The sequence below is a fragment of the Tenacibaculum profundi genome, from assembly GCF_057162725.1.
In genome coordinates this window covers 1038089-1095759 of record NZ_CM169894.1, presented here as the reverse complement: position 1 = coordinate 1095759, position 57671 = coordinate 1038089, and the positions used below count along the sequence as shown (strand labels likewise).

The window sequence follows — 57671 nt, the reverse complement described above, 5'->3', positions numbered from 1 at the left end:
AAAGTGCGTATTTGGTTCAAGAAAGGTTATGCCATCAAGTTCAAATTTATTATTAAATTCTTTTGTTTTTTTAGTAGTCAAATCATAAATTAAGCAAGAGCCTTTACCTTCAAAAAAAGCAGTTTGAATAGCATCGCCTAATCTATTGTAAAAGTCGTCTTCATTTTTAACTACAATTCTATCAATAACTAAGAAGAGATCACCTCCGTTATATTTATCAACGGAAAAATTATCTATTTTATAAACTTCATCCTTATATCTTAACCTTGCATATCCTTGCTGTTTTAAAATTTTTATAACGGTTTCCAGTTTTTTATCCTCGTTGAAAATAATCGGCGCTAGTAGAAGTAGTTTTGTTTGATCTTTAAATCCCTTTACAAAGTCTATTACATCTGCTACTGTGTGTTTTTTTACTTCAGCACCCGAAATAGGTGAGTAGGTTTTTCCTATTCTTGCATACAAGAGCTTGATGTAATCATAGATTTCAGTAGAAGTGCCAACGGTTGACCTTGGATTGGTCGAGTTTACTTTTTGTTCAATAGCTATTGCAGGAGAAATTCCTTTTATATATTCAACTTTGGGTTTATGAAGTTTGCCTAGGAATTGTCTTGCATATGAGGATAAACTTTCTACATAACGTCTTTGACCTTCAGCATATAATGTGTCGAAAGCAAGTGATGACTTTCCTGAGCCAGAAAGACCTGTGATTACTACAAGTTTATTTCTGGGTATAATAACGTCTATATTTTTTAAATTGTGAAGTTTAGCACCTTTTATAACAATGTTTTCCTTAGAGTTTACACTAGAAATATCTTTTTTCATTTAATACTTTAGAATATATGTTGTAAAAATAAAGCTTTTTAAGGAAGTACTAAAGTTGGTTTTGGTTTTTAAAAATAAAGTTCTTGATTGATTAAAATATCTGGTGAAACTTTAACTTTTTAATTTTTTAGGTAATGATTTATCAGGCAAGATTAAAAAGGGACTTTTAATTACTCCTTAATTTTTTGTAATATCTTTAAAAATAAAAGTTAAGAAATTAAAAATTTGATTTATTTCAATAAACTGAGCTTGTCATAACATCTAAGCGGTATATAAAAGCTGTATATTATCAGATTTTAATGGGAAAGATAAACAATAATCTATAAGATTAATAGAAAGAAATTTTGATGAGAAGAAGTCTATTTGTCTTTTCATGTATTTATTAGCTAACCACTATGGAAGCTCTTTCTAGGAAAATTAAAAAGAATTGTTTTTTAGAAAACGCAATGTTTAAAATGTTAAAATAAGTATGTCTTCATAATAATTTTTAACAATATTTTTTTTCTTTTCATACACCGATAAAGCCTTTTAATACTGAAAATTATTTGATGAATTTATTTAAGAAAATTAAAAGATATTTTTTGTTTATCTGGACGAAACCATCTATAAACACTGAGGGAAAGCTTTGTTTTTTTTGTTTTAATCTTTTAATTTTAATAAAAAATAATAGATTAAAACATCGATTATTTGCATGCAGATACTTTCTATTCAACGTTAATAATAACCAAAAAAATAAAAAAATATTTGCATTTAACAATAAAAAAAATAATATTTGTAACAGTTTATAAATCAATATTTAACGCCTATAGCATAAAATTACTCTAAAAAAAAGTTTTACCCCTAATCAGAAAGATAGTTCCAACTATCTTTCAAAAAGTAATTTTATGGACAAAAATGTACTACAAGATAGTTCTTTGGTCAAAGACTATATTAAAGGAAACGAAAATGCCCTTGCAATACTAATTAAAAGACACCAACAAAAATTGTATAGCTTTATATACAGTAAAATTCAGGACAGAGATTCAACAGAGGATATATTTCAAGATACTTTTATCAAAGTGATAAGAACATTGAAAAAAGGTCATTATAATGAAGAAGGTAAGTTTCTGCCATGGGTTATGAGAATAGCTCACAATCTAGTTATAGATTATTTTAGAAAAAATAATCGAATGCCAATGTTTAGTGGTTCGGATGATTTTGATATTTTTTCTGTAATAGGTGATGGAGAATTAAACGCAGAAGCAAAAATCATTAAAAGTCAAATATTAAATGATGTTAAAAATTTAGTAGATGAGTTACCCGAAGAACAAAAAGAGGTATTAATCATGCGTATTTATAATGATTTAAGCTTTAATGAGATATCAGAAAATACAGGAGTTAGCATAAATACAGCTTTAGGAAGAATGCGCTATGCTTTAATAAATCTTAGAAAAATCGTGGAAAAAAATAATGTAATTTTAGTTAATTAAACAATATTCTTGAGTATTATGCGTTATATTCACGAATTATATGTTAATATTAAGAATACATGACGCAGCTTTACTCTAGAGAAAAGTCAAACGACTCAAAAAATAACCCCAAGGAAGAAACAATTCAATTTATACTTAATTTTTCAAAAAGTTTTCAAGTAAAAAAAATGAAATCGAATTGTTTAATCGAATTACATTTGAATTAAGAGTAAAAAATCCTCAACTGTTAGCAGTTGAGGATTTTTTAATGTTTATTATTTTAATAATGATCTCCTTCCAACAGTTTTTGTAATAATGTCTTTCTCTCTATCCCAGCCTCTTGCAGGAGAGTACTCTCTACCATAGTAAATTATTTGTAAGTGTAATTTATTCCAAAGATTCATAGGAAACAATCTTTTTGCGTCTTTTTCTGTTTGATTTACACTCTTACCATTAGACAAGTTCCAACGATACATTAGTCTATGAATATGTGTGTCAACTGGAAAGGCAGGAATATTAAAAGCTTGCGCCATAACAACACTAGCCGTTTTATGTCCAACTGCTGGTAATTCTTCTAAAGCTTCAAAATCAGCAGGAACTTTTCCATTATGTTTTTCTATTAGTATTTTAGAAAGCCCAAAAATACCTTTAGATTTCATTGGTGAAAGTCCAACGGGTTTTATAATTTCTCTAATTTCATCCACAGAAAGTTTAACCATACTGTATGGTGTATCTGCTTTTTCAAAGAGCAGTGGAGTGATTGTGTTTACTCTAGCGTCTGTACTTTGAGCAGACAATAAAACCGCAATAAGCAAAGTATAAGGGTCTTTATGATTTAAAGGAATTGGTGTTTCAGGATATAATTCTTCTAATGTATTTATTACATACTGAACTTTTTCTTTTTTTGTCATTAGTTTACTTAGTTTTATATAAAAAAGGTCTTTAAAAGAGAGTTTTAACTAAAAACCTACAACAAATTTACAAACTTAAATAACGATGTTTTATCATTTCTTTTGTTATTTGTAAATTTGATTTTTAAAAAATCAAAAATATTTAGAAAATGACTAAACTACAAATAGGAGATAAGGCTCCATCTTTTGAAGCAAAAGATGAAAATGGAGAAACTATAAAATTATCAGATTACGAGGGAAAAAAACTAGTTTTATTCTTTTATCCAAAAGCAAGTACGCCAGGATGTACCGCTGAAGCATGTAATTTAAGAGATAATTATCAAAGTTTTTTGGCTAAAGGCTATAGAGTTCTTGGTGTTAGTGCAGATAGTCCTAAGAGACAGCAAAATTGGAGAAATAAGCATGATTTACCTTTTTCGTTACTAGCCGACGAAGATAAAAAAGTTATCAATGCATTTGGTGTATGGGGACCAAAAAAATTTATGGGTAGAGAGTACGATGGAATTCATAGAGCTACTTTTATTATTGATGAAGCGGGATTTATTGAGAATATAATAACAAAAGTTAAAACAAAAGACCATACTAGTCAAATTTTAAACTAAATAAATTAGGACATCTAAGTTAACTACTAGATGTCCTAATTTTATTGTTATTAAGCGTTTTTTAATTGGAATTACTCTGTTTTCCTCCAGCTAGTAGCTCTTTTTGTAATTCTTTACTTGTTTTACTACTTCCATCATGACTCCATCCAGGAGGCATAAACACATATTTCAGTCTTATAGGAAGAGGAAGCCCTTTTTTATTAACGAAAAAATCTTTAAAAATCTCTTTCCATTCATGAAATATGATATTTACAGGACCTCTATTTTCAATGTTTTTAGTTAACCCGAATTTAAGTTTTTCATATTCCATTTCGTTTTCTTCAGCTTGAAATGTTCCAAATATTCTATCCCAAATAATCAAAACCATACCCATATTTTTATCTAAATATTTAGTATTAGATGCATGATGTACTCTATGATGTGAAGGTGTAACAAAAAAGAATCCCCACCAGCCTAATTTACTTTTAATAAAATTAGTATGACAAAGAGTCCCATAATTTTGATTCATTGCGTAAGCAAACATTATGTGTAAAGGTGCAATTCCTAAAAAAGCAAGTGGTAAGAAAAACATATACCTAAATAAAGGTTGAAGTACAGGAGATCTAAAACCTGTAGTAATGTTATAGTATTCAGAATTATGATGAGTTACATGAACAGCCCAGAAGAATCTTGAGTGATGATCAACATAATGATGAATATAATAAAGAAAATCTTGGCCTATGAAGGCAACTAACCAATAAATAACAGGAGATTCCCATGTGATAACTCTGTATTGATAACAAAATCCCATAACCAAAAATGAAAAAGCCTTCATTATTAAATCTAGACTAAAGTTAACTAATGCAAAATATACATTAGTACTAGTGTCTTTAAAGTTATAGTTTTTTACTTTAGCTTTATAGCTAAAATACATTTCTATTAAAATAACTAATAGGAAGAAAGGGGCACTCCAAAAGTAAAGAGTATCTTGATTTAGTATATCAAACATAGTTTATGATTAGGTGTAAACAAAGATATTTTTTTATTTTTAAATTAAACTTACAATTATATTTTTTATAACATTTTAAGTCTCTCTATTATCCACATTTTAAAACTGTAAAAGTTTTGAGGAGCAACTCCATGACCTACGGGGTATTCTGAATATATATTATTTAATTTATAATTGGAAAGGAATAAAGGAGCTTTTCTTGCCCATTCAACTGGAAGTACTTGATCAACAGACCCATGAGAAATATAATAATCTGTTCTTATTTCGTTGTCAATAAATTGAGGTAATAGCTCATCATTTATATATCCACTAAGCGCAATAACATGCTCTACTTTGTTTGGGAAATTTAAACTTAGAGCATAGCTTAAAATAGCTCCTTGACTAAAGCCTAATAAAAACGTTTTATTTTTCGAAGTACGATACTTTTTTTTGATCTCATCTATAAATTTAGCAATCTTGTTTAAAGATTCCTTTGCCTGAGTTATATCAGAGAATTTTCCATTTACTGAATCAAAATTAATGGTATACCAAGCGTAGCCTCCATAGCCCATTTCATAAGGAGCTTGAACACTTATGATTAATAATTCTTCAGGCAGTTCTTCTGCAAATGAAAATAAATCTTGTTCATTGCTTCCATAGCCATGTAATAAAATTAACAAAGGAGGGTTGTCTGTATTTGTTTTTGGAGGTCTTGTAATATACTTTAAACTCATTATTGAATTACTTTAAACCATTCTTGAAATTTATCCCCTATATAAGGAATTAACTTTTCGTTATTGTTAATAGCACCAATGAAGCTAATTAACCAAAACAAAAAAATAGTGATCCCAATAGCAGAGCTTATCCATCCGCTAAGATATTGTTTTGTCAACCATCCGTTAAGAAATGATAATAAGTGTAATCCAATCATTTGTCTTATGTAGAAACTCGTAAATTGATTTTTTTTACTATTATTTAGTAAAATAGCGATTATAGTACCTATTATTGTAAAATGACTTATAATAGCATTTGTTTTTCCTTCCTCAGTTGCTGATAGTTTATTCATTTTGTGCTAAAGTTAACTTGTTATTATTATATGATCCATATACTTTTCCTTTTAATTTAACTCCTAAAAAAATACTGTTTTTTGAAGTTGATAAAATATTTTTTTCAGAGAAAATATATTCATCCTTAGGAGAGAATAACGAAAAATTAGCTTTGTTGTTTTCTTTTATTGAATCAAATTGAACTCCAAAACGTTTTCTGGGGTTAATCGATAGACATTTTTGAATTGTTTCTAGATCAATGATAGTATTTAGTGAACTAAAAGCACTCTCAAAGCCGATGGTTCCATCCTTAGCTACTGAAAATTCAACTTTTTTATGCTCAATATCTATAGGGTCATGATCGGTTGTGATTATATCTATTACTCCACTTTTAACTCCCTGAATGAGTGCAGAACAATCTTCTTTTGTTCTTAGTGGTGGATTTACTTTTTTAAGAGCATCAAATTCATGTAATTCATTATCAGTCAAAGATAGGTTATGTACACTTGTACTGCAAGTTATGTCTAAGCCCTGTTCCTTTGCTTTTTTGATTAATTGAACAGACTTAGCCGTTGAAATAGTAGGAATGTGTAACTTCCCCCCAGTATACTCTAATAAAAAAATATCTCTAGCAATTTGTAATTCTTCAGCAAGTGAAGGAATTCCTTTTAACCCGAGAATTGTACTATTCATACCTTCATTAGCTACACCTTCTCCAGCAATAGCATTATTTTTAGGAAAACTTAAAATCAAACCATTAAAATTTTGAGCATATAGTAAAGCTATCTTTAAAAGATTATCATTAGATATGGGTTTTTTGTAGTCTCCAAATGCTATGGCACCTGATTGTTGCATGTCAAATAATTCCGCTATTTCAAGTCCTTCACTCTTCTGAGTAAGTGCGCCAATAGGAAAAACATCAGTAGTAGAACCATTCGCTTTGTTGATTAAAAATTCTACAAATGTTTTATTATCTGCTATGGGGTTTGAATTGGGATTTACCGCAATAGAAGTGAAACCACTTTTTGCAGCGACATTCAGTCCATGGTTTAAAGTTTCCCTTTCTTCATAACCAGGTTCTCCTATAGAAGTACTTGTATCAAACCACCCAGTTGATACATGTAAATCATCAAATTTTATAATTTGATAATTTTCATTAGATACTATTTGGTTTTCAATTTTTGAAATAACTCCATTAACAATTAAAATATCTTTTGTTTGATTATGAAACGGACTAGAGATGTCTACTATCTTAGCGGATTTGAGGAGCGTCGTCATGATTTAAAGAATTTTAAGATCAAAATTTCAAAAAGCAAAGATACAATGGAAAGTAGTAAAAACCATTTCCAAAGCCAGTGAACTTCATTTTTTTTCTTAATTTCTTTTAGGGTACTTTTAACAGATGATGAAACATTGAGATTTTCGTTCTGACTTACAATTTCTTTAAGGTTTAAGAACGAGAGTAAGCTTTCACTCGAATCGTAGTTAAATGCAGTACTTCTAATAGTGTCCTTCTGTTGTATGATATAATTAAAGCCAGCAAATAAAGGTTTTTCTTTCATCGTAATTCTTGTTTTATTTTGAAGTACTTGTTGCAACGGAATAAAAGAATTATTACTATTTGATATGGTTAAAATACTCTTTTTGCTAACAGGTATATTTAAATCTAAAATATTATTTTTACCTACCGTGTAATAAAGCTCAGCTATTTTTATACTTTGCCTGCCAATGTTATATAATAATGGAACTATTAATGGAGAATTTTTAAAGTTACTATTTTTCTTATCTAAAGGGCTTGAGAACCAAAAAATGGAAGCCTCCTTTAATTTAATTTTAGAAACAAAGTCTTTTTTGTTTTCAAAAGATAAAATACTACTCGAATTAATGAACTTTGTTGTGTACGAAGTGTTTGTCGAAGGATATTGAAAATTATGAACATCTTTTTTAAATACATTTGCGAAAATGGGATGATTAAAATTAATGTTGGTTATTTTTAGAGTATCATTATTTTTTTTAAATTCTGAAGCGTTAATATTCATTTTTCTAAATAAATCATAGTAAGATAATGTATCAATAGCGCTACTTGGTATAACAATCATGCTGCCACCCTTTTGGGAAAAATTTTTTAAAATTTCTTGTATTGAATTAGGAATTTCATCAAGTTCATTCAGAATAATTAGTTGCTGTTGATTTAAATCATTATAATTTATTTCTTGAAGTGAAGTTTGCTTGAAATTAAATTTATCTGGAGTGTATATCTTTTGAAATGCATCGTTTAATTTTCCGATTGATAGTACATTAATTTTTTCATTTGTTGCTAATGTAAAATAAAAAGTATTATCAAATGAGTAAGTATCATTGAAGTTGATGTTTAGCTTACCCAACAATAAAGATTCTTTTTGTAGTGAAAAAGAGATGTTTTTAGTTGTGTTTTTTTGAATGTCAAAAGTTTGCTTATTGAGTAAGGAGTTGTTGTCGTAAATTGCAATTGGAATATTTTTTTTATCACTACCTTGATTTTTTATGATAATATTTAATTCTAAAGCATTTTCTTTATTCCCTTTAATAAAAAGACTATCGATAGATAGATTTTCTTTCAATTGAGGGGTTAGTTGAACTAAAGATGTATTGTGTTTTATGTTTTTAAATTTATTTGTATTCGTGTTTTGAAAATCAGAAATAAGAATTCTTTTAAATGAAATAGAATTATTGTCTTTTTGCGAGCTCATTTTCAATAATACGTCGTTAACATTTTTTTTTGATGCGGAATATTTTATTTTAAGTAGAATACGTTTCATTTCACTAGCATTTTTTCGAGGGTAATATCCCGTATTGGTTTGAAGTGTATATGTGTTTTCTACTGATAAATTCTCTACTAAATCTTGAATTGCTATTTGAAGAAGATCTCCTTTTTTTCCTTTAGCTTGCATGCTCAGGGTATTGTCGAGGTAAATTGAATAATGTAATCTTTTGTTAGCCTCTCTGTTACTTAAATAGGGTTGAGCAAAAGCAATTATGAGAAAAGAAAGTATACATAATCGTGTAATTAAAATTAACCATTTTTTTATTTGAGAACTCTTACGAGTTTGTAAAGCGATTTTTTTTAAAAATGCTACATTGGTAAATGGTGTTTTTACAAACCGTTGTAATTGAAAAAGATGAACTATTATTGGTATTATAAGAAGTCCAAGTAAGTATAAGATTTCAGGATATTTGAGTTGCATATTTAGGTTCTAACAAATGTTTATACGAATCACTTATTACCTTTTATTGTTGGTGAAAATGACTCAGGAAGTAAAAATAGTCAAAAACAAGGTTATTCAACAAACTAGTTAAAAATATGTTAGAAGTATTTTTAGTTTTTGCCTATCGTGAAATTTTACTACTTTTGATTCATGACTACAAAAGAGGGGTCTTGTATAAAGAATAATAAAGCTCGGTAAAAAAATCGATATATTAATATAATTTTCAAGAGAGGCAATTGTCTTTTGAAAAAAAAGTTTTCATTATGGTAAGAAATCAGAGCTTTTAATGACAACATTTAGTGTAGATTCGATTTTTAATTTTCGATATTAAAGAGAAAATATAAAGTATTGTTTCTAAAACATAATTCTTTACCACGTCTTTTAACTAAAGTAAAGATCTCTAAGAAAATGATCAAAAATGAAAACGTATCAAATTCCATTTAAAAATACCGGTTTTTTTTCTCAAATAATGCTCGATTATCTAGAAAAAGACGAATCAATAAACGACTTTTATAATAATTTCCCTTCTATTGAAGGTTTTCAAAGTCAAATTGTACAGAAAAAACTATCTTATAATGAAAGTACAAGGAATAAATTATTTTCAGTTCTAGATGCTCAATATAAAAATATAAAATCACATAAAAAGGTTCATGATAATTTATTAAAATTAAAGTTGTCTAATTCTTTTACTATTACAACAGGACACCAACTGAATTTATTTACTGGTCCACTTTATTTTTTGTATAAGATTATTTCAACAATTAATCTTTGCGAGATATTGTCAAAGCAATTTCCCGAAGAGAATTTTATTCCTGTATATTGGATGGCTACAGAGGATCATGATTTTGAGGAAATTAATCACTTTTCTTTCAGACAAAAAAAGGTTAAGTGGAGTTCTGATCAAAAAGGAGGAGTAGGACGCTTTAATACAAGTGGACTTGATAAGGTTTTTTCTGTTTTATCAGATCATTTAGGGATGTCTAGAAATGCAGAAGAATTAAAAAAAATTTTTAAAGAAGGGTATTTAAAACATCAAAATTTAGCAGAAGGGACTAGGTATATCGTCGATAAATTATTTGGAGAATATGGACTGGTTATCTTAAATGCAGATGATAAAGTTTTAAAAAGAGAATTAACACCTTATGTAAAAAAAGAGCTTTTCGATCAGACTTCTTATAAAAGCGTATCGAAAACATCTAAAATGCTTGAAAAAAAATATAAAACTCAAGTTAATCCAAGGAAAATAAATTTATTTTATTTGATTCAAGGTACACGTGAAAGACTAATTTATGAAAATAATTTATTTAAAGTAAACAATACCGATTTGGTTTTTTCAGAAGAAGAAATTATTCAGGTATTAGAAAATAACCCAGAAAGATTTTCACCAAACGTTATTACACGTCCATTATATCAAGAGGTAATTTTACCAAACCTTTGTTATATTGGAGGAGGAGGGGAGTTAGCTTATTGGTTGCAGTTAAAGAACTATTTTAATAAAGTATCAGTACCATTTCCAATTTTATTATTAAGGAATTCTGTTCAAATAATTAGTGAGAAACAAGAAAAAAAACTAATTAGATTAAATATTAGTTTAGAAGAATTATTCCTGAATCAAAACGAGTTGTTAAAAAATAAAGTTAACATAGAAGCTGAGCATAGTATTGACTTTATAGAACAGAAAAAATATCTAGAAAACCAATTTAAAAAACTTAAATTAATTGCTTCAAAAACAGATGCTTCATTTATAGGTGCTGTGAACGCTCAGGAAAAAAAGCAATTGAAAGGACTTAATAATTTAGAAAAGAGGTTACTTAGAGCAGAAAAAAGAAAGCAATATGATTTGGTAGAACGTATTACTACAATACAAAATGAAATATTACCAAATCAGTCTTTGGAAGAACGACAGAGGAATTTTTCAGAGTATTATCTAGAATATGGAGCACGTTTTATAGAGGTTTTGAAAAAAAGTTTAAATCCTTTAGATCAAAAGTTTACAGTTATAGTTATGGATTAATGAGTTGTAAATAATTTTTTAGAATTTGAACTATTATTTTTTCAATTTTAATAAACAGTAAGTGTACTTATTAATTGGTAAAAAGCATAATAACTTTAAATAAATCAAGATTTAAATAAAATGAAATCACTCCACCCTAAGAATATTCATAAAAGCGGCTATGACTTTGAGCTTTTAATGAAGAATAATCGAGATTTAATTCCATTTGTAATTGAAAAGTTTGAAAAGTTAACTATTGATTTTTCAAATCCAAAAGCAGTTAAACATCTAAATAAAGCACTACTAAGTAGCTATTATAATATAACTAATTGGAATTTTTCTGATAAAAATTTATGTCCTCCAATACCTGGTAGGGTAGATTATATTCATTATTTAGCAGATTTAATAAAAGGAAAAAATAATATTTCCGTTTTGGATATTGGTACAGGAGCTACTTGCATATATCCTATTTTGGGTGCAGCAATATATAATTGGAATTTTGTAGCTTCAGATATAAATAAAGATTCACTTAAAATAGCACAAGACAATATTTATAAAAATAATTTAGATAATAAAATTAAATTAAGATATCAAGAGGATGCTTCAAAAATTTTAACAGGTGTTATAAAAAATGGAGAAAAGTTTACTTTAACGATGTGTAACCCTCCTTTTTATAGCTCAATGAGTGAGGCAATATTAGTAAATAAGAAAAAGAATAAAAATTTAGGTGTTAATTTAGCAAGAAACTTTTCAGGAATTAAAGAAGAATTGTGTTATAAGGGGGGAGAGAAAGCTTTTTTGCATAATTATTTATATCAAAGTTCATTGTTTTCGAATTCAAGTTTTTGGTTTACAAGCTTGGTTTCTAGAAAAGAAAATGTTAAAAGTATGGAGCTGTCTAGTAAAAAAATTGGTGTGAAGGATTTCATAAATATACCAATGTTTCATGGAAATAAAGTTACTCGAATTGTTTGTTGGAAATTCTAAAGAGTTTTTTATTTAATGCCTGCATTTTGCTAAATTATTAGAATGAGCAAAAATAAAGAAGCAAGTAAAAACTCAGAAAATAGGTGTATTTACTTGCTTACGGGGGGACAATACTAAAAGTTTGGTTAGTTTTATTATCATTGCCTCAGCAAATCTACTAGGTTTTGATTGTATTGGGTTACGGGTTTCCGTAGTAGGTTTTTTTTAGAATTAATGTTTTTTGTTAAAGAACAATCACCGAAAAATCGGTGATTGAGTGTTATCGTGGGATAAGAAAAAAATGTATACATTTTAAAGCATACTAAATTTTAAGTTTAAATTTATTGTACTAGTAAATTAATGTTGAATAAAAGCGTTTTCTCTGTGGCTATCCGTAAAAGAGGTCTTTTTATTTAGTTATTATCTATGAAAAACTAAAAAGTAGCTGTATTTTCAGTGCTACATTAACTTTACTATTTACATGAGAATATATTACTATCTCAATTATAATTTAAATAAATAGTATGGTAAGTAATAACTATAATGGGTAAATAGGGATTGTAATGAAAATGTTATTTGGCTTTTAATCTAGGCAATTTTGGTTCCATTCTTTACTTTTCTCTCAGGACTTATTATTGTTACCTCTTTTTTATTTCCTAATCCACCTAGAATAAGACATTCACTCATAAAGTTTGATATTTGTTTTTTTGGAAAATTAACGACAGCCACTACCTGCTTACCAATTAAATCTTGTGGTTGATATAATTTAGTTATTTGTGCAGAGGTTTTTCTTATGCCTAATTCACCAAAATCAATAAACATTTTATAAGCAGGCTTTTTAGCATTTTTTAGATTTTCGACATTTATAATAGTACCGATTCTCATATCTACTTTTACAAAGTCATCCCACGAAATTATATTTTTAATATTAATATCCATTTGCAGTAAAACTACAAAATTGAAATCAAATTATTATTTAAAAAAGGAAAAACACTTTTATGTCAGATTGATCAACGTTTAGGATCTTGTTTTTAGCTTTAAGGGTTTTGTATTCAGTGTATTATGTGTTTTTTTGGTAATTTCGTACTGTAAGTAATTAGTCCGTTATTACAAAGGTAAGGGAAATACCAAAAAAGCTGGCTTGAGCAAATCATGATTAAGTCAGCTTTAATTTTTTTTACTATTTAATAATCTATTGGCGGCATTAAATGGTGTTGTTTTCTTATTTTCAAGCAATGATATTTCTTTGGTTAACAGTGTTTTAATTTTTAAATCATTATAAAATTCACTTTTGAGTTTTGCATTAATGGTTTCGAGCAGCCAAAACTTATTTTGTAAGTTTCTTTTTTTACTAAAAAATAGACTTTTTTTATTTTTGGAAATAAACTCTTTTATCATATTATATATCTGATCAATACCTTCATTTTTTAAGGCACTCGCAATTAAAACTTTTGGAATCCAACCATTCTCTTTTGGAGGATATAAGTGTAAAGCTCTGTTAAATTCAATTTGAGCTATTTTAGCATTTTTAATGTTATCTCCGTCAGCCTTATTAATAATAATTGCATCTGCCATTTCTATAATTCCTCTTTTTATACCTTGAAGCTCATCACCAGCTCCAGCAATTTTTAATAATAAAAAGAAATCTACCATTGAATGAACAGTAGTTTCTGATTGCCCTACCCCTACAGTTTCAATTATAATAGTATCGTAGCCAGCAGCTTCACATAAAATAATACTTTCTCGTGTTTTTTGCGCTACTCCTCCCAAAGAGCTTCCAGAAGGGGAGGGACGAATAAAAGCATTTTTATCTGTAACTAATTGCTCCATTCTTGTTTTATCGCCAAGAATACTTCCTCTATTTACAGAGCTACTAGGATCAACTGCTAAAACAGCTACTTTTTTTCCACAACTGGTTAAGTGTTTACCAAACGACTCTATAAAAGTACTTTTTCCTACTCCTGGTACTCCAGTTATACCAATTCTTATTGATTTATCTGAATGAGGAAGACAGGCTTCTAATATTTTATTTGCTTTTTTTTGATGATTGGGATTCGTGCTTTCTATCAAAGTAATAGCCCTACTTAAATAACTAATATCTCCATTTAATATCTTGTCAATAAAAATTTCTACTGAAGGCTGTTTTCTTCTGTTTTGTTTAATTTTTTCAACAGAAAATTTATTTGTTGTTTTAGGTGCTGATATACCATCCTTTTCAGTAAAAGTAGATTTATGTTTTTTTTTCATTAAAAGTATTGAACTATTTTTCTTTTTTAGAAAAACTCTTTAAACGTTTTAGAGTTTATAATATGAGTTTACGATTATAAAATTTGTATTTTGTAAATTTAAAATAAAATCCAAGGAAAATCAATAAATAGAAAACGTATTCTTTTTTTGATGAAAATATAAGCACCGTTTTTAAGCTGTCCGATGTTTGTTTTTTGATAATTTATAGTTTCAAAGTAGGTAATAAATTAATCCCGTCCCAAATAAATAATTTTTGAAATCGTTTTGGGTAGCAAAAGTATTATTAGAATAATAGGTTATAGATTATAAAACAAGTTTTAGCCTATAAAATTGACAAATTTTTATCTTCTAAATGTTCAGGAGAACTAAAAGCGATCTTAAAAAATTATAAGGAGTTTATTTTAGAAAAGCGAGTTATTAAAACACAAAAAAAGATAATCAATAATAAGAGTTGCTAATTAAAAATGTTTTGGACGCTATTGGTAATAAATTATATAATACTTTATATATAATTTGAATGAAGTTAGATTATAACTTTAATTCAGAATATATTTCTTTTATTTTTATATACTAACTGTATAAAACAATAAAAAGATTGCCTTTAGGCAATCTTTTTATTCGACTATTGATAATAATCAGTTTGCGATTTAACGAAATGTATCACGAGCTTCGTCAAAAGATTTTTCGATAACTTCAACATTAATAGCATTTAGCCCTTTTTTTCCTCTTTGAGTTTCAAATCTAACCTTGTTGTTTTTGGTTATGTTATCAATTAAACCTGAGTCGTGAACAAAAATATCTTTTCCTGTTTCTGATGATGTAATGAATCCATATCCTTTGGAGTCATTAAAAAATTTTACTATACCTTCTTGCATTGGTACTTAATTTTATGTTATTATTAATTTTTGATCATTTGACTACACAGTTAATTAACAAAATTCCTGAGAAAAATGAATTAATTTAAAGTTATTTAAACACTAAAAATAATAAAGGGACGATGAAATAAAAAAAGGCAAGAAGAGAATAAACTCAAAAAACTAATTACTAAATAATACCTTAAAATTAATAAATGTAACCAAATGAACACTACAAAAGTAGTGTTTTTCGTTTAATAAAAGATAATTGAAGTTGTTAATATCAAATATTTTATATACTATTTAAAAAAGAGTCCAAATTTCAGGACTCTTTTTTAACTATTTCAACAACAATTTATGATGAGATTTTACTTTAATTATATACAAAACTAATTGATTTCTCTTTCGTGTATTTTTTTTTTGTTGACTTTTCTTTTTTGGAAAGTTGAACTGCTTGTTTCTGTTGCTTAATGGTTAATGTTATATTTCAACTGAAATAATTATAAATTAAATTATTTTTAAAAGGTAAATGTTAATTCTTAATAGATGTTTTAAGAATTTTCTTTAAGTTTTTAGTGTTTTTTTATTTTTAATAGAAAGTTATAAACTTTACAAAAACTTGCATTGAAATCCATTTCTATATTCTTTTTAAAGTAACTATCTTAGCACTTGTTAAACACGACTTTTTCTATGGAATTATTTAAGGAAAAACAACTTAAAATTTATAACTCGCTATCGAAAAAAAAAGAATTTTTTAAACCTGTAACTGCTGGTAGAGTAGGGATGTATGTTTGTGGGCCAACGGTTTATAGTAATGTTCATCTGGGAAATGTCAGAACATTCATGTCTTTTGATATGGTGTATAGATATCTTTTACATTTAGGATACAAAGTTCGTTATGTTAGAAATATAACTGATGCAGGTCATTTAGAAAATGATGCAGATGAGGGAGAAGATCGGATTGCTAAAAAAGCCCGTTTAGAGGAAATAGAGCCAATGGAAGTAGTTCAAAGATATACTGTTGACTTTCATGATGTAACAAAGATGTATAATTTTTTACCTCCAAGTATTGAACCAACAGCAACAGGTCACATTGTTGAACAAATTGAAATGATTAAAGAAATTATTCAAAAAGGGTTTGCTTATGAAGTAAATGGTTCTGTATATTTCGATGTGTTAAAATATAATGAAAATCATAATTATGGAATTTTGTCTGGTAGAACAATAGAAAATGCCATACACAACACTAGAGTTCTTGACGGTCAGACAGATAAAAAAAACCCCCAAGATTTTGCCTTATGGAAGAAAGCAGATGATCGTCACATCATGAGATGGCCTTCTCCTTGGAGCGATGGTTTTCCTGGTTGGCACCTTGAGTGTTCAGTGATGAGCTCGAAGTATTTGGGCGAGCAAATAGATATTCATGGAGGAGGGATGGACTTAAAATTTCCGCATCATGAATGCGAGATAGCACAGTCTCATACATGCTCAGGAGTACAACCAGTTAATTATTGGATGCATGCTAATATGTTATTGCTTAATGGTCAAAAAATGGCTAAGTCGACCGGAAACTTTATTTTACCTGAAGAAATTTTAAACGGGAAAAATGATATTCTACCGAAGGCTTTTAGTGTAGGAGTTGTTAGATTCTTTATAATGCAAGCCCATTACAGAAGTATTCTAGATTTTTCGGGCGATGCGTTACTAGCTTCAGAAAAAGGTTTTAATAGATTGATGGAAGCTATTAGGACTTTAAAATTAATAAAAGGAGAGAACAAAACATCGTATTTTGATTTAGACAAATGGGAACAGAAATGCTACGATGCAATGAATGACGATTTTAATACTCCAATACTAATAGCTCATTTATTCGATGCTGTTAAGTATGTGAATCTTCTTAATGATAAAAAAGCAACAATTTCTGTAGAAGACTTGGAAAAATTAAAAAACACATTAAATATTTTTACTTTTGACATTTTAGGGCTATTGAGAGAAAATAGCCAAGAAGAGAGTAAAGCATTAGAAGGGGCTGTAGAGTTATTAATAAAATTACGCAAGGAGGCAAGAGAAAATAAGAATTGGATATTATCTGATCAAATCAGAGATGAATTGATAATTCTTGGAGTGCAATTGAAAGATGGAAGAGATGGAACAACTTTTACAATAAACTAGTTGAAAAGAATACTTACATATCCATTTATTTTATTAGTCCGTTTTTATCAAACCGTTATATCACCTTATACTCCATCAAGTTGTAGATATATACCGACGTGTTCTCAATATACCATTGAAGCTTTGAAGGAGCATGGTCTTATATATGGTTCCTGGTTAGCTATTAAACGTATTTTTAGCTGCCACCCTTGGGGAGGAAGTGGTTATGACCCAGTTCCTAGTAAAAAACAAAAAAAATAATTAAAAATACAATGAATTTTTTATCAGTAGTTTGGGATATAGATCCCGAAATTTTTAAAATAGGAGGCTTTGGAGTTAGATGGTACAGTCTAATGTTTGTTTTAGCCTTTATTCTAGGTCTTCACTTAATGAAGAAAATTTTTGTCAATGATAATATTTCTGAAGAAAAGTTAGATCCTCTTTTTATGTATGTATTTATATCAATGTTGATAGGAATGCGTTTAGGAGATGTTTTCTTTTATAGCTGGGATTACTATCAAAATCATCTTCTTGAAATTATACTTCCTTTTAAAAAACAAGAAGGAGCAAGCGCTCTTTTTGGAATGGTAAATGGGTGGAAATTTACTGGTTTTACTGGCTTTGCAAGCCATGGTGCAGCTATTGCAATACCAATAGCACTGTATTTTTATTCAAAAAAACACCTATATAAGCCATGGTTGTTTATTTTGGATAGGTTAGGTATTATGGTTGCCTTGGCAGGATTCTTTATTAGGTTTGGGAATTTTTTTAATTCTGAAATTTATGGAAAGCCAACAGAAAGTAATTTTGGCGTTATTTTTAAAAGGGCTGGGGAAACAGTTCCAAGGTACCCAACACAGTTATTTGAAGCCTTCAGTTACTTAGGATTATTTTTTATTTTATGGTATTTTTATTGGAAAACAGATAAAAAGAATAAATCAGGATTTCTTTTTGGGTTGTTTATGGTAGCATTATGGTCACTACGATTTTTTATTGAATTCTTAAAAGAAGCTCAAGTCGAAGGAAGAGAGGATTGGGTTTTAAATTCATTAAATACGGGACAAGTACTAAGTATTCCATTAGTATTAATTGGATTATGGCTGATGTTCAGGAAAAACAGATTAAATGTATAAAAAAATTATTTAATTTTTTTATATTAAAATTTCATCCCTAACTTCATGTTTAAAACTCTTCCAGTCATATAGTTAGGGATTCCATATTGTTGTTTGCTATAGGCGTCTCTTACCCATGTATTGGTTATTGCATTTCTAATATCGAAAATATTAAAGAGTTCAAGTCCAATAGTCAATTCTTTGAATTTACTAAGAAAACCATTTAAAATTGGTTTATTAATATCAGTCAAAACATAAGAGATCCCTAGGTCAGCTCTCTTATAATCATTTAGTTTGTTTTGAAATTTGTACACATCAGAGTATGCAGGAGCTCCTCCAGGTAAACCTGTATTATAAACTATATTTAGATATGCTTTTAAACTAGGTAAATTCGGAATATAATCTTGAAAAAGGACTCCAAATTTTATTCTTTGATCAGTAGGTCTAGCAATGTATCCTCTATCATTTATGTTTTCTTCAGTTTTTAAGTAACCAAAGCTTACCCAGCTTTCATTCCCAGGGACAAATTCACCATTTAGTCTCATATCAATACCATAGGCATAAGCATCAGTGAGATTATCTGCTCTGTATCTAATTCTTACATTGTCAATTGAATATGCGTTTATTTCAGTCAAGTTTTTGTAGTACATCTCTGTAGTCAATTTAAATGGTCTATTCCATAGTTTAAAACTATAATCATTACCCGTTACAATATGAATAGATTTCTGTGCTTTAACTTCAGGGTTAACTAGACCATCGTAACCACGGAATTCTTTGTAGAAAGGAGGTTGCGAATACCATCCTCCAGATAATCTAAAAAGCATATCAGCGCTCCAATTCGGTTTAATAGCCAGCTGAATTCTTGGGCTTATCACAGTATTACTTTTTTGATTCAAAGCGTTAGCCTTGATGTTCCAATGATGTACTCTAACTCCAAAATTCATCCATAACTCGTGATTTTCAATAAAGGTTTTTCTACTTAATTGAACAAAGCCTGTAATTCTTTTTGTATCAATAGTATTTTTTGCTTTTACATTTTGATAAGGTTCAATTGGACCAGAATATGGCTCATAAGGTTGGTTATTAATTAAGCTGTTAGGGGGACGAACAGAAAAGCCAACAGAATCTATAATTTCCCACTCATTAATTTTATCTCTAATATTTTCGTTTTGATATTTAATTCCGGCTTGCCATTCATTTTTTCCTTTTTTTAACGAGGCTCTAATTTGAATAGCATTTATTAAGGCATCTAAATCATTTCTAGCGTGATTTATTTGACTTCCTATGCCCTGAGAAAAATCAACTTCACCAAAATTCTCAGATCCAGCATTAGTATTAATTTCTCCTAAATTATATGCCGCAGCAATATCAAAATATTCTTCTTCTTGTGTATTAAAAGATGATATCGTTCCGGTTAGTTTTAGGTTTTCATTTATCTTGTAATCAGTAGAAAAAGCACCAAATAATGTTTTAAATTCATCTTTTTCTTGACCTTGGTAAAATACAATCAGTTCAATAGGGTTTACAAAACCACCAAATCTTGTTTTACGTGTTAAAGGCTTATAGTTATATTTGTTCAAGGAAAAATTACTAAGGAAATTTAATGTAAGTTTGTTAGAATATTTATAAGATAAATAAGTTTGAAAATCGGTAAACTGAGGTCTGAAGTTTACCTCTGTTTGTTTATTATTTACAAATAAACTATTATCTCGATAACGCACTCCAACAATTGCACTAAGTTGATTATTTAAATAAGAATCTTCTACAGAAACATTAGCGCCCAACAAACTTAAGTCTATTTGGGCTTTAAAACTTTGAGGTTTACGATAAGTAATGTCTAAAACAGAAGAAAGTCTGTCTCCGTATCGTGCTTGAAAACCACCTGCTGAAAAATTGATATTTTGAATCATTTGTGAGTTTATAAAGCTAAGCCCTTCTTGTTGACCCGATCTGATTAAAAATGGGCGATATACTTCGATACCATTTACATATACTAAGTTCTCATCAAAATTACCTCCTCTAACGTTATATTGTGTGCTCAGTTCATTATTATTATTAACTCCAGGTAGTGTCATTAGTATATTTTCGACACCAGCATTAGCCCCTACAAGGTCATTCATTTTTTTTGAGTCAATTTTCAACATTCCTTGGGCTTCCTTCTTTCTGTTTTTTACTACGACTTCTTTTAGGTTTTTGTCTAATGCAACCAATTTAGGAAAGTAATTAAAGGTTCTAGTACCACGTGCAGTAAACTTTTTGGTTTTCTTTTCAAATGAAATATGGCTAAAAGTAACTACAGTTGTTTTATGTATTGGGATGGAAAGTTTATAATTTCCATTTTTATCTGAGGTAGTACCTTTATCGGAATAGGTAATAGCAACATTTTCAATTGGATTATTATTTCTATCAGTTATTTTACCTTTTATAATAGCTGTTTTTTGAGCAAAGATAAATACTGGGAAAAAAAGTATGATAATAAGCTGTTTCAATGTGTCTGGTGTTTATTTTTTAAAAAACGTAGCTTTTAGGGTTTTGGTATTTCCAACGTTATCGGAAACTACAATTTTAAAAATATGTTTGCTGCCAACCAATTTTTTATCACTAAAATCATAAGTTAAAACCCCTCTTTTATGATTATATTCCATCAATATCCATTTATTATCGATTGTCGCCTTGTAATTTTTTATTCCAGTCTCTTTATCTCTTATCCTTACCTTTAGGGTTTTATTTTTAGAAATCCATTTACCGTTTTGAAAGTTTAATAATTTTATTATTGGCTTTTTAGTATCAAAATTTAAAGTGTAACTTCCTAATGACTTAGTTGATGTATAAACCTTATCTGTTTTTTTTTTAGTAGAAACGTATCTTGGGTATTTAGGATTAGTTACGTTGGCAATGTAAACTTGTTGTTGTTGAGCCTCGGAAAGATGTGATGTGCCAAAAGTTAAAGTATATTTTTTATTTAGAGGTATCGTAGGTTTGTGTATATGAGCTATGCCGTTATCTATTTTAAAATTAATAAAACAGTTGTTATAAAAAGATTTTGAAGGAAAGGCCACTGTTACATTTTGTAATTTAAATTTATTAAAATGATTACAGTTTATTTTATAACCAGTAGTATCTAGTTCTTGTTTTGTATAGTTGTTTTTTACACCTTTTACAGGGATTCTAATAGTTGTAGTATTCTTTTTAAAGTCGCTACCAATTATCTCAACTATATAATTATTGTTTTTTTCAATGTTGATAATTCCATTATTTATTAGATTTTCGTAAGTACTTAACTTATTTACTGTATCTATATACGTTTTTTGAAATCTTTTTCTATATTTTTTGTAATGAGAGTAATCGATATGTAAGTTTATGAATTTACTTTCTGAAAAAGAAAATGTTTCTACATCATGATAATACACCGTATTTCCATTAACTTTCATTTCTAGACTATAAATACCATTTTTGTTTAGAGCGTTATTTAATCTGTCAAATAAATGAACACCGAAACCAATTTTTCCAGCCGCTGTAATTCTGTCGGTAATGTATTTTCCTTCTTCAATTTTTTTAAAATCAATAATTGCTTTGCTATTTGAGTTGTTTACTGTTGCACCATCAAGAGGGTAAACCATTAGTTGTTTTATTGTTGGTTTTATGCTATCAAAAACATCTAGATTAAAGAGTAATGGATTGATTATTTTTTCTGTTTTGGTATCTCTTATTTCATAATGCAAGTGAGGACCTCCAGAACTTCCTGTATCCCCAGTGTAGCCAATGATGTCACCTTTCTTAAAGATGAATTTATTCTGTTTAGGAAAAAGGTTACCAATAGCATATTTTTGCTTCTTATACTGATTTATTTTAACAAAGCTCTGAATGTTTTTGGCAAATCTTTTTAGATGAGCGTATACAGTAGTATAGCCATTCGAATGGTTAATATACAAGGCTTTTCCATAACCATATTGACCAATTTTAATTCTAGAAACATAGCCGTCAGCAGGAGCGAAGATAGGTACACCTTCTTTGCCTTGGGTTTTAATATCTACGCCAGCATGAAAATGATTACTTCTTAATTCTCCGAATGTTCCAGCAAGAATGATTGGTATTTTTAATGGGGGAGCGAAATAATCCTTAGGGTATTTATCTTGACAAAATAAAGTCTTTGTAAAAAGTGTGAAAAAAAGTAAAAGATAAAGCTTCAAAATCATAAGGGGTTTTAAACAAAATTAATAAAATAATTGTAAAGCATTAATAATTTGTTAATCAATTAGTTTACTAAAAAGCTGTAAAAAATTTGTTAAATTAATCAATATTAATAACTTTGTAAAAATAGTTTTATTCTCAGAAAATTAATGTTAAATACCCACGAGGCGATTCATTTACTGGAAGTTAAAATAAAAGAACTACTTTCTAAGTATGAGTTTTTAAAGGAAGAAAATAGTATTCTGTTAGAAGATAATGCAAGGTTACAACGTTTATTAAGAGAAAAGCAACAACAATTAAACGATAAGCAAGATAAATACGACTTGCTTAGGGTTGCAAAAACTATTGAGGGCAGTAAGAAAAATACAAGAGAAACAAAACTCAAAATAAATACATTAGTACGAGAAATCGATAAATGTATCGAATTGTTAAGTACTTAAAGTTCTTTTTATGACGAAACTAAAAGTTAATGTTGTGATAGCAGGCAGAACTTATCCGTTAAATGTAAATTCTGTGGAGGAGGAAGAAGGAATGAGAAAAGCTGCAAATCAGATTAACGATTTAATTGCTAAATTTGAAGAAAATTATGCAGTTGCAGATAAGCAAGATGTATTAGCGATGTGTGCTTTACAATTTGCTTCTAAGTTAGAAATAGAATCAATAATTAAATTAAAAAGAGATAGAGATACATTAAAAAATATACAGTCATTAATAAGTTTAATTAATGTCAGACTATAAATAAAGTTCTTAAAAATATTAATATACTGCCCGCATTAGTATTATAGTTTAATAAACTCAACACTATTAAATTAAAAAGGATAAGTCATGGTTAGTAAAGTATGCCAACTTCGTTTTGGATTCTTGATCAATCAGTTAGTCCTAAACCTGTTTATATGGAGTTTATAAAACCTTATTAATGCGGGCTTTTTTATACAATCAATTCAAAATTATGGAAGGAGTATTATTTCCTGTCTTGGCAGGAATTATAGGTTTAGTGGTAGGGTTTGTTATTACTAAAATGCTAGAGAAGACCAAAGCAAATATGTTAATAGTTGAAACTAAGGATAAAGCAAAAAATATTATAAAAGATGCGAAGGTTGAGGCAGAAGCAATAAAAAAAGATAAAATTTTACAGGCAAAAGAAAAATTTATAGAGTTAAAGGCAGAGCATGAAAAAGTAATTTTATCAAGAGAAAAAAAGGTTTCTGACATAGAAAAAAGAATAAGAGATAAAGAAAGTCAAGTTTCAAATGAGTTAGATAAAAACAAAAAGCGTAATAAGGAATTGCAAAAAAAAGAATCAGATTATGATTTTAAAATTGGAATTATAGAAAAGCGTGAGAATGAAATTGAAAAATTACATAAGCGACACGTCGATATGCTAGAGCAAATATCAGGTTTGTCAGCCGATGAAGCTAAAACTGAATTAGTAGCATCTTTGAAAGAGGAGGCTAAGGCAGATGCAATGGCGTTTATTCAAGATACGGTTGAAGAAGCTAAAATGACAGCTCAGCAAGAAGCAAAAAAAGTAGTGTTGAACACAATACAGAGAGTTGGTGTAGAGCAAGCTGTTGAAAATTGTGTTTCTGTTTTTAATTTAGAATCGGATGACGTCAAAGGTAGGATAATCGGTAGAGAAGGTCGAAATATAAGAGCTTTAGAATCTGCAACGGGTGTTGAAATTATCGTAGATGATACACCAGAAGCAATCATACTATCTTGTTTTGATCCTGTTAGACGAGAAATCGCTAGGTTATCAATGCATAAATTGGTTACAGATGGAAGAATACACCCGGCAAGAATTGAAGAAATTGTTCGTAAGACAGAAAAACAAATAAGTCAAGAAATTATAGAGGTTGGAAAGAGAACAGTTATTGATTTAGGGATACACGGCTTGCATCCAGAGCTTATTAAAACTGTAGGTAGAATGAAGTACAGGTCTTCTTATGGTCAAAATTTATTACAACATTCGAGAGAGGTCGCTAATCTTTGTGGTATCATGGCTGCTGAAATGGGGCTTAATGCAAAGGCAGCTAAAAGAGCTGGTTTATTACATGATATAGGTAAGGTGCCTGATACTGAGAGTGAATTACCGCATGCACTACTAGGAATGCAATGGGCTGAAAAATATGGAGAAAAACCTGATGTTTGTAATGCTATTGGAGCGCATCATGATGAAATAGAAATGAAAAGTATGCTGTCACCAATAGTTCAAGTTTGTGATGCTATTTCAGGAGCAAGACCAGGTGCCAGAAGACAGGTTTTAGATAGCTACATACAACGTTTGAAAGATCTAGAAGATATTGCCTTTGGGTTTGCAGGAGTTCAGAAGGCATATGCTATTCAGGCCGGTAGAGAGTTAAGGGTAATGGTTGAGAGTACAAAAGTTAGTGATACAAAAGCAGCAGAGCTATCTTTTAATATTTCGCAGAAAATACAAACAGATATGACTTATCCTGGTCAAGTTAAAGTTACTGTTATTAGAGAAACAAGAGTCGTTAATGTGGCAAAGTAAAAAGCTTACACTTATATAAAATAAAACTCCAACCTTAATATAAGGTTGGAGTTTTTCTATTTTACTATCTATTTCTTCTCGATCTTCCTTCTTGTTCAGGAATTGTATTTTTAAAACTGTTATTAGATTTTCTTCGTCTTATAATTCTACTTCTGTTACCTATGTTTGCATTTGGCATAGCTCTGTAATAGAAAAAGTTGTTATCCTCTCTAAATCGACTATAGTTATTTCTAAAACTTTTCTTATAAAAATAAAGATCATCATAATTATAAATGTCTCCAATATTTATATCGATATTAATCGAATTGTCACAGTTTCTTCTGTCGTCAAACATAGCTCTAGTTCTTACACGTCCTTCATAAAAAGGATCTCCCCATCTATTATAGTGAATGCGTAAACCTCCAATTTTAACTAAATTTCCAGCGCTATACCTCATAAATATACCTCCTATTCTGGTAACATTACCTCTAATGTTATAATTAACAAAAACATTTCCAATTCTTCGTATCTTTCCACTATAATCTCTTTCTATTCTAACTCTTCTATTGATTCTTGTCCTTCTACTTCTGTAATCTTCATAAGAATTGTCTCTAAAGTGAGTATTAAAATCGAAATCACCATTAAGGAACACATGAAATTCTATACCTTTTTCAATAAAGGTTATCTTGTTGTTAAAAGCATGTTTTCTATCGGCACTAAAACCACTATTCAGTATATTAAGGGTATTGGCCTTTATTGTTACTGTCAGTATTAATGTTGTTATTAAAAAAATCCCTGTTCTCATAATTACTAAATTTAGGGTTATGCTTACTCTTTATGCTTTTCAGCTTCCGCTATTATCTTTTACTTTTCAAAAGACATGCCAAAAAATACCATAGATTAAAGGTTGTTTTTCTGTAATTAATAATCTTTAATAAAATACTATTTCAATATTGTTGATTATCATTGAAATAATTTATATTTAAGAATATATAAGATAAGAGGAATAATGATTATAGCTATAGATGCAAATTTACAAAAAGGCATAAAACTGTTGCGTACGATTAATAATCAGGTTTATTGTAATAAAACTATAGCACCATATTATGCTAGTATAGGAACACATATTCGTCATTCGTTAGATGTGTTTACGTGTATTTTTAAAGGTGTTGAAGATAGAAATATTGATTTTTCCCTCAGGGATAGAAATATTCAAGTAGAGGAAGATATTAAGAAAGGCCTAAGGTACTTTGGAGATGTTCGGAGGAATTTACAAAAAATAAAGGGAAAAGATCTTAATCAAATAGTATTTGTAAATGATGATTTGGGAATAGAAAAGGTTGTTGTTCAACACACATTGGGAAGTGTATTGTTACAGGCACATAATCATGTTATTCACCATTATGCAAGTATAGGCTATATTATGTTCCAGCTTGGAGTTGATTTAACTAGTGAAAACTTTGGGTATAATCCAACAACACCTAAAAAATGAATTGATAAGGGCACTATGATAAGTAAAAAGTAGTAAGTAATTTTTTGATTTTTAGAATATACTATTTAATACTAAGTTACCTCGTGATATAAACCCATCCTCTTTGGGTTTTTTCTCCTTCATCTGTATTTATATCTAAAGTATAGAAATATGTACCATCAGGAAGGTTTTCTTTTTGATTAATTGTCGCTCTACCATTTGATTGACCTCTCCAATCGTTTTTATAGTCAATTGTTTGGTGTACAATATTACCCCATCTATTAAAAACAGTAAGACTATTTCCTTTATATCGCTCTAATCCTTTAAAAACTAAGGTTTCATTTTTTATATCACCATTAGGCGTAAATATCAAATTTACATTACTTAGTGCTGAATCGGAGAAGTTAGAGCCAATAGTAATTACAGAATAATTATTAGGTACAAAAGTAGATGAAGTAATTAAACCAGCATTAATAGTACCGTTAATATTAGACATTCCTAAATCTATCCATTTACCCTCTGTTTCGTTCCAACCAACTACTCTCAGTAAGTTTATATCAGAAGTTATATTATTGATTTCACTATTGTTATCCCAAGTAAGTGTTATTCTTGTTTCAGCTGAGCCATCTAAATCCCAAAATTCTTTAGTACTTATGTTTTCTATAAAAGCTTGTTTTTGAGAAGTGTCATAATTATATGGAGCATTATTAGGATTAATTGAAAAGTATGCTCCTGTAAATTTAGTAACAGTGCCTGTCGCAGATAGAATCATTGGTCTTAAATTATTGTCGTCTCCAATAGGAAAAGTAAAATTACTTTTTTCTGAAACAGAAACGTAACCGTCAACGTGCCTTTGATTATCTTCACCTGCATACAAGTTATGATTCATGAATTCTAATGAAATATTAGCGTCATTTCTTGGGGTAAACACCTTGCCGTTTATAAAACTGAAATCATTAGTAACACCTATAGAGGAATATAGTTCAATATCATTAACAGCATCGATTTCAATATCGTTAAAAACAGCTACATTATTTCCTGATATACTTCTAATTTCACTATCACTATAAAAACCAGCTAAGCCCTCATTATCATTAGACATATTGCCATCATTAATGAAATCTGTGTGGAAACCAACACTTGAATTGTTATGTAATTTAACTTCTCCGAAGTTGTGGAAAGCTGACTGAGCACTTAAGAATAAAGGCATAATAACAGCTATCATAGATAAAAAATTCTTCATAATACCCCCGTATTTTTTATACAGTTATTTTTATTTTATTAAAAACGTTTATTCTTTTTGCACCTGAAGTTTAGTGTTCTTTATAGTGCACTGTGATTAGTTTTGAGTCTACAAAGATAACATTATTTTCGATATATGCAAGTTTTTATTGGTTGAATGGTTAAAAATTAGCGACTTATGGTGTTTTTTTTCTTTTTTAGATCGATGAATTGATAAAATTAAACTATCAATTAAAAATATTGAATACTATTTTTAATTTAACCAAATTAAAAACAACATTTTAATTTTCAATGTTAATTCTTATTTCTTTGACACATTTAATAAAAAAGCGTCACATAAAATTACCTATAAGTTCCAGAAAGCAATACCATTATTTTCAATTTCCTCATAAATTGTTGGTATTATATCATTTCGGTACATAATGAATTCTAAAAAAGCAGTTGTAGACCTATTATTTGTTTGATTTCCATTAGCCCAACCAATAGTGAAATTATCTGTTCTTGTACATCTTCCGGTTGTATGAGAACCGTTAAACCTTTGAACTCCATCAGACCTTGCTAAAACATTTGTATCTGTTTTTATGAAAGTATACAGCATCCATGCATTGTTATTACTGCTATTGTTGAATGAACGAGTAGCATTGCAACAGATACCAGGGTCAAAGTATAGTCTGCTGTCACCCCAGTTCACATGCGTAGACCACCTATTGTTATTATTTAAAACACCGAATGAATGTTGGTTTTTAATAGTGGCTCTTAAAACAGTTATCACAGTTCCTTGATTTCCTGAATTTGTAACATCTTGAACGCCATTAGGAGTTTCTATAATAAGAAAATCATCGACACCATCTCCTTGAAAGTGTGGAGTAAGTATTTCTGGAAAAAACTCGGGTTGACTATTAATGTCTGTTTGAGTAGCGTTCCTGCCTTGACCACTTTGATCATACCAAGTACGGACAAATACATTACTGCCATTTCGCCAAGTATTAATAGCGTTGATATCAACTATATCAGTGTCAGACCAAGAAAAATCTTCTTCTGCGTTGTCACTGCTTCTTCTGAGCCTTATTAACGGTCCATTATAATCACTTTCTAGTACTCTCATAGAAAAAGCAAAACTTATATCGGTTAATTTATCATCTAGAATATGAAATGGTTTTAGGCTGGGGTAGTGGTTATAATTTGATATCTGAGCTTGTATTTCATTTATAAAAATGATAAATACAGCCAATATTTTAATTTTTTTCATTTTTTATAATCTTAAATCTCCAGTTAAATGAAAACTATTTGTTCCAGTTGATACAAGTCCTGCTCCAGCATGTTGACCAGCAGTATTAAATCTTGATAGTCGATTTGAAACAGTCACACCAAGAGCTCCTTGGATAGTAACTCTTCCGGTATTTGTTTGATATAAGCTTATATTAAAACCTATAGGAAGTCCTTGAGGAACTGTTAGTGTAATATTTGAGGTGCTATTAAAAGTAAATATTTTACCATTATCATCAATTGCTAATGTGTAATTTGATGTTTTATTAACCACCTTAGGAAGTACTGAATCAACCCATCTTGTGCCATTCGAAGTGGATGTTAAAATTTGACCGTCAGTTCCAGAAGAAGTAGTACTGTCTTCAAAAGCGCCCGATAAGCTAAGATCGTTTGTGATAAAAGTATTACCGTTTAGATTTATACCGCTAGCTGTTGCTGAAATGATTATTTCAGTTCCAGATATAGATGTACTATTACCTGTTGATTGCACTCTAATAGGACCAGTAGAAAACATATCTGACGATAAGCTACTTGATAATGAAAAAGCAGTTAAATCAGAAAATGTTAAAGAATTATTATTCCCATCCAAAGTTCTGTCATTAGATAAGGTTCCATTAGTACTATATAAATTAGGACTACCATTACTGCTTGATAACCAGTTTGTACCGTCAAAATAAAATATGTTTTTCTGAGCTATATTGTAAACTAAAGAACCTTCCTTTGGATTGATTATATTGTTCATTTCTATGGTGTCAGCCACATTAGGTAATCCTAGTATGGATTGCGAGTCTATCTGAGAGAAGCAATACTCTAACATGAGTACTAAGATTACCGTTAATTTAATTGAGTTTTTAACCATGATTTAAAATAAATTAAAGAATTACTAAACTATTTCAAAAATCTAAAGATAGGCGGTTAAAGTTAAAAAATCAATATAATAACTTGTAAAATAGTTGTTTAAATCGAGTTTTGAGAGGTTTGAAAGTTGTTTGATTGTTAAAAGTTTGAAGTATACTAAGTAAGTATTATTTAAAGTTTATATTAGTAAAATAGCATATCCAAAATGCTAAAGTCAGTATTTTGCTGTAATAAAATTAAAATGACAAATTTGCAAAAAAATAAATGAGCCTTTAAGTATATTTTAGTTAATACGGTGCCAATCGATACCATCACTTTGAATCCAAATAGCAGAGTTAGTAGGTATTGTGTTTGAAGGAACGTTACTTAAAGTTCTATAAGAAGATATAGATCTATTTGATCCAGATATATTTTTTAAAACATACAACCTACCGGAACAGGTGTTAGCATTAGGTAATACAATATTATGTAAGCCTGTAATAATTACTGTATGATGATCTTCACCTAAGGTTATACTTCCTGTTGTCCTTAATATTGCAGTAGAAATAGAGCCGCCTACTTGAAGTGTAGAATTAGCAATATTATATCCGGAAGAAGAAGAGTTATTGTATGTGGGATCTAAAGGAACTTCTTGAGGGTTTATATTAATGCCAAATCTTGGTTTTGCATTTGCAGTTCCGTTGCTACCTTGCACCCTAAAAAGCTCCGTATGAAAACCACCATTTCGATAGTCATATCGTTTAAAAACAATTGGTTCACTCCCGTCATCACCAATTATAAATTCCAATCTGCCGTCATTTGAAGGACCAGCAGATCCGATTTCGAATAAATCAGTTCTTCCTCCACTTTCTTTTAGTCTAAAACTACCATTTGCTGTGGTAAAAAACATTGGTTTATAAAAGTCGGCACCAACCGCAGTGAATTGTAATGCAGCAATACTACCATTTCTCTTTAAATGAATTAAAGGCTGATCTGTATCTGTGTAGTCAGGATAGCTCTGGACCAAATTGAGTGTTTGTCTTCTGCCAAATTCCAACATAGGTAAATTATTAGAGCGAATTTCCATTTTTACATCATTAATAGTACCTAGGAAATTAGAAGTAGATGTGCTATTGTTACCCGAAATTAACCAATTATTTCCACTTGGTGAAACCCAGTTTGTTCCATTGAAAATATAGATACCTTTTTGATCTATATTATATACAATGGAGCCCTAGAGGGCTCCATTTATTGCATTCATTGCTGTAATATTTGTTACTGTAGGAATTCCCATAACTGAAAAGCCATCGACTTGGCTAAAAGCAGTAGAAAAAGTAAACAGTAAAGCGATTAAAAGATGAGTTTTCATATCTAAAAATCAATCACATTAAACATGAACTCTAAATCAATATCATCTTTTTCATTTGCTCCATTATCAGAGTCTCCTATATTTATTCTAAATCCAGTTGTTGCTTGTTGATAGTATGTAATACCAGGATCGTCAAAATTAGCAGCTGTATTTCCTGGGCAATCACCGTTACAATCGAATACGGTTAATTGAATAATATAATTATCATCAGTTCTAGGAGTATTAAAAGTAACTTCATAGTCTCCTTCATCAATTCTTCTAACTGTAGCACCGAATATTTTTAAAGCAGCACCACTGCCATTAACCTTTCCTGCGGCTATACTAACAGGTCCTGCAAAAAAAGCTCCTCCGTCTGTACCTGTTGTTAATTTATTGTTAGCATCTGATGATACTATATTATTCCATTCTGTGGATGCACCGGTTGAGGTTAACACTTGTCCAGATGTACCTGAATTTCCAGAACCGTCAATAAACTGACCTGTGAGTCTGAAGTTTCCAGAATTGACCGTTGAACCGTCAATAGCTAATACTCCTGAGTTAGGTGAAATAACTACATTTTCACCAGTTCCTGATTGAATAAGAATTGCACCTGTTTGTGAAGTCACTCCTACATCTCCTGAAGAATTTAGAATCGAAGTATTAGTGGACGTTAAAACTAAATCGCCAATATCAGTAAAACTTAAATTATTAGATCCCCCGTTCACAACTCTATTATTAGTTAAGGTTCCATCTGTTGTGTAAATTGTTTCTAATGAACTTCTATCAATCCATTGTACAGCACCTGCATTATCTGTAACTAAAACGTTATTATTACCACCTGGATTAATATCCGCAGTAGTAATTGTACCATCTACAATTTTGGCAGAAGTAACAGCATCATCAGCAATTTTAATGGTTGTAACAGCATTGTCAGCTAATTCATTAGTTCCTACAGCACCAGCTGTAATTTCAAGCGTAACATCGTTAAAAGCAGCATCAGTTCCCCCTGTAACGGTAAGATCAGAAGAAGTAATATCACCATCACCAGTAATTGTAGTAGGATCTATTTCTAAGGAACCGTTTGCATTTTGTGTAAGTCCCGTTCCAGCAACATCGGCATTTATTTTAGTTCTGTCAATAGCATCATCAGTTACATCCGCAGTAGTAATTGTACCATCTACAATTTTGGCAGAAGTAACAGCATCATCAGCAATTTTAATGGTTGTAACAGCATTGTCAGCTAATTCATTAGTTCCTACAGCACCAGCTGTAATTTCAAGCGTAACATCATTAAAAGCAGCATCAGTTCCCCCTGTAACGGTAAGATCAGAAGAAGTAATATCACCATCGCCAGTAATTGTAGTAGGATCTATTTCTAAGGAACCGTTTGCATTTTGTGTAAGTCCCGTTCCAGCAACATCGGCATTTATTTTAGTTCTGTCAATAGCATCATCAGTTACATCCGCAGTAGTAATTGTACCATCTACAATTTTGGCAGAAGTAACAGCATCATCAGCAATTTTAATGGTTGTAACAGCATTGTCAGCTAATTCATTAGTTCCTACAGCACCAGCTGTAATTTCAAGCGTAACATCATTAAAAGCAGCATCAGTTCCCCCTGTAACGGTAAGATCAGAAGAAGTAATATCACCATCACCAGTAATTGTAGTAGGATCTATTTCTAAGGAACCGTTTGCATTTTGTGTAAGTCCCGTTCCAGCAACATCGGCATTTATTTTAGTTCTGTCGACGGCATCGTCAGCAATTTTAATGGTTGTAACAGCATTGTCAGCTAATTCATTAGTTCCTACAGCACCAGCTGTAATTTCAAGCGTAACATCATTAAAAGCAGCATCAGTTCCCCCTGTAACGGTAAGATCAGAAGAAGTAATATCACCATCACCAGTAATTGTAGTAGGATCTATTTCTAAGGAACCGTTTGCATTTTGTGTAAGTCCCGTTCCGGCAACATCGGCATTTATTTTAGTTCTGTCGACAGCATCATCAGCAATTTTAACAGTTGTAACAGCATCGTCAGCTAATTCATTAGTTCCTACAGCACCAGCTGTAATTTCAAGCGTAACATCATTAAAAGCAGCATCAGTTCCCCCTGTAACGGTAAGATCAGAAGAAGTAATATCACCATCACCAGTAATTGTTGTAGGATCTATTTCTAAAGAACCGTTTGCATTTTGTGTAAGTCCCGTTCCAGCAACATCGGCATTTATTTTAGTTCTGTCAATAGCATCATCAGTTACATCCACAGTAGCAATTGTACCATCTACAATTTTGGCAGAAGTAACAGCATTGTCAGCTAATTCATTAGTTCCTACAGCACCAGCTGTAATTTCAAGTGTAACATCATTAAAAGCAGCACCAGTTCCCCCTGTAACGGTAAGATCAGAAGAAGTAATATCACCATCACCAGTAATTGTTGTAGGATCTATTTCTAAGGAACCGTTTGCATTTTGTGTAAGTCCCGTTCCGGCAACATCGGCATTTATTTTAGTTCTGTCAATAGCATCATCAGCAATTTTAATGGTTGTAACAGCATTGTCAGCTAATTCATTAGTTCCTACAGCACCAGCTGTGATTTCAAGCGTAACATCATTAAAAGCAGCATCAGTTCCCCCTGTAACGGTAAGATCAGAAGAAGTAATATCACCATCACCAGTAATTGTTGTAGGATCTATTTCTAAAGAACCGTTTGCATTTTGTGTAAGTCCCGTTCCAGCAACATCGGCATTTATTTTAGTTCTGTCAATAGCATCATCAGTTACATCCACAGTAGCAATTGTACCATCTACAATTTTGGCAGAAGTAACAGCATTGTCAGCTAATTCATTAGTTCCTACAGCACCAGCTGTAATTTCAAGTGTAACATCATTAAAAGCAGCACCAGTTCCCCCTGTAACGGTAAGATCAGAAGAAGTAATATCACCATCACCAGTAATTGTTGTAGGATCTATTTCTAAGGAACCGTTTGCATTTTGTGTAAGTCCCGTTCCGGCAACATCGGCATTTATTTTAGTTCTGTCGACGGCATCATCAGCAATTTTAATGGTTGTAACAGCATTGTCAGCTAATTCATTAGTTCCTACAGCGCCAGCTGTAATTTCAAGTGTAACATCATTAAAAGCAGCATCAGTTCCCCCTGTAACGGTAAGATCAGAAGAAGTAATATCACCATCACCAGTAATTGTAGTAGGATCTATTTCTAAGGAACCGTTTGCATTTTGTGTAAGTCCCGTTCCGGCAACATCGGCATTTATTTTAGTTCTGTCAATAGCATCATCAGTTACATCCGCAGTAGCAATTGTACCATCTACAATTTTGGCAGAAGTAACAGCATCATCAGCAATTTTAATGGTTGTAACAGCATTGTCAGCTAATTCATTAGTTCCTACAGCACCAGCTGTAATTTCAAGCGTAACATCATTAAAAGCAGCATCAGTTCCTCCTGTAACGGTAAGATCAGAAGAAGTAATATCACCATCACCAGTAATTGTTGTAGGATCTATTTCTAAGGAACCGTTTGCATTTTGCGTAAGTCCCGTTCCGGCAACATCGGCATTTATTTTAGTTCTGTCGACGGCATCATCAGCAATTTTAATGGTTGTAACAGCATTGTCAGCTAATTCATTAGTTCCTACAGCACCAGCTGTGATTTCAAGCGTAACATCATTAAAAGCAGCATCAGTTCCTCCTGTAACGGTAAGATCAGAAGAAGTAATATCACCATCACCAGTAATTGTTGTAGGATCTATTTCTAAAGAACCGTTTGCATTTTGTGTAAGTCCCGTTCCAGCAACATCGGCATTTATTTTAGTTCTGTCAATAGCATCATCAGTTACATCCACAGTAGCAATTGTACCATCTACAATTTTGGCAGAAGTAACAGCATTGTCAGCTAATTCATTAGTTCCTACAGCACCAGCTGTAATTTCAAGTGTAACATCATTAAAAGCAGCACCAGTTCCCCCTGTAACGGTAAGATCAGAAGAAGTAATATCACCATCACCAGTAATTGTAGTAGGATCTATTTCTAAGGAACCGTTTGCATTTTGTGTAAGTCCCGTTCCGGCAACATCGGCATTTATTTTAGTTCTGTCAATAGCATCATCAGCAATTTTAATGGTTGTAACAGCATTGTCAGCTAATTCATTAGTTCCTACAGCGCCAGCTGTAATTTCAAGTGTAACATCATTAAAAGCAGCATCAGTTCCCCCTGTAACGGTAAGATCAGAAGAAGTAATATCACCATCACCAGTAATTGTAGTAGGATCTATTTCTAAGGAACCGTTTGCATTTTGTGTAAGTCCCGTTCCGGCAACATCGGCATTTATTTTAGTTCTGTCAATAGCATCATCAGTTACATCCGCAGTAGCAATTGTACCATCTACAATTTTGGCAGAAGTAACAGCATCATCAGCAATTTTAATGGTTGTAACAGCATTGTCAGCTAATTCATTAGTTCCTACAGCACCAGCTGTAATTTCAAGCGTAACATCATTAAAAGCAGCATCAGTTCCTCCTGTAACGGTAAGATCAGAAGAAGTAATATCACCATCACCAGTAATTGTTGTAGGATCTATTTCTAAGGAACCGTTTGCATTTTGCGTAAGTCCCGTTCCGGCAACATCGGCATTTATTTTAGTTCTGTCAATAGCATCATCAGCAATTTTAATGGTTGTAACAGCATTGTCAGCTAATTCATTAGTTCCTACAGCGCCAGCTGTGATTTCAAGCGTAACATCATTAAAAGCAGCATCAGTTCCCCCTGTAACGGTAAGATCAGAAGAAGTAATATCACCATCACCAGTAATTGTAGTAGGATCTATTTCTAAGGAACCGTTTGCATTTTGTGTAAGTCCCGTTCCGGCAACATCGGCATTTATTTTAGTTCTGTCAATAGCATCATCAGTTACATCCGCAGTAGCAATTGTACCATCTACAATTTTGGCAGAAGTAACAGCATCATCAGCAATTTTAATGGTTGTAACAGCATTGTCAGCTAATTCATTAGTTCCTACAGCACCAGCTGTAATTTCAAGCGTAACATCGTTAAAAGCAGCATCAGTTCCCCCTGTAACGGTAAGATCAGAAGAAGTAATATCACCATCGCCAGTAATTGTTGTAGGATCTATTTCTAAGGAACCGTTTGCATTTTGTGTAAGTCCCGTTCCAGCAACATCGGCATTTATTTTAGTTCTGTCAATAGCATCATCAGTTACATCCGCAGTAGTAATTGTACCATCTACAATTTTGGCAGAAGTAACAGCATCATCAGCAATTTTAATGGTTGTAACAGCATTGTCAGCTAATTCATTAGTTCCTACAGCACCAGCTGTAATTTCAAGCGTAACATCATTAAAAGTAGCATCAGTTCCCCCTGTAACGGTAAGATCAGAAGAAGTAATATCACCATCACCAGTAATTGTAGTAGGATCTATTTCTAAGGAACCGTTTGCATTTTGTGTAAGTCCCGTTCCGGCAACATCGGCATTTATTTTAGTTCTGTCGACGGCATCGTCAGCAATTTTAATGGTTGTAACAGCATTGTCAGCTAATTCATTAGTTCCTACAGCACCAGCTGTAATTTCAAGCGTAACATCATTAAAAGCAGCATCAGTTCCCCCTGTAACGGTAAGATCAGAAGAAGTAATATCACCATCACCAGTAATTGTAGTAGGATCTATTTCTAAGGAACCGTTTGCATTTTGTGTAAGTCCCGTTCCAGCAACATCGGCATTTATTTTAGTTCTGTCAATAGCATCATCAGTTACATCCGCAGTAGTAATTGTACCATCTACAATTTTGGCAGAAGTAACAGCATCATCAGCAATTTTAATGGTTGTAACAGCATTGTCAGCTAATTCATTAGTTCCTACAGCGCCAGCTGTAATTTCAAGCGTAACATCGTTAAAAGCAGCATCAGTTCCCCCTGTAACGGTAAGATCAGAAGAAGTAATATCACCATCGCCAGTAATTGTTGTAGGATCTATTTCTAAGGAACCGTTTGCATTTTGTGTAAGTCCCGTTCCAGCAACATCGGCATTTATTTTAGTTCTGTCGACGGCATCATCAGCAATTTTAATGGTTGTAACAGCATTGCCAGCTAATTCATTAGTTCCTACAGCACCAGCTGTAATTTCAAGCGTAACATCATTAAAAGCAGCATCAGTTCCCCCTGTAACGGTAAGATCAGAAGAAGTAATATCACCATCACCAGTAATTGTAGTAGGATCTATTTCTAAGGAACCGTTTGCATTTTGTGTAAGTCCCGTTCCGGCAACATCGGCATTTATTTTAGTTCTGTCGACGGCATCATCAGCAATTTTAATGGTTGTAACAGCATTGTCAGCTAATTCATTAGTTCCTACAGCACCAGCTGTAATTTCAAGCGTAACATCATTAAAAGCAGCATCAGTTCCCCCTGTAACGGTAAGATCAGAAGAAGTAATATCACCATCGCCAGTAATTGTTGTAGGATCTATTTCTAAGGAACCGTTTGCATTTTGTGTAAGTCCCGTTCCGGCAACATCGGCATTTATTTTAGTTCTGTCGACGGCATCGTCAGCAATTTTAATGGTTGTAACAGCATTGTCAGTTAATTCATTAGTTCCTACAGCACCAGCTGTAATTTCAAGCGTAACATCATTAAAAGTAGCATCAGTTCCCCCTGTAACGGTAAGATCAGAAGAAGTAATATCACCATCACCAGTAATTGTTGTAGGATCTATTTCTAAAGAACCGTTTGCATTTTGTGTAAGTCCCGTTCCGGCAACATTGGCATTTATTTTAGTTCTGTCGACAGCATCATCAGCAATTTTAACAGTTGTAACAGCATCGTCGGCTAATTCATTAGTTCCTACCGCATCAGCAGCGATTTCAGTAGCAGTAATACCATCGGTAGCCACATCTAAAGTAAATGGATCCCCATTTGTACCCGATCCACTTCTAATTAAAGTACCATCAGTAGCATCTGTTATTTCATTTCCGATGATGCCATCTACTTCAGAAGCACCTATTATATATGGGTCTGTTGAAGAACCAGTACCTGATATAGTGGCAATTCCTGTCACATTTATAATTGTTTCAGAACCATCAGAGGCTAAAGAGGAAAGGTCTACGATAATTGGCGCAACACCATCGTCCTCGATTGATATTGAAAGTTGATTATTGCTTGTATTAAAAGAGAAATCATCTATTGTTTGATCATCAGAACCTAAGGCTGTTAAAGGAACAGATAATGTTCCATTACCATCTGTAATTTCTAGATTACCAGAGTTAACTTCGAATCTGGTATTAATTTCGTTAGTTACAGAACCATCAACCTCCGTAGCTGTAATTATGTATGGATCAGCAGTTGTCCCTGTACCGGAAATTGTATTTATTCCAGCTGCAATAATTTGTGTTTCATCCCCATCAGCCAAAAGAGATGATAAGTCAGTAAATAGAGTCCCAGCTCCATCTGTAATAGACAAGGTAGTGCCGTTAAGAACCATCAATGTATTGACTTCGTTTGTTGGGTCATTATCAGCATCATCTATTAATGAAGTTAAATTAACTGTTCCCCAGTCTCCTAAGGTTAGTTCGTTGGTTGTTGCATTGAAAAGGAGTTCTCTGCTACCTGTTTGATCGCACAAGCTCTTCCAAATCATATTTCCATATTGGAAAATACAATTTTGATCTGTATTGTAGACAATCGCACCCTCAAGAGGGAAAATTAAATTCATTTCAGCATCAGTTACTCTAGTAACAACTAGAACTTTATTGCTACTTTCAAGTTCTAAAATAGAACTTCCGTCAATTACATTAGGATTGTCTCCGATTTTTACCTGACTCAGAATTGTAATCAAAGGGGCGAAAATCAGAATAGAAAGGATAATTATTCTCTTCATAATATCAAGTTATTAATTTAAGAAGTTTAAAATAACTTCTTTTAATATAGGGGTTTTTTTTATAGTTTTTAGGTGCTTTTCTCTCTTAATAATCACAAATATAGGATTTAAATTGTATTTTTGATAGTTGATATGTAGTTTTTTAGGACAAGTATTTCTGAAAAAAACTCTTTGGTATTTTTATATGGGATTTTTAAAATTCTATGATTTATAATTGAAATGGTGTATAATTTTTTCCAATGATATCGTATTTCTTTTAGCGCTTTTAAGTAGCTAGAGTTTTCGCTATCGTAAATATGGGTTGGTTCTGCTATAATGCCATTAATCTCTAAAATCTTGAAATTTTCACCTCTTTCAAGTTCTTCAAGAGAATTATATTTAATATCTAATCTACCATAATACCATCCATTGATTGATGCACTTATTTTATCAAGCCTATCATTTAGGGGTTTGTTGATTAAATGATTACCATTAATAAACCTTGCTCCTCTAGAATGGTTTCCTATTGCCGATAAAATGACTAGTTCCCCTTTCTGAGGAATTTTTTCAAATTCAGAAAAGTATGATTGGTGTATCTCCTTAATATAATGTTTGGCTCTTTTGTGTTGGATTATAAGATTTTTCAATTTTGTATTACCATCTCCTTTTACAGATAAAAATTTTTTTAGGGTGATTGAAGTGATGGTTCCTTTGTTCTTTTCTGGATTTCTTATGTAAAAGATACCACATTCATGATTTAGATTTATGAATTCTTGAATGATTATTTTAATTCTATATTTTTCCAGATATATTTTTAATTCTTTACGGTTATTTATTTTTTTTACTAAAAGACCTCTGAAACCTACATCTGGCTTTACAATAACCGGAAATGAGATACATGCATTTTCTAATTGCTTAGTAATATTATTAAAACCCGTATTTGGTTTTACCAATATTGATTTGGGTCTTATTTTTTTAGGTATTAATTGAAGCGTTTTGAATTTGCTTTCTGTTCCATTACCCGAACTTTTTATACTTGGGTTGGCAGCAGTAAAGAATGTTAGTTTTTTTGCTTTACAAGCTAAATACAAAGCATATGGAATATTTGGGATATAGAAGAAAAAGGAAGGCCAGTATTCCCAATCAAATATTCTAAAAGATGTATTTTTATATTTCAAATTTATTTTTTTTATTTTTTGAATAGTTCATCTAAAAACACTTTTATTGTCTTGAATCCAAAGTATAATGTATAAAGAACTGTTAAAATACTAAAAATAAATAAAAAATAAGCAAAAATGTTTTTAGGATATGTATCAAAAGCCTTTAAAGCTTTATAAGAAATAGTTAAAATTAAGGGAGATATTATGAGTAATGTCATAAGTAGTAAGACATTTTTAAAGCTTTTTTCCATCTTTTTATAGTTGATTAAAATTCCTTATTGCTTCTCTAACGTTTCCGTATTTCATTAGAAGTTTTTTTGCTTGATCTTCTTCTATCTTTAGTTCTGACTTTAAAATGGCAATGCCTCTTCTTACAAGTTTTTTATTTGATAATTGCATATCAACCATTTTGTTGCCTTTAACCTTTCCCAATTGAATCATAATCGATGTTGAAATCATGTTAAGTACTAACTTTTGAGCAGTTCCAGCTTTCATTCGTGAGCTACCAGTTAAAAATTCAGGTCCTACGATAACAACAATGGGTAGTTGTGCTGTAAGTGATAGGGGACTATTATGATTACATGTTATACACCCCGTTAGAATATTATGTTCATTGCATTTTTTAAGAGCTTCAATAACATAGGGGGTTGTTCCAGAGGCTGCAATTCCAATTACAAAATCATTTGTATTAATGTTATGATCACATAGATCTTTCCAGCCTTGTGATTTAGAGTCTTCAGCAAACTCAACTGATTTACGAATAGCATTATCACCACCGGCAATTAACCCAATTACCATTCCATGAGGGACTCCAAAAGTAGGAGGACATTCGCTTGCATCTACTATACCTAGACGTCCACTTGTGCCAGCTCCAATGTAAAATAATCTTCCGCCATTTTTGAGTTTTTTCACGACTTCTTTTATTAGTGCTTCTATTTGAGGAATTGATTTTTCTACCGCGTTAGGGACTGTTTTATCTTCTTTATTAATATTCTTTAGAATTTCAGAAATATCTTTTTTTTCTAGATCAGTATAATTAGAATCTTGTTCTGTTGTTTTTGTAAATTTCATAAAACAAATTTACAAATATTGATTTTTTAATTAGTTCAAAAGTTATGAAAGTGACCTAGAAATGAATGAGGTGTCATATTTTATGTGAAATCAAAAAACAGAATATTATGGAAACCATCCAAAACTCATTAACTAATTTTTATAATTCTATTGCTACAGGTATTGGTGATTGGGGACTTAAGCTTTTTGGAGCTTTAGCAGCCTTAATTATTGGATTATGGGTAATAAGGTTTATTATGAAAGGCGTTTCAAGGGTTTTTGAATCAAAACATATTGATGAGACATTAAGACCTTTCTTAATAACGCTTCTAGGCTTTGTTTTAAAAGCATTATTAATTATCTCAATAGCAGGTATTGTAGGAGTACCTACAGCAACTTTTGCAGCATTAGTTGCAGGTATTGGAGTTGCTATAGGGGCTGCTTTTAATGGATCATTAGGTCACTTGGCTTCAGGTATTATGTTATTGGTGTTTCGTCCATTTAAAGTTGGAGATTTAATAAAAGTAAATGGGGCTTTTGGTTTTGTTAAAGAAATATCGGTATTTGTTACAGTTATTGAAACTTTTCAAAAAGAAACAGAAATTATTCCTAATTCAGCAATAACCTCTGGGAAAATAACTAATTTATCAACTGTTGGTTATTTAAGGATAGACATGCCTTTTGCAATTCGATATGGTGCAGATATATCAAAAGCTAAAAATATTGTTTTGGATGTTTTAGTTCAAGATAAAAATGTTTTAAAAACGGAGAAAATGAAACCAAGGGTTGCTGTTAATAATCTTGGAGAAAATAGTATTGAGTTACTTGCGTTACCTTATGTTAAGAGTGAAAATTATTGGGATGTTTATTGGGATACAAGACAAAAAATTGTAGAGGCCTTAGGAAATGAAGGCTACGAAGCACCTCTACCTCAAAGAATAGTAACAATGTTAAAATAAAAAAAATGGAATCAATTATTGATTCCATTTTTTTTATTTTACCTATTTAAGAAATACTAACATTAATATTATCAATGATTGTATTTAACGTTTTACTTGGCCTCATAATAGCGTTGGCAAGATTATCATCAGGTTCATAGTAACCACCAATATTTACATTAACTCCTTGAACATTGTTTAATTCTTCAACAATTTTAGATTCATTCTCTAACAAACTTTTCGCGATAAGAGTAAATTCAGATTTTAACTCATTATCTAGATTTTGTTCAGCTAATGCTTGCGCCCAATAAAGAGCTAAATAGAAATGAGAACCTCTATTGTCAAGCTCGCCAGTTTTTCTTGAAGGACTTTTTCTGTTGTCTAAAAGTTGCCCAGTAGCAATATCTAATGATTCTGCAAGAATTCCAGCTTTTTTATTATTTGTTGATTCAGAAAGGTGTTCTAAAGAAACAGCTAATGCTAGAAATTCTCCAAGAGAGTCCCAACGTAGGTGGTTTTCTTTTGTTAATTGCTCAACATGTTTTGGGGCAGATCCTCCAGCGCCGGTTTCGAATAAACCACCACCATTCATTAATGGAACAATAGATAACATTTTAGCAGATGTTCCTAGTTCTAGAATAGGGAAGAGGTCTGTTAAATAATCACGTAAAACATTACCTGTAACAGAAATTGTGTCTTTACCAGCCTTAACCCTTTCTAAAGTATACTTGGTCGCTTCTACGGGTGATAGTATTTTAATTTCTAGCTCTGAAGTATCATGATTTGGTAAGTATTTTTCTACTTTCTTAATAATTTCAGTATCATGGGCTCTATTTTTACCTAACCAAAATACAGCAGGTGTTTCTGTAGCTCTTGCTCTGGTTACAGCTAACTTAATCCAGTCTTGAATAGGAGCGTCTTTTGTTTGACACATTCTCCATATATCTCCTTTCTCTACAGTATGCTCAATTAGAACATTATTGTTACTATCAATAACTTGAACTTTACCATCTGAAGATATTTCAAATGTTTTATCATGAGATCCATATTCCTCTGCTTTCTTAGCCATTAAGCCTACATTAGGTACAGTTCCCATAGTTGTAGGATCAAAAGCTCCATTTTTCTTACAAAAGTTAATCGTTTCTTGGTATAAACCAGCATAAGAACTGTCGGGTATTACAGCTTTTGTATCTTGAGTTTCCCCGTTTTTATTCCACATTTGACCCGATGTACGAATCATAGCAGGCATGGAGGCATCAATAATAACGTCTGACGGGACATGTAAGTTTGTGATTCCTTTGTCAGAGTTAACCATTGCAAGGTCAGGATTACTTCTGTAAATATTTTGTATGTCTTTTAGTATTTCTGATTTTTTTTCTTCTGAAACTTCATCTAAATTCTTTAGTAAGTTGCCAAAACCATTATTAACATCTACGCCAATTTTTTGAAAAGTATCTTGATGTTTGTCAAATAAATCTTTGAAAAAAACTTTTACAGCATGACCGAAAATGATAGGGTCCGAAACCTTCATCATCGTAGCTTTCATGTGTAATGAGAATAAAATATCTTTATTTTTAGCATCAATAACTTGTTCTTCCAAGAAATGTATTAGCTTTTTCTTACTCATTAAAGAGGCATCAATGATTTCTCCTTCAAGTAAAGAAATTTTTTCTTTTAAAACAGAACTATTTCCAATGGTATTTGTATGTACTATTTTAACATTAGTGCTTTTATTTACAGTTACTGATTTTTCATTATGTGCAAAATCTCCTTCACTCATAGTGGCAACATGGGTTTTAGACTCGGAGTTCCAAGCTCCCATCGAATGAGGATTTTTCTTAGCATAATTTTTAACTGCTTTTGGAGCTCTTCTATCTGAATTTCCTTCTCTTAATACAGGATTGACAGCAGAGCCCTTTGCTTTATTGTAGCGTTCAAGAATAGTTTTATCTTGATCTGAATTGATTTCTTCAGGATAATCAGGAAGCGCAAAGCCACGAGCTTGTAATTCTTTAATGGCAGCTTTCAACTGAGGAACAGACGCTGAAATATTTGGTAGCTTAATAATATTTGCTTCTGGTTTAGTTGCTAAATTACCAAGAAAAGTTAAGGCGTCTTCAACTTTTTGCTTTTCAGGTAATAAATCTGAGAAGTTAGCTAGTATGCGTGCTGCTAATGAAATATCTTTAATTTCAATTTCTATGTTTGATGATTTTGTAAAAGCTTTTACGATGGGTAAAAACGAACGTGTAGCAAGCGCAGGAGCTTCATCCGTTTTAGTATACATAATTTTAGCCGAATTGCTCATAATTAAGAATTAAATTATATTATTTTGAAGTCTTGCAAATTTATAAATAACCTACGGAATTTTTGTTGCAAAATTATTATAAATTAACTTGTTTTGCTGACTATATGATAATTTTGTTCGATTTCAATATTTTTTTAAGAGCTTTAAGGGATGAAGTGACGATTTTGATATTTCTTAAATATATGTTTTTTTAAGTAGCTGTGTTACATTATTTAATAGTTTTCATGTTAAAGGTGACAAGTTTTTTTTCTAAATAAGATAATTTTTTAAAATAAAAAAGCACAGTGCATAAACACTGTGCTTCATAAATATTTTCATCTTTATTAGATTCTTCTCTCTTTAATTCTTGCTTTTTTACCAGTAAGACCTCTAAAGTAATAGATACGAGCTCTACGAACTTTTCCTCTTTTATTAACTTCAATTTTTTGAATTGAAGGTAAATTTACAGGGAAAATACGCTCTACCCCAACAGTTCCTGACATCTTTCTAATAGTAAATGTTTCTGAACTTCCATTACCTCTTCTTTGAATTACAACCCCCTTAAAGAACTGTGTACGAGTTTTACTACCTTCTTTAATTTCATAATAAACAGTTATAGTATCACCAGCTGCAAATTCAGGTAAATCATTTCTTGATACAAATTCGTTCTGTACAAATTTTACTAAAGATTCCATTTTAATATATTATTTTTTGTTTAAAAAAAGCAACATTCACGATTTTCGTCAGAGGTTGATTTTGTGTGTGCAAATTTAAAAAAAAGTTATTTGTTTTTAGATAAAAAAGTAAATTATTATGTAATTAAAGCTTAATTAACTTTAAATATTCTATTTGTTTTATTTTCATCTTCCAAAATGAATGCGTCTCTGATACTTTTTAATTTAGTTTTTTTAGGTATTATGATGAAGAAACTAACCTTATCGCTTATGAGTGAATTTATTTTTTCTTCAGATATACTTTTGGATTTTCCTTTCGAATAAAATTGACTTGAGTAACTCTTCGTATCATAGTAATACAAGGGGAGTTTTTCGTCATAATTTTTCTTGATTAAGTACTTATCTGTTTTTGATAAATATTCGATTTTATTTGTTGATAACCCAATAATTAACGCTAGGAATGATGCTATAGGAGTTACTAATGCAATTCCCATAATAAGTTTTTTTCTTTTTAAGTTTCTCCAGAAATATGTTGATAATAATGCAATGGGTACCATTATGGGCATTATATATGGGTGTATTAAACTTTTTGATACAGTGAAAAATAGAGGAGTCCATAGTAACCAAAGTAGTAAGAAAATTAGCCAAGGACTTGTTTTTACGTTTTTTTGATGTTTCCATATTTTACCTATAATAACCTGAATCCAAGGGAGAGCAAAACCAAGAAGGAATAACCATACAATACCTAAAGGTTGTTGTTTTGGAAAACCATACTTATCTCCACTCCAAGAACTATCAAAAAAACGTTTAAAATGTTCACCAACAATAAAGTAATCTATAAATCCTGGGGTTTTTTGTTCAGCGTAATAATACCACGGTAAAGCGACAATGAATATAATGGGGATGCCTATTAAAAGGTTAAATTTTTTGAAGATTTCAAAGAATGACTTTGTGTATAGTGACCAAAAGAAAATAGGAGGTAGTGTTAAAATAAATATTATAGGGCCTTTAGCTAAAAGCCCCAAACCAAAACCTATAAAAATTAAGTATTTCCAAATTGTATTTCCATTTTCTTTCATTCCCTCCCAAAAAGATAGCATAACCAATGATGTGCAAAACATTAAAGCTGTATCTGTTGATACTACTCCTGCATGGATTAAAAATTGAGGAATGGTTAAAATTATAAATCCAGGTAAATAAAAAGGTAATTTTTCTCTACTAGCATATTTACCTATTAAAAATACCACTAAGATAGATAATAATAAGTACGGTAATCGTGTTGCAAATTCATTTGAACCAAAAAATTCAATACTAACTGCAGATAGCCAGGTAGAAAGAGGAGGTTTTGCCCAAAAAGGAATTCCGTAATCTATTTGAGGTGTTATATAATCATTAGTTTCAGCCATTATTCGAGCAATTTCAGCATAACGAGCTTCTGTTTTGTCCATCAGAGGAATAAATATGTTTAAAATTACTCTCAATAAGATTAATAAGAACACCCCAAGGGTGAAAAAGTGTTTTTTGATAAAACTAGTACTCATGTAAAATATTATTTTTTATATTTTTTTCTAATAGCTAATAGGTCGAACCAAAGTTTGAAGAAATAACTAAATTTTACACGGGAATCATCAGTGTCTACCCATGATTTTAAGGGAATTTCTCTAACAATTTTATGTACGTTTTGTTTTTGGTAAGTAGTAATTATTCGATGAAATATTTCAACATCAAAGAGCCATTTTGAAATGAAATGGTCTTTAAATATTTCTGAAGCAACGTTTTGTTCAAATGCTTTACATCCACATTGAGTATCGTAAACGGTTACTTTTAATTGCCTTGAAATAAGAGTAGCGATAAATCTACCGATAGCAAAACGATAAAATTTACGATCTATATTATTGTCTATTTTTGATATTCGAGAGCCAAAAGCAAGAATTACATCATTTTTTATGTAATTACTTATGCTAATACATTCTTCAAGCGAGGTAGCTAAATCGGCATCTAAATAGGCTATTTTTTTATAGTTGTAAGTAGTATTACAATATAAAAAACCTTTTCTTATGGCTTCAGCTTTTCCAATATTATCTTTAAGGGAGAGTTGTGTTATTGTGTTTGGATGCTCTTTTTGTAATTTAGATAGTATTACTTCTGTATCATCTTTTGATCCGTCATTAACAAAACAAATGAGTATCTCAGAATTTAGTTTGGTAAAACTCTGAAATTTCTTTACCGGTAACCTATCTTGTTCATTATAACAGGGAATAACAATTACTAAATCATATATGAAATTAGTTTTCATCTAATAAATCTGGTCTTATTTGCTGAGTGCGTTCTATTGCTTTTTCATTTCTCCATTTTTCTATCTTATGAAAGTTTCCTGATAATAGAACTTCAGGAACCTTCATTCCTTGATAATCAGAAGGTCTTGTGTAAACAGGGGGGGATAATAAATTGTCTTGAAAAGAATCTGTCAAGGCCGAAGTTTCATCACCAAGAACTCCTGGTATTAACCTAATTACAGCATCGCATAGTACAGCGGCTGCTAATTCTCCACCAGTTAAAACATAATCCCCAATTGATATTTCTTTGGTTATATACTGATCTCGAACTCTCTGATCAACTCCTTTGTAATGACCAGTTAAGATTAGTATGTTTTCTTTTAATGATAATGTATTGGCTGTTGGTTGGTTCAGTGTAGGAGCATCTGGAGTCATGTAAATGACCTCGTCATATTTTCTCTTAGATTTTAGTTCATCGATGCACTTTGCGATAGGTTCAATCATTAAGACCATTCCAGCACCTCCGCCAAATTGATAATCATCAATTTGACGATAATTTCCAAATCCGTATTCTCTTAAATTATGAAGATGAACTTCAGCAAGGTTTTTCTCAATAGCCCTTTTCATCATTGAATTTTCAAACGGACTTCTTAATAAATCTGGTTCTACAGTAATGATATCTATTCGCATTCGGCAAAGGTAAGGCTTACATTCTTTACATGGCAAATTATCTTTCATAGAATAGCGTGATATTTGATTTAGCATCAAAATAAAATTTTGATGGGAGTAAAAATTCATTTTTAGATGTAGGATACTGTTTATGTAATTTAACAAACAATAATTCTTGTTTTTAAAAATCTGTAAATAAAATTACTTTTATTAGTAATAGTTATATTGTCTAATTTGAAATAGTGAGTTGTTTTGTGGAGATTAACTTATTTTTTTAAAAGGGGGTTAGGGTGGTTCTGAAACAAAAAAAAGAATGATAATCCATTTTCTTAGGTATTTCTAGGGAGATGAAAAAGATAAAGCTTTATCAGTTATAAAAGATTTTTAGAAGTATATTCAAATCAGAGGTTTTCTTAATTTTTGATTTGATTTTTTATAAATTTTATAAGCCCAATAAGGATTTCTTTATAGATGAGGCTTTTCTTTGAAAGAGAGAGGGAATGTTAAATTTGTATTTGAATAATACTCCCAAAAAGTTATGAAAATGGCGATCAATGAATTTAATAATAGCTCTTCATTAAGCTACTCTTTCGTTATGTTGGATGAAATTATTCTCATTCTATTTATTTTTTCATCGTCAATACACATCATAAGACTATGTTTATAAGTAAACTTCCTAGTGTTATGGGGTTTAAGATTAGTATTGGGTTCAGAAGATATGCTAGCATAAGTTTTTTTAGTATTATGATATGTTAAAAATACTTGCAACATTGAAAATTAAAATAAATAGAAAGAATTTTCCTAATGAAGTCTTCTGTTGATTCGTAAATAAGTAATAAAACTAATAATATATTAAGGGAAAATTCTTTTAAACTTTTTAGGTAGATTACTTGAGGTATTTATTGTTTGTGAAGTAAAAGGATGAATAAATTCTAGCGAAGAAGCATGAAGATAAAGCCCATTTCCTTTTAAAATTAAATCATCTAAATAATAGTCTTTATCACCCAGAATAGGGGAGTTCAAGCTAAATAAATGTTTACGAAGCTGATGTCTTCTTCCGGTACACGGTTGAAGTTCAATTAAATTTAGACAGCCAAATCGGTCAGAAGGTACAGTGTTTAATACTGAAAATTTTGTAAAAGCAACTTTGGTGTCAATAGGAGTATTAATTTCTCCATTTTTAGGTAGCTTACCAATTGAAATAGCATGGTATTTCTTTTGAATCAATTTCATTTCGAAAAGCCTGTTCAATTTGATAATACTTGATGTTGTTTTACCAATTAAAAGTAGGCCACTAGTTGGGTAATCTAAGCGGTGTACAGGCCTTGGAGTTGTAGCGTCAGGTAGATTGCTTTTTTTTAGGACTAGAGGTAAGGCGTTGTTAATCGTGGCAAAAGAATTTCCACTAACTAATACACCTGCAGGTTTGTTTATAATAGCCAAATACTCATCTTGAAAAAGAACCTCTAATGGAATATCAAATTTCTTCTTTGAAGAGTGAATATCAATTGCTACTTCATACAGTTCAATTTTCTCACCTCCTTTTATTAATGAGGCCGTGGATGTTTTTTCTCCATTAACAAAGACTAAGCCTTTTTTTATTGCTTTTTTTAATGCTGATTTTGTAGGAATCGTTTTAAAAATACCTACAGCATATTCTTGAATACGAATTGAAGTATTTTGTTTTTTTGCAATATGAGTTGCTATAAGTTTCAAAAGCTAATTTTTAACTAGAAATTTAAAAACATGATTATTTAATTTATTTTTATTCAAAAAGAAAGTAGGCCACTTAATACTTTCATATATACTACAGTGAAAATTACTTTTTTTAAATGTTCTTACATTTATTTTTTAACCATTTTTTTTCATCTTCGGTTAATAAGTTAGAAAGTTTATCAAATACCAGCTTATGATAGTTATTTAACCATTTCTTTTCGATATTCGTTAGTTCGTCAATATTGATCAATTGTGTATCGATATAGCAAAGCGTTAAGGTTTCAAATCCTAAAAACGTTCCGAAATCTGTTGTATGTACCTTTTTTGACAATACTATGTTTTCGGTTCTTATACCAAACTCATTTGCAACATAACAACCGGGTTCAATAGTGGTTAACTGATTTGCTAGGTGTGGAGTTGTGCCACGTTCTGTAGTTGGTCCTGTGGTAAATCCTTGTGCAGGCTCATGAACCATTCCAAAACTACCAATTCCATGACCAGTACCATGAGGATAGTTTAGTCCTTTTTTCCATAAATGAACTCTTGCAAAAGCATCAATTTGAGCTCCTGTAGTCCCTTCTGGAAATTGTAATTGATCTAATTCAATATACCCTTTCAAAACACCAGTATAAGCAGTTTTTACTTTTTCACTTGGCGTTCCTCCTAACCAAATAGTTCTAGTAATATCGGTAGTCCCATCTTTGTATTGAGCGCCACTATCAACTAATAAAATCCCTTCATTTGAAACTTCAGCTGAGTTTTCTTCAGGCGCAGTATAATGGATGATTGCACCATTTCCTTTATACCCCACGATTGCAGGGAAAGATTCTCCTGTATAATATTCCTGTTGTTGTCTGAAGCTATCTAATTTTTTTCCTATTTTATATTCTGAAATTGTTTTGGTAGCTAATTCTTTTTCTAACCATATGAAGAACTTTGTTAGTGCAATTCCATCTTTGATCATACAATTTTTAGAACCAGCTATTTCTGTTTCATTTTTAATTGCTTTTAATCGTTTTACCAAAGAGTTTTGATAAATAAACTCGCCATTAACGGCTTCAAAGCAGGCGTAGTTTAAACTTGAAGAATCAGTTACAATTCTTTTACCAGATGTTATTTCAGGGAGTATGGTTGCAATTGAATCGTAATCTTTAATGCTAATATTTAGTTTTTCAAAAACGGCAATTACATTCTCAGAGAAACGATTGGTATTACAGAATAAAATAGTTTGCTCAATACCTACAAGAGCATATGCCGTAACCAAAGGTGTAAAATCAACATCACGAGAGCGAATATTAAATAACCAAGCTATTTCATCCAAAGAAGAGAATAAATAGAAATCAGCTTTTTGTATTTCTATTTCAGTTTCGATTGTAGCTATCTTGGAAGCTGTAGTTGCTCCGGAAAACTCTAAAGGATGAACCGAGATTTCAAAGTTTGGTAAGCTCGGTCTGTCAGTCCATATTTCTTTAGCGAAATAAGGTTCATTTTGTAGTTTTATACTCTTAGGAGTTGTAAAACTTAGAATATAATCGATTTGTGATTTTGAAAATTGTCTATAATCTACCCCAATAGTTGCATCTTTTTCCAATGAATCGCATAGCCAAGCTACATGTTCTGGAGCATGCGGAATGGATTGTTTGTAAAGTGAAACTTCCGAATTTTTACATTCATCTTCAAACTGTAAAAAATAACGCGAATCCGTCCATAAAGCAGTAACGTCTTGCGTTACTACTAAAATTCCAGCTGATCCTGTGAAACCAGAAAAATAGGCTCTTAATTTCCAATGATCTGCTACATATTCCGACTGATGAGGGTCGGTAGAAGGTATAATAAAGGCATCTAAATTTTTAGATGCCATGTAATTTCTTAGTGCTTGTAATCTTTCAGCAATCATGTAGTCGTAATATGTGTTAAGAAAACATTTTGGCTACTTTCTCTGCTTTTCTGCTTTCACTGTAGTCGTAAAAGCCTTCACCAGATTTAACTCCTAACTTTCCAGCCATTACCATATTTACTAACAACGGACATGGAGCGTATTTAGGATTTTTAAATCCGTCATACATTACATTTAAGATGGATAAACATACATCCAATCCAATGAAGTCTGCTAATTGCAAAGGTCCCATTGGGTGCGCCATTCCTAATTTCATAACGGTATCTATTTCTGCAACACCAGCAACACCATTGTATAATGTTTCAATAGATTCATTGATCATTGGCATTAAAATACGGTTTGCAACAAAACCAGGATAGTCATTTACTTCAACAGGTACTTTGTTAATTTTCTTAGTTAAATCAACAATAGTTTCCATTACTTCGTCAGTAGTATTATAACCTCTAATAATTTCTACTAACTTCATAATTGGCACAGGGTTCATAAAGTGCATGCCGATTACTTTATCAGGTTTGCTAGTAGCTGCTGCAATTTGAGTAATAGATATTGAAGATGTATTTGTTGCTAAAACGGTGTTTTTATTTGAAAATTCGTCAATATCTTTAAATATTTTCAGTTTTAAATCTATATTTTCTGTAGCGGCTTCAACGATTAATTCTACATTTCTAACTCCCTCTTTTAAGTCAGTAAATAGCTTGATTTTGTTTAACGTTTCATTCTTCTTTTCCTCTGTTATTCGCTCCTTAGAAACCATTCTATCTAAGTTTTTAGAAATAGTTTTTAAGCCTTTTTCCAATGCTGTTTGAGAAATATCGATTAAGTTTACATTGTATCCAAATTGAGCAAAAGTGTGAGCAATTCCATTTCCCATAGTTCCAGCTCCAATAACAGCTATATTTTCCATACTTTTATTATTTATTTATGTTAAATATTTAGTTCATTTTTTAACATCAATGACCAGGTAAAACAATATTATATATGTTTAATGTCAGATTTGTTTTTTGTTAAAAAAAAGAATCTAGTAAATGTAGTTTTTCTTTTATCTACTTAAATTAATTAATTAAAACAATCAATGACTTGTTGTGCAACTCTCAAGGCTTCAGTTCCTTGTTTTAGTGACACAATGGGGGTTGTTTTGTTTCGTATAGCATCGGCGAAAGATTCAAGTTCATCTAAAATAGCATTGTTCTGAATAATTTTAGGATTATCAAAATAGATTTGTTTTTTTATACCTTCCGCATTCTGTAAAATCATAGCATACTCTTCAGGATTTTCGGGTACATCTTTCATCTTAACTACTTCAGATTTTTCTTCAAGAAAATTAACTGATACATAAGCATCTTTCTGGAAGAATCTTGATTTTCGCATATTTTTCATCGATATTCTACTAGCTGTTAAATTAGCTACACATCCATTTTCAAACTCTATTCTAGCATTAGCAATATCTGGAGTTTCTGAAATGACTGAAACACCACTAGCATTTATATTTTTGACTTTGGACTTAACTACAGATAGAATAATGTCTATATCATGAATCATTAAGTCCAGTACAACAGGAACATCTGTCCCGCGAGGGTTAAATTCAGCTAATCGATGTGTTTCGATAAACATAGGTGATTTAATCATATCCTTTACAGCTGTAAATGCAGGATTAAATCTTTCAACGTGACCTACTTGACCACGAACATGATTTTGACTTGCTAAAGTTCTAATGGCTTCAGCTTCTTGGAGTGTATTCGTAATTGGTTTTTCAATGAATACGTGTTTCCCTTTTTCGATAGCTTGTTTGGCACATTCGAAATGAGAAAGTGTAGGAGTTACGATATCAACAATATCAACAGCATCGATTAGGTCTTCAATAGAGTTAAACAAAGTGTAGCCGAATTCATTAGCTACTTTTTCTGCATTTTCAGTAAAAGGATCATAAAATCCGACGAGTTCATATTTTTCTGACTGTTGCAATAAACGCAGGTGAATTTTACCTAAATGCCCTGCTCCCAATACTCCGGCTTTTAACATGTTTATTTTTTGTTTTATTTAAAGAGTCCTAAAAAAATTATTCTTTTAAAGAATTAAAGAGAGGATCCTCAAAATGAAAGTATTATTTTTTAGTTAGTGATTTTATAAAAATCAACGCTAACAAAGATACACTTTTAAACATATTTATTCCTATTTTTGACCGACTGAAATTGGCAAATTAGTGAGAGACACAACCAAACATCAAGGCCTTAGGAATCAATTGGCCTCTATTTTAGAAGCAAAAGGAATAACGGATAAAAGTATATTAAATGCTGTAAGAAATATTCCAAGGCACTTATTTATTGATAGTAGTTTTGAAGAACACGCTTATCAAGATAAGGCCTTTCCAATTGCAGCAAATCAAACAATTTCACATCCTTATACAGTCGCTTTTCAATCACAAGTTTTAGATATAAAAAAAGGAGAAAAGATACTAGAAATAGGTACAGGTTCAGGATATCAAACTGCTGTTTTGTTAGAATTAAAAACAATGGTGTATACAATAGAAAGGCAACATGAATTATTTAAGAAGACATCTGTTTTCTTGCCTAAAATAGGTTACAGACCCAAACGTTTTATTTTTGGTGATGGTTATAAAGGTTTTCCGCAACAGTCTCCTTATGATAAAATTATTGTTACAGCAGGTGCTCCATTTGTTCCGAAAGCATTATTAGCTCAATTGAGGGTAGGAGGTAAGCTTTTAATTCCTGTAGGTGAAGGAGAACAGGTTATGACACTGTTTATCAGAAAATCTCTTAAAGAATTTGAAAAACATGAGTTAGGTGACTTTCGTTTTGTGCCAATGTTGAAGGAGAAGAATTAATATTTTTTTAAACAAAAGAATATTTTAATTTTAACCAGCTCATCATATAAATATTAGACTACTCTTAGCTCAATTGTGAATATAAAGTTTTTTTAAGTTGCTTTTGAAAAGTAAACTTTATTGGTTGTTGAAATTAAAATTGTTTATTTTAACTTAGAAGTTATAAATTAGTAGATCTTTAAATTTCCACAAATAAATAAGTATTTGTCGAAAGTAGCTATTAAATAAAATGTATTCAATCTTTTTCAAAGAATCAGATATTTTTTAATGGTCTTCTTTTTTATTTAGGTTAGTGTGAAAATTAATAAAAAATCCGCTTATTAGCGGATCTATTGAATTTGAACAAACATCAAATCAACTATTCTACATTTACGTCAGCAACGAGTACTTCTTGTTGATGAGTATCTTGTTTAATTTGTTTATTGTTTTCTGCTAAACCACAAGGACTTGTGCTACCGCAAGAAGTAAAACTCAATAAACTAATCATACAAATTGCAATAAATACTACTTTCTTCATTTTTGATATTATTAAGGACTAAGGACTCAAATATACATATTTTTGATTAAACTTCGAGAGTCTACTGTTTTATCAATAACGTTATATGCTTTCATTTTATTTTGTATGTCAGTAATAAAATCTTCCGAGACGGGTGTTGCGTCACCCCATTCAGTTATTGATAACCATTCTCTTACATCATTAAGCTGTTGTTGGTATCTTAAAGATAAGGTTTGATCAATTTTATCTATTTTTTTAAAGTGTTTAGTACAATTATTAATTATATCTAATACTTTTTTTAGGTCTTTAGAGTAATTTTTAATAATTTCTTCTCTAACCGCTACAACAAAGCAAGGCCATGGGGTAGGGCAATTTCCTAAACTTTTGAATGTACCCTCGTCAACAAAAGGTTTAGTAGTGAAATGTTCCCACATGAAGTAGTCTGCTTCGCCTTTATTAAGAGCATCGATACCTCCTTCAAGATTATTAACAACTTTAAACTTTAATTTGTCTATATCCCAACCATTATTGTGTGCGTTTACAATAGCCATTAAATGTGAACCAGAACCATATCTACTGATGGCGATCGTAGCATTTTGAAGTTCAGAAATATCTTGGTATTTTGACTTAGCGTTTACATGAATTCCCCAAATTAGCGGAGATTCTACATAAAATTGAGTTATTTTAGAGGGGTTGCCTTCAATAATATCTTTAATAATTCCTTCAGTGAGAACTATAGCTATATCAATTTCACCACTTCTTAATGCCTTACACATATCACCTGTACCACCAGGAAAATCTTGCCAGCGTAAATTAATTCTATTTTTTGTGTATTCTTTATTTTTAAGGGTTATGTACCAAGGATAGTTGAAGTGTTCTGGCACACCTCCTACTTTTAAATTCAGCATTATTCAACCAATTTATTTAAAGTGTAGACAATTAAATTCTCTACTATTTTTTTAGGTTCGTTACTAAAAGTTCCATTAGCTCTATTTGCAATTATAGCATTCATGGAGACAGCATTATGACCAAGTAGCTTTGATAGACCATAGATAGCAGACGTTTCCATCTCTAGGTTGGTGACCTTATGCTCATGGTATTTAAAACTGTCTATTTTTTTATTTAGCTCGATGTCTTGAAGTGGCAACCTAAGTACTCTTCCTTGAGGACCATAAAATCCACCAGCAGTTGCAGTGATACCAGTAAAAATTTTATCTGAAAATAATTTTTTTCCAAGTTTAGAGCTATTTTTAATGACTAATGGGGTTGCCTTATGAATACTCCAAGAAGTATGTTTCATAAAAGCTTTTTCAATATCTGGATTACCAATATTTTCTACCTGATATGAACGAAGCATGCCATTAATATCTAGAGCATGAGAGCTAAGTAAAAAGCTATCTACAGGTATATCTGACTGAAGGGACCCAGAAGTACCAATACGGATAATGTTTAGTGATGTGTGCTTTTCTTTTAGTGTTCTGGTGTCTAGGTTTATATTAACAAGAGCATCAAGTTCATTTAGAACGATATCTATATTATCCGGACCTATGCCTGTTGATATAACAGTAATGCGTTTACCTTTATACGTTCCTGTAATTGTTCTAAACTCTCGTTTTTGAGTACTAAACTCAATATGTTCAAAATAATTTGCGACAATATCTACCCTGTATTGATCTCCCACAAATATAATATCTTTAGAAATGTGTTCTGGTTTCAAGTTTAAGTGATAAATACTCCCGTCCGAATTTAAAATAAGTTCAGAGTCTTGTATAGTCATTTATGATGTTATTTTAAGCAGCTTTTTAGTATCATTTACATATAAATAGCTGTATTTTTTAGATCCGCCAAGATAAGAAAAATCTGAACGTATTTGACCATAGAAATTTAGTTGATTTTCTAAGACCATTTTACCCTTTTTACTAAGCTTTACTGGGTTTAGAGATGAAAATAGCTTTTTCATTTTATCCAGCTTATGTATATATTGAAGCTCATTAAAACCATAGATTTTTTGATTCTCTGTTATTTTTGCTATTAGATCCTGTTTGTCTACTATTTTTGAATCACTAACTAAGCTCAATATTTGATTTTCTAAACTATTTAAGCCATTTTTAAATGAAGGGAATCTTTTTAAATGCGTTTTTATTGTTTTTTCTATATGGGTGAAAGCCGATGTTGTATTAAAAGTATGAATATTTTCTAATCTCAAAGGACTATCAGAACAGTATAGTTGCCAAATGTAATCAGCATATTCTATATCATCTTTGTTAAGTTCAATTCTACTCTTATAATATGTTAACAAGTCGTTTTTTTTGCTTTGCAAAAAATTGACTTGAATGTCGTTGTTTGAGTTTTTGTTCAGAACGATTGAAATTTTTCTTCCTTTACGAAATCTTTTAAGCCAGCTAATAACAGCAATCATATTTATTTGGGAAGATAGATCACTATCGAACCATAAAACAATTTCATCTTGTGTTTTTTGCTTACAAAGATTCCTGTATTCTCTTAATGTATAATCTATGAAGGCTTTTTTACTGGTTTTATAGGAGTCTTTAAAGAAATCAAACCTTGTT

The 57671-nt window shown here is 30.9% G+C and carries 48 protein-coding genes and 1 other RNA gene (2 of these 49 running past the window's edge); 14 read left to right on the top strand and 35 right to left on the bottom strand.

Going from position 1 to position 57671, the window contains the following annotated elements; all coding sequences use genetic code 11:
• Window positions 1-822 carry the beginning of an excinuclease ABC subunit UvrA gene (uvrA, locus tag AC2GW8_RS04420; RefSeq protein WP_440881581.1) on the bottom strand. 1965 nt of this gene lie to the left of the window's left edge, so 822 of the gene's 2787 nt are visible here — the first part of the coding sequence; its start codon is at window positions 820-822; its stop codon lies beyond the left edge, outside the window.
• 884 nt (window positions 823-1706) lie between these two features.
• On the opposite strand from uvrA, the gene AC2GW8_RS04415 reads away from it, so the two are divergent.
• Window positions 1707-2291 (top strand): RNA polymerase sigma factor, encoded by a 585-nt coding sequence (locus AC2GW8_RS04415; RefSeq protein ID WP_440881580.1) that lies wholly within the window; start codon window positions 1707-1709, stop codon window positions 2289-2291.
• A gap of 254 nt (window positions 2292-2545) precedes the next feature.
• Here the strand turns inward: AC2GW8_RS04415 and AC2GW8_RS04410 are convergent, their stop codons facing one another.
• On the bottom strand, window positions 2546-3181 hold the full coding sequence (locus tag AC2GW8_RS04410; protein WP_440881579.1) for an endonuclease III domain-containing protein: 636 nt from the start codon (window positions 3179-3181) through the stop codon (window positions 2546-2548).
• A 149-nt stretch (window positions 3182-3330) separates the two neighbouring features.
• On the opposite strand from AC2GW8_RS04410, the gene bcp reads away from it, so the two are divergent.
• Window positions 3331-3783, top strand: coding sequence for a thioredoxin-dependent thiol peroxidase (bcp, locus tag AC2GW8_RS04405; RefSeq protein ID WP_440881578.1), 453 nt, complete (start codon window positions 3331-3333; stop codon window positions 3781-3783).
• A 61-nt stretch (window positions 3784-3844) separates the two neighbouring features.
• Here the strand turns inward: bcp and AC2GW8_RS04400 are convergent, their stop codons facing one another.
• The 5 genes from AC2GW8_RS04400 to AC2GW8_RS04380 all read right to left on the bottom strand — a co-directional run bounded on the left by AC2GW8_RS04400 (window position 3845) and on the right by AC2GW8_RS04380 (window position 9020).
• Entirely contained in the window at window positions 3845-4771 is a 927-nt protein-coding gene (locus AC2GW8_RS04400; RefSeq protein WP_440881577.1) for a sterol desaturase family protein, read from the bottom strand.
• A 65-nt stretch (window positions 4772-4836) separates the two neighbouring features.
• Entirely contained in the window at window positions 4837-5484 is a 648-nt protein-coding gene (locus AC2GW8_RS04395; protein WP_440881576.1) for an alpha/beta hydrolase, read from the bottom strand.
• Window positions 5484-5816, bottom strand: coding sequence for a hypothetical protein (locus AC2GW8_RS04390; protein ID WP_440881575.1), 333 nt, complete (start codon window positions 5814-5816; stop codon window positions 5484-5486). Before AC2GW8_RS04390 ends, AC2GW8_RS04395 begins: the two co-directional genes overlap by 1 nt.
• Complete coding sequence (locus AC2GW8_RS04385) at window positions 5809-7074, bottom strand: dihydroorotase (RefSeq protein WP_440881574.1); 1266 nt, start codon at window positions 7072-7074, stop codon at window positions 5809-5811. The genes AC2GW8_RS04390 and AC2GW8_RS04385 overlap by 8 nt, the downstream gene beginning before the upstream one ends.
• Window positions 7071-9020 (bottom strand): BatA domain-containing protein, encoded by a 1950-nt coding sequence (locus AC2GW8_RS04380; protein ID WP_440881573.1) that lies wholly within the window; start codon window positions 9018-9020, stop codon window positions 7071-7073. The genes AC2GW8_RS04385 and AC2GW8_RS04380 overlap by 4 nt, the downstream gene beginning before the upstream one ends.
• A 439-nt stretch (window positions 9021-9459) precedes the next feature.
• Here AC2GW8_RS04380 and bshC point away from each other — a divergent pair, with 439 nt between their 5' ends.
• Together bshC and rlmF are read left to right on the top strand one after the other, a co-directional pair.
• Window positions 9460-11055, top strand: coding sequence for a bacillithiol biosynthesis cysteine-adding enzyme BshC (gene bshC, locus AC2GW8_RS04375; RefSeq protein WP_440881572.1), 1596 nt, complete (start codon window positions 9460-9462; stop codon window positions 11053-11055).
• A gap of 120 nt (window positions 11056-11175) precedes the next feature.
• Complete coding sequence (gene rlmF, locus AC2GW8_RS04370; RefSeq protein WP_440881571.1) at window positions 11176-12021, top strand: 23S rRNA (adenine(1618)-N(6))-methyltransferase RlmF; 846 nt, start codon at window positions 11176-11178, stop codon at window positions 12019-12021.
• A gap of 567 nt (window positions 12022-12588) precedes the next feature.
• On the opposite strand, the gene AC2GW8_RS04365 is transcribed toward rlmF, so the two are convergent.
• The 3 genes from AC2GW8_RS04365 to AC2GW8_RS04355 form a co-directional block, all read right to left on the bottom strand.
• The gene (locus AC2GW8_RS04365; protein ID WP_440881570.1) at window positions 12589-12939 is read right to left on the bottom strand and encodes a tRNA-binding protein; all 351 of its coding nucleotides are present in this window, start codon (window positions 12937-12939) and stop codon (window positions 12589-12591) included.
• Window positions 12940-13167: 228 nt separating this feature from the next.
• Complete coding sequence (gene meaB / locus AC2GW8_RS04360; protein ID WP_440881569.1) at window positions 13168-14247, bottom strand: methylmalonyl Co-A mutase-associated GTPase MeaB; 1080 nt, start codon at window positions 14245-14247, stop codon at window positions 13168-13170.
• A gap of 647 nt (window positions 14248-14894) precedes the next feature.
• A complete protein-coding gene (locus AC2GW8_RS04355) occupies window positions 14895-15122 on the bottom strand; it encodes a cold-shock protein (RefSeq protein WP_440881568.1) in 228 nt (75 codons plus the stop codon).
• A 669-nt stretch (window positions 15123-15791) separates the two neighbouring features.
• Between AC2GW8_RS04355 and cysS the strand changes: the two genes are divergently transcribed.
• From cysS to lgt, 3 genes are read left to right on the top strand one after another with little or no spacing between them, the layout of a single operon-like run.
• On the top strand, window positions 15792-17273 hold the full coding sequence (gene cysS / locus AC2GW8_RS04350) for a cysteine--tRNA ligase (protein ID WP_440881567.1): 1482 nt from the start codon (window positions 15792-15794) through the stop codon (window positions 17271-17273).
• On the top strand, window positions 17274-17513 hold the full coding sequence (gene yidD, locus AC2GW8_RS04345) for a membrane protein insertion efficiency factor YidD (protein WP_440881566.1): 240 nt from the start codon (window positions 17274-17276) through the stop codon (window positions 17511-17513).
• Window positions 17514-17524: 11 nt separating this feature from the next.
• A complete protein-coding gene (lgt, locus tag AC2GW8_RS04340) occupies window positions 17525-18385 on the top strand; it encodes a prolipoprotein diacylglyceryl transferase (protein ID WP_440881565.1) in 861 nt (286 codons plus the stop codon).
• 23 nt (window positions 18386-18408) lie between these two features.
• On the opposite strand, the gene AC2GW8_RS04335 is transcribed toward lgt, so the two are convergent.
• Complete coding sequence (locus tag AC2GW8_RS04335; protein WP_440881564.1) at window positions 18409-20853, bottom strand: TonB-dependent receptor; 2445 nt, start codon at window positions 20851-20853, stop codon at window positions 18409-18411.
• Window positions 20854-20865: 12 nt separating this feature from the next.
• Window positions 20866-22560, bottom strand: a complete 1695-nt coding sequence (locus tag AC2GW8_RS04330) for a M23 family metallopeptidase (protein ID WP_440881563.1) — start codon at window positions 22558-22560, stop codon at window positions 20866-20868.
• Window positions 22561-22704: 144 nt separating this feature from the next.
• Here AC2GW8_RS04330 and AC2GW8_RS04325 point away from each other — a divergent pair, with 144 nt between their 5' ends.
• The 4 genes from AC2GW8_RS04325 (at window position 22705) to rny (ending at window position 25070) form a co-directional block, all read left to right on the top strand.
• Window positions 22705-22995 carry a coiled-coil domain-containing protein gene (locus AC2GW8_RS04325; protein ID WP_440881562.1) on the top strand — a complete coding sequence of 97 codons (291 nt, stop codon included), beginning with the start codon at window positions 22705-22707 and terminating at the stop codon, window positions 22993-22995.
• Window positions 22996-23005: 10 nt separating this feature from the next.
• Window positions 23006-23293 carry a cell division protein ZapA gene (locus AC2GW8_RS04320; protein ID WP_440881561.1) on the top strand — a complete coding sequence of 96 codons (288 nt, stop codon included), beginning with the start codon at window positions 23006-23008 and terminating at the stop codon, window positions 23291-23293.
• Between the two features lie 55 nt (window positions 23294-23348).
• Window positions 23349-23457: non-coding RNA, 6S RNA (ssrS, locus tag AC2GW8_RS04315), on the top strand.
• 47 nt (window positions 23458-23504) lie between these two features.
• The gene (rny, locus tag AC2GW8_RS04310; RefSeq protein WP_440881560.1) at window positions 23505-25070 is read left to right on the top strand and encodes a ribonuclease Y; all 1566 of its coding nucleotides are present in this window, start codon (window positions 23505-23507) and stop codon (window positions 25068-25070) included.
• Between the two features lie 64 nt (window positions 25071-25134).
• On the opposite strand, the gene AC2GW8_RS04305 is transcribed toward rny, so the two are convergent.
• Complete coding sequence (locus AC2GW8_RS04305) at window positions 25135-25854, bottom strand: hypothetical protein (RefSeq protein WP_440881559.1); 720 nt, start codon at window positions 25852-25854, stop codon at window positions 25135-25137.
• A 204-nt stretch (window positions 25855-26058) separates the two neighbouring features.
• Between AC2GW8_RS04305 and AC2GW8_RS04300 the strand changes: the two genes are divergently transcribed.
• The gene (locus AC2GW8_RS04300; protein ID WP_440881558.1) at window positions 26059-26541 is read left to right on the top strand and encodes a DinB family protein; all 483 of its coding nucleotides are present in this window, start codon (window positions 26059-26061) and stop codon (window positions 26539-26541) included.
• Window positions 26542-26617: 76 nt separating this feature from the next.
• Here AC2GW8_RS04300 and AC2GW8_RS04295 read toward each other — a convergent pair whose 3' ends face one another.
• The 9 genes from AC2GW8_RS04295 to murQ form a co-directional block, all read right to left on the bottom strand.
• Window positions 26618-27763 (bottom strand): T9SS type B sorting domain-containing protein, encoded by a 1146-nt coding sequence (locus tag AC2GW8_RS04295; protein ID WP_440881557.1) that lies wholly within the window; start codon window positions 27761-27763, stop codon window positions 26618-26620.
• Between the two features lie 345 nt (window positions 27764-28108).
• Complete coding sequence (locus AC2GW8_RS04290) at window positions 28109-29011, bottom strand: arabinofuranosidase catalytic domain-containing protein (protein ID WP_440881556.1); 903 nt, start codon at window positions 29009-29011, stop codon at window positions 28109-28111.
• Between the two features lie 3 nt (window positions 29012-29014).
• Window positions 29015-29887 carry a phage tail-like protein gene (locus tag AC2GW8_RS04285; RefSeq protein WP_440881555.1) on the bottom strand — a complete coding sequence of 291 codons (873 nt, stop codon included), beginning with the start codon at window positions 29885-29887 and terminating at the stop codon, window positions 29015-29017.
• 282 nt (window positions 29888-30169) lie between these two features.
• Window positions 30170-30952: a hypothetical protein gene (locus tag AC2GW8_RS04280; RefSeq protein ID WP_440881554.1), complete on the bottom strand. Its 783-nt coding sequence runs from the start codon at window positions 30950-30952 to the stop codon at window positions 30170-30172.
• A 147-nt stretch (window positions 30953-31099) separates the two neighbouring features.
• Window positions 31100-31234, bottom strand: a complete 135-nt coding sequence (locus tag AC2GW8_RS04275) for a hypothetical protein (protein WP_440881553.1) — start codon at window positions 31232-31234, stop codon at window positions 31100-31102.
• Between the two features lie 2 nt (window positions 31235-31236).
• Window positions 31237-39117 carry a beta strand repeat-containing protein gene (locus AC2GW8_RS04270; protein ID WP_440881552.1) on the bottom strand — a complete coding sequence of 2627 codons (7881 nt, stop codon included), beginning with the start codon at window positions 39115-39117 and terminating at the stop codon, window positions 31237-31239.
• Window positions 39118-39224: 107 nt separating this feature from the next.
• Complete coding sequence (locus AC2GW8_RS04265; RefSeq protein ID WP_440881551.1) at window positions 39225-40274, bottom strand: ATP-grasp domain-containing protein; 1050 nt, start codon at window positions 40272-40274, stop codon at window positions 39225-39227.
• 11 nt (window positions 40275-40285) lie between these two features.
• Window positions 40286-40474: a hypothetical protein gene (locus AC2GW8_RS04260; RefSeq protein ID WP_440881550.1), complete on the bottom strand. Its 189-nt coding sequence runs from the start codon at window positions 40472-40474 to the stop codon at window positions 40286-40288.
• A 37-nt stretch (window positions 40475-40511) separates the two neighbouring features.
• Window positions 40512-41327: an N-acetylmuramic acid 6-phosphate etherase gene (gene murQ, locus AC2GW8_RS04255; protein ID WP_440881549.1), complete on the bottom strand. Its 816-nt coding sequence runs from the start codon at window positions 41325-41327 to the stop codon at window positions 40512-40514.
• 107 nt (window positions 41328-41434) lie between these two features.
• Here murQ and AC2GW8_RS04250 point away from each other — a divergent pair, with 107 nt between their 5' ends.
• On the top strand, window positions 41435-42265 hold the full coding sequence (locus AC2GW8_RS04250; RefSeq protein ID WP_440881548.1) for a mechanosensitive ion channel family protein: 831 nt from the start codon (window positions 41435-41437) through the stop codon (window positions 42263-42265).
• 46 nt (window positions 42266-42311) lie between these two features.
• Here the strand turns inward: AC2GW8_RS04250 and AC2GW8_RS04245 are convergent, their stop codons facing one another.
• From AC2GW8_RS04245 to AC2GW8_RS04205, 9 genes are all read right to left on the bottom strand, one after another.
• A complete protein-coding gene (locus AC2GW8_RS04245; RefSeq protein ID WP_440881547.1) occupies window positions 42312-44552 on the bottom strand; it encodes an NADP-dependent isocitrate dehydrogenase in 2241 nt (746 codons plus the stop codon).
• Window positions 44553-44875: 323 nt separating this feature from the next.
• The gene (gene rplS / locus AC2GW8_RS04240; RefSeq protein ID WP_440881546.1) at window positions 44876-45226 is read right to left on the bottom strand and encodes a 50S ribosomal protein L19; all 351 of its coding nucleotides are present in this window, start codon (window positions 45224-45226) and stop codon (window positions 44876-44878) included.
• Between the two features lie 131 nt (window positions 45227-45357).
• The gene (locus tag AC2GW8_RS04235; protein WP_440881545.1) at window positions 45358-46653 is read right to left on the bottom strand and encodes an ArnT family glycosyltransferase; all 1296 of its coding nucleotides are present in this window, start codon (window positions 46651-46653) and stop codon (window positions 45358-45360) included.
• Between the two features lie 101 nt (window positions 46654-46754).
• Entirely contained in the window at window positions 46755-47501 is a 747-nt protein-coding gene (locus AC2GW8_RS04230) for a glycosyltransferase (protein WP_440881544.1), read from the bottom strand.
• Complete coding sequence (gene trmD / locus AC2GW8_RS04225; RefSeq protein WP_440881543.1) at window positions 47491-48171, bottom strand: tRNA (guanosine(37)-N1)-methyltransferase TrmD; 681 nt, start codon at window positions 48169-48171, stop codon at window positions 47491-47493. The genes AC2GW8_RS04230 and trmD overlap by 11 nt, the downstream gene beginning before the upstream one ends.
• Window positions 48172-49002: 831 nt before the next feature.
• A complete protein-coding gene (locus AC2GW8_RS04220) occupies window positions 49003-49866 on the bottom strand; it encodes an RluA family pseudouridine synthase (protein ID WP_440881542.1) in 864 nt (287 codons plus the stop codon).
• Window positions 49867-49978: 112 nt separating this feature from the next.
• Window positions 49979-51763, bottom strand: a complete 1785-nt coding sequence (locus tag AC2GW8_RS04215; RefSeq protein ID WP_440881541.1) for an aminopeptidase P family protein — start codon at window positions 51761-51763, stop codon at window positions 49979-49981.
• Window positions 51764-51779: 16 nt separating this feature from the next.
• The gene (locus AC2GW8_RS04210; RefSeq protein WP_440881540.1) at window positions 51780-52667 is read right to left on the bottom strand and encodes a 3-hydroxyacyl-CoA dehydrogenase family protein; all 888 of its coding nucleotides are present in this window, start codon (window positions 52665-52667) and stop codon (window positions 51780-51782) included.
• A gap of 152 nt (window positions 52668-52819) precedes the next feature.
• Window positions 52820-53782: a Gfo/Idh/MocA family protein gene (locus AC2GW8_RS04205; RefSeq protein WP_440881539.1), complete on the bottom strand. Its 963-nt coding sequence runs from the start codon at window positions 53780-53782 to the stop codon at window positions 52820-52822.
• A 181-nt stretch (window positions 53783-53963) separates the two neighbouring features.
• On the opposite strand from AC2GW8_RS04205, the gene AC2GW8_RS04200 reads away from it, so the two are divergent.
• The gene (locus AC2GW8_RS04200) at window positions 53964-54605 is read left to right on the top strand and encodes a protein-L-isoaspartate(D-aspartate) O-methyltransferase (RefSeq protein WP_440881538.1); all 642 of its coding nucleotides are present in this window, start codon (window positions 53964-53966) and stop codon (window positions 54603-54605) included.
• 358 nt (window positions 54606-54963) lie between these two features.
• Here AC2GW8_RS04200 and AC2GW8_RS04195 read toward each other — a convergent pair whose 3' ends face one another.
• The 4 genes in view from AC2GW8_RS04195 to AC2GW8_RS04180 are tightly spaced (at most 26 nt apart) and all read right to left on the bottom strand, a layout consistent with a single transcriptional unit that may run on beyond the window.
• On the bottom strand, window positions 54964-55122 hold the full coding sequence (locus AC2GW8_RS04195) for a lipoprotein (RefSeq protein ID WP_440881537.1): 159 nt from the start codon (window positions 55120-55122) through the stop codon (window positions 54964-54966).
• Between the two features lie 26 nt (window positions 55123-55148).
• Window positions 55149-56009 (bottom strand): substrate-binding domain-containing protein, encoded by an 861-nt coding sequence (locus AC2GW8_RS04190; RefSeq protein WP_440881536.1) that lies wholly within the window; start codon window positions 56007-56009, stop codon window positions 55149-55151.
• Window positions 56009-56878 (bottom strand): nucleoside phosphorylase, encoded by an 870-nt coding sequence (locus tag AC2GW8_RS04185; RefSeq protein ID WP_440881535.1) that lies wholly within the window; start codon window positions 56876-56878, stop codon window positions 56009-56011. The genes AC2GW8_RS04190 and AC2GW8_RS04185 overlap by 1 nt, the downstream gene beginning before the upstream one ends.
• Window positions 56879-57671, bottom strand: partial view of a DUF1835 domain-containing protein gene (locus AC2GW8_RS04180; protein WP_440881534.1) — the 3' portion only. It continues 149 nt past the right edge of the window; 793 of the gene's 942 nt are visible here — the last part of the coding sequence; its start codon lies beyond the right edge, outside the window — the gene reads right to left on this strand; the stop codon is at window positions 56879-56881.

Excerpts from the sequence above, each read along its gene's own strand:
- AC2GW8_RS04415 (WP_440881580.1), top strand. The coding sequence starts at position 1,707 with ATGGACAAAAATGTACTACAAGATAGTTCTTTGGTCAAAGACTATATT.
- AC2GW8_RS04410 (WP_440881579.1), bottom strand. The coding sequence starts at position 3,181 with ATGACAAAAAAAGAAAAAGTTCAGTATGTAATAAATACATTAGAAGAA.
- bcp (WP_440881578.1), top strand. The coding sequence starts at position 3,331 with ATGACTAAACTACAAATAGGAGATAAGGCTCCATCTTTTGAAGCAAAA.
- AC2GW8_RS04400 (WP_440881577.1), bottom strand. The coding sequence starts at position 4,771 with ATGTTTGATATACTAAATCAAGATACTCTTTACTTTTGGAGTGCCCCT.
- AC2GW8_RS04395 (WP_440881576.1), bottom strand. The coding sequence starts at position 5,484 with ATGAGTTTAAAGTATATTACAAGACCTCCAAAAACAAATACAGACAAC.
- AC2GW8_RS04390 (WP_440881575.1), bottom strand. The coding sequence starts at position 5,816 with ATGAATAAACTATCAGCAACTGAGGAAGGAAAAACAAATGCTATTATA.
- AC2GW8_RS04385 (WP_440881574.1), bottom strand. The coding sequence starts at position 7,074 with ATGACGACGCTCCTCAAATCCGCTAAGATAGTAGACATCTCTAGTCCG.
- AC2GW8_RS04380 (WP_440881573.1), bottom strand. The coding sequence starts at position 9,020 with ATGCAACTCAAATATCCTGAAATCTTATACTTACTTGGACTTCTTATA.
- bshC (WP_440881572.1), top strand. The coding sequence starts at position 9,460 with ATGAAAACGTATCAAATTCCATTTAAAAATACCGGTTTTTTTTCTCAA.
- rlmF (WP_440881571.1), top strand. The coding sequence starts at position 11,176 with ATGAAATCACTCCACCCTAAGAATATTCATAAAAGCGGCTATGACTTT.
- AC2GW8_RS04365 (WP_440881570.1), bottom strand. The coding sequence starts at position 12,939 with ATGGATATTAATATTAAAAATATAATTTCGTGGGATGACTTTGTAAAA.
- meaB (WP_440881569.1), bottom strand. The coding sequence starts at position 14,247 with ATGAAAAAAAAACATAAATCTACTTTTACTGAAAAGGATGGTATATCA.
- AC2GW8_RS04355 (WP_440881568.1), bottom strand. The coding sequence starts at position 15,122 with ATGCAAGAAGGTATAGTAAAATTTTTTAATGACTCCAAAGGATATGGA.
- cysS (WP_440881567.1), top strand. The coding sequence starts at position 15,792 with ATGGAATTATTTAAGGAAAAACAACTTAAAATTTATAACTCGCTATCG.
- lgt (WP_440881565.1), top strand. The coding sequence starts at position 17,525 with ATGAATTTTTTATCAGTAGTTTGGGATATAGATCCCGAAATTTTTAAA.
- AC2GW8_RS04330 (WP_440881563.1), bottom strand. The coding sequence starts at position 22,560 with ATGATTTTGAAGCTTTATCTTTTACTTTTTTTCACACTTTTTACAAAG.
- AC2GW8_RS04325 (WP_440881562.1), top strand. The coding sequence starts at position 22,705 with ATGTTAAATACCCACGAGGCGATTCATTTACTGGAAGTTAAAATAAAA.
- AC2GW8_RS04320 (WP_440881561.1), top strand. The coding sequence starts at position 23,006 with ATGACGAAACTAAAAGTTAATGTTGTGATAGCAGGCAGAACTTATCCG.
- rny (WP_440881560.1), top strand. The coding sequence starts at position 23,505 with ATGGAAGGAGTATTATTTCCTGTCTTGGCAGGAATTATAGGTTTAGTG.
- AC2GW8_RS04305 (WP_440881559.1), bottom strand. The coding sequence starts at position 25,854 with ATGAGAACAGGGATTTTTTTAATAACAACATTAATACTGACAGTAACA.
- AC2GW8_RS04300 (WP_440881558.1), top strand. The coding sequence starts at position 26,059 with ATGATTATAGCTATAGATGCAAATTTACAAAAAGGCATAAAACTGTTG.
- AC2GW8_RS04295 (WP_440881557.1), bottom strand. The coding sequence starts at position 27,763 with ATGAAGAATTTTTTATCTATGATAGCTGTTATTATGCCTTTATTCTTA.
- AC2GW8_RS04290 (WP_440881556.1), bottom strand. The coding sequence starts at position 29,011 with ATGAAAAAAATTAAAATATTGGCTGTATTTATCATTTTTATAAATGAA.
- AC2GW8_RS04285 (WP_440881555.1), bottom strand. The coding sequence starts at position 29,887 with ATGGTTAAAAACTCAATTAAATTAACGGTAATCTTAGTACTCATGTTA.
- AC2GW8_RS04280 (WP_440881554.1), bottom strand. The coding sequence starts at position 30,952 with ATGGAAATTCGCTCTAATAATTTACCTATGTTGGAATTTGGCAGAAGA.
- AC2GW8_RS04275 (WP_440881553.1), bottom strand. The coding sequence starts at position 31,234 with ATGAAAACTCATCTTTTAATCGCTTTACTGTTTACTTTTTCTACTGCT.
- AC2GW8_RS04270 (WP_440881552.1), bottom strand. The coding sequence starts at position 39,117 with ATGAAGAGAATAATTATCCTTTCTATTCTGATTTTCGCCCCTTTGATT.
- AC2GW8_RS04260 (WP_440881550.1), bottom strand. The coding sequence starts at position 40,474 with ATGACATTACTCATAATATCTCCCTTAATTTTAACTATTTCTTATAAA.
- murQ (WP_440881549.1), bottom strand. The coding sequence starts at position 41,327 with ATGAAATTTACAAAAACAACAGAACAAGATTCTAATTATACTGATCTA.
- AC2GW8_RS04250 (WP_440881548.1), top strand. The coding sequence starts at position 41,435 with ATGGAAACCATCCAAAACTCATTAACTAATTTTTATAATTCTATTGCT.
- AC2GW8_RS04245 (WP_440881547.1), bottom strand. The coding sequence starts at position 44,552 with ATGAGCAATTCGGCTAAAATTATGTATACTAAAACGGATGAAGCTCCT.
- rplS (WP_440881546.1), bottom strand. The coding sequence starts at position 45,226 with ATGGAATCTTTAGTAAAATTTGTACAGAACGAATTTGTATCAAGAAAT.
- AC2GW8_RS04235 (WP_440881545.1), bottom strand. The coding sequence starts at position 46,653 with ATGGACAAAACAGAAGCTCGTTATGCTGAAATTGCTCGAATAATGGCT.
- AC2GW8_RS04230 (WP_440881544.1), bottom strand. The coding sequence starts at position 47,501 with ATGAAAACTAATTTCATATATGATTTAGTAATTGTTATTCCCTGTTAT.
- trmD (WP_440881543.1), bottom strand. The coding sequence starts at position 48,171 with ATGCGAATAGATATCATTACTGTAGAACCAGATTTATTAAGAAGTCCG.
- AC2GW8_RS04215 (WP_440881541.1), bottom strand. The coding sequence starts at position 51,763 with ATGATTGCTGAAAGATTACAAGCACTAAGAAATTACATGGCATCTAAA.
- AC2GW8_RS04210 (WP_440881540.1), bottom strand. The coding sequence starts at position 52,667 with ATGGAAAATATAGCTGTTATTGGAGCTGGAACTATGGGAAATGGAATT.
- AC2GW8_RS04205 (WP_440881539.1), bottom strand. The coding sequence starts at position 53,782 with ATGTTAAAAGCCGGAGTATTGGGAGCAGGGCATTTAGGTAAAATTCAC.
- AC2GW8_RS04195 (WP_440881537.1), bottom strand. The coding sequence starts at position 55,122 with ATGAAGAAAGTAGTATTTATTGCAATTTGTATGATTAGTTTATTGAGT.
- AC2GW8_RS04190 (WP_440881536.1), bottom strand. The coding sequence starts at position 56,009 with ATGCTGAATTTAAAAGTAGGAGGTGTGCCAGAACACTTCAACTATCCT.
- AC2GW8_RS04185 (WP_440881535.1), bottom strand. The coding sequence starts at position 56,878 with ATGACTATACAAGACTCTGAACTTATTTTAAATTCGGACGGGAGTATT.